This window comes from Georgenia alba, assembly GCF_042665525.1.
Classification (GTDB): Bacteria; Actinomycetota; Actinomycetes; order Actinomycetales; family Actinomycetaceae; genus Allobogoriella; species Allobogoriella alba.
In genome coordinates, this window is sequence record NZ_JBHTCQ010000002.1 from 1 (window position 1) to 56827 (window position 56827).

Annotated in this window: 50 protein-coding genes, 2 tRNA genes and 1 rRNA gene; 29 read left to right on the forward strand and 24 right to left on the reverse strand. The window is 72.4% G+C overall.

What is annotated here, in order from left to right; all coding sequences use genetic code 11:
• The 8 genes from rrf to ACFQQL_RS09950 all read left to right on the forward strand — a co-directional run bounded on the left by rrf (nt 1) and on the right by ACFQQL_RS09950 (nt 8906).
• Nucleotides 1–119: ribosomal RNA gene (rrf, locus tag ACFQQL_RS09915) — 5S ribosomal RNA — on the forward strand.
• 178 nt (nt 120–297) lie between these two features.
• Nucleotides 298–2007 carry a dihydroxy-acid dehydratase gene (gene ilvD, locus ACFQQL_RS09920; protein ID WP_382393848.1) on the forward strand — a complete coding sequence of 570 codons (1710 nt, stop codon included), beginning with the start codon at nt 298–300 and terminating at the stop codon, nt 2005–2007.
• 305 nt (nt 2008–2312) lie between these two features.
• Nucleotides 2313–4163, forward strand: a complete 1851-nt coding sequence (locus ACFQQL_RS09925) for an acetolactate synthase large subunit (RefSeq protein ID WP_382393850.1) — start codon at nt 2313–2315, stop codon at nt 4161–4163.
• 36 nt (nt 4164–4199) lie between these two features.
• Nucleotides 4200–4727: an acetolactate synthase small subunit gene (gene ilvN / locus ACFQQL_RS09930; RefSeq protein WP_382393852.1), complete on the forward strand. Its 528-nt coding sequence runs from the start codon at nt 4200–4202 to the stop codon at nt 4725–4727.
• Between the two features lie 55 nt (nt 4728–4782).
• Nucleotides 4783–5811: a ketol-acid reductoisomerase gene (gene ilvC / locus ACFQQL_RS09935; RefSeq protein WP_465254039.1), complete on the forward strand. Its 1029-nt coding sequence runs from the start codon at nt 4783–4785 to the stop codon at nt 5809–5811.
• A 307-nt stretch (nt 5812–6118) separates the two neighbouring features.
• Complete coding sequence (locus tag ACFQQL_RS09940) at nt 6119–6517, forward strand: VOC family protein (protein WP_382393856.1); 399 nt, start codon at nt 6119–6121, stop codon at nt 6515–6517.
• A gap of 54 nt (nt 6518–6571) precedes the next feature.
• Nucleotides 6572–7615 (forward strand): 3-isopropylmalate dehydrogenase, encoded by a 1044-nt coding sequence (locus tag ACFQQL_RS09945; protein ID WP_382393858.1) that lies wholly within the window; start codon nt 6572–6574, stop codon nt 7613–7615.
• Nucleotides 7616–7751: 136 nt separating this feature from the next.
• On the forward strand, nt 7752–8906 hold the full coding sequence (locus ACFQQL_RS09950; RefSeq protein WP_382393860.1) for a branched-chain amino acid aminotransferase: 1155 nt from the start codon (nt 7752–7754) through the stop codon (nt 8904–8906).
• Between the two features lie 12 nt (nt 8907–8918).
• On the opposite strand, the gene ACFQQL_RS09955 is transcribed toward ACFQQL_RS09950, so the two are convergent.
• The gene (locus ACFQQL_RS09955; RefSeq protein ID WP_382393862.1) at nt 8919–9650 is read right to left on the reverse strand and encodes a class I SAM-dependent DNA methyltransferase; all 732 of its coding nucleotides are present in this window, start codon (nt 9648–9650) and stop codon (nt 8919–8921) included.
• Nucleotides 9651–9979: 329 nt separating this feature from the next.
• Between ACFQQL_RS09955 and cimA the strand changes: the two genes are divergently transcribed.
• Nucleotides 9980–11608 carry a citramalate synthase gene (gene cimA / locus ACFQQL_RS09960; protein WP_382393864.1) on the forward strand — a complete coding sequence of 543 codons (1629 nt, stop codon included), beginning with the start codon at nt 9980–9982 and terminating at the stop codon, nt 11606–11608.
• Between the two features lie 48 nt (nt 11609–11656).
• Complete coding sequence (locus ACFQQL_RS09965) at nt 11657–12703, forward strand: lipoate--protein ligase family protein (RefSeq protein WP_382393866.1); 1047 nt, start codon at nt 11657–11659, stop codon at nt 12701–12703.
• A gap of 48 nt (nt 12704–12751) precedes the next feature.
• Here ACFQQL_RS09965 and ACFQQL_RS09970 read toward each other — a convergent pair whose 3' ends face one another.
• Nucleotides 12752–14338: an outer membrane protein assembly factor BamB family protein gene (locus tag ACFQQL_RS09970; protein ID WP_382393868.1), complete on the reverse strand. Its 1587-nt coding sequence runs from the start codon at nt 14336–14338 to the stop codon at nt 12752–12754.
• A 110-nt stretch (nt 14339–14448) separates the two neighbouring features.
• Here ACFQQL_RS09970 and ACFQQL_RS09975 point away from each other — a divergent pair, with 110 nt between their 5' ends.
• Nucleotides 14449–15216: a class I SAM-dependent methyltransferase gene (locus ACFQQL_RS09975; RefSeq protein WP_382393870.1), complete on the forward strand. Its 768-nt coding sequence runs from the start codon at nt 14449–14451 to the stop codon at nt 15214–15216.
• A gap of 23 nt (nt 15217–15239) precedes the next feature.
• Here the strand turns inward: ACFQQL_RS09975 and ACFQQL_RS09980 are convergent, their stop codons facing one another.
• Both ACFQQL_RS09980 and ACFQQL_RS09985 read right to left on the reverse strand, forming a co-directional pair.
• On the reverse strand, nt 15240–15971 hold the full coding sequence (locus ACFQQL_RS09980) for a YggS family pyridoxal phosphate-dependent enzyme (RefSeq protein ID WP_382393872.1): 732 nt from the start codon (nt 15969–15971) through the stop codon (nt 15240–15242).
• Complete coding sequence (locus ACFQQL_RS09985) at nt 15928–16770, reverse strand: endonuclease/exonuclease/phosphatase family protein (RefSeq protein WP_382393874.1); 843 nt, start codon at nt 16768–16770, stop codon at nt 15928–15930. The genes ACFQQL_RS09980 and ACFQQL_RS09985 overlap by 44 nt, the downstream gene beginning before the upstream one ends.
• 622 nt (nt 16771–17392) lie before the next feature.
• On the opposite strand from ACFQQL_RS09985, the gene ACFQQL_RS09990 reads away from it, so the two are divergent.
• Nucleotides 17393–17974 carry an HhH-GPD-type base excision DNA repair protein gene (locus tag ACFQQL_RS09990; RefSeq protein WP_382395348.1) on the forward strand — a complete coding sequence of 194 codons (582 nt, stop codon included), beginning with the start codon at nt 17393–17395 and terminating at the stop codon, nt 17972–17974.
• Nucleotides 17975–17982: 8 nt separating this feature from the next.
• A complete protein-coding gene (locus ACFQQL_RS09995) occupies nt 17983–18339 on the forward strand; it encodes a DUF190 domain-containing protein (RefSeq protein ID WP_382393876.1) in 357 nt (118 codons plus the stop codon).
• A 12-nt stretch (nt 18340–18351) separates the two neighbouring features.
• Here the strand turns inward: ACFQQL_RS09995 and ACFQQL_RS10000 are convergent, their stop codons facing one another.
• From ACFQQL_RS10000 to ACFQQL_RS10025, 6 genes are all read right to left on the reverse strand, one after another.
• Nucleotides 18352–19026, reverse strand: a complete 675-nt coding sequence (locus ACFQQL_RS10000; RefSeq protein ID WP_382393878.1) for a pentapeptide repeat-containing protein — start codon at nt 19024–19026, stop codon at nt 18352–18354.
• On the reverse strand, nt 19023–19535 hold the full coding sequence (gene ybaK, locus ACFQQL_RS10005) for a Cys-tRNA(Pro) deacylase (protein ID WP_382393880.1): 513 nt from the start codon (nt 19533–19535) through the stop codon (nt 19023–19025). Before ybaK ends, ACFQQL_RS10000 begins: the two co-directional genes overlap by 4 nt.
• Nucleotides 19536–19539: 4 nt before the next feature.
• A complete protein-coding gene (locus tag ACFQQL_RS10010; protein WP_382393882.1) occupies nt 19540–22275 on the reverse strand; it encodes a DEAD/DEAH box helicase in 2736 nt (911 codons plus the stop codon).
• Nucleotides 22276–22304: 29 nt separating this feature from the next.
• Nucleotides 22305–23495: a heparan-alpha-glucosaminide N-acetyltransferase domain-containing protein gene (locus ACFQQL_RS10015; protein WP_382393884.1), complete on the reverse strand. Its 1191-nt coding sequence runs from the start codon at nt 23493–23495 to the stop codon at nt 22305–22307.
• Nucleotides 23496–23588: 93 nt separating this feature from the next.
• On the reverse strand, nt 23589–24134 hold the full coding sequence (locus ACFQQL_RS10020; protein ID WP_382393886.1) for an AMIN-like domain-containing (lipo)protein: 546 nt from the start codon (nt 24132–24134) through the stop codon (nt 23589–23591).
• A 122-nt stretch (nt 24135–24256) separates the two neighbouring features.
• Entirely contained in the window at nt 24257–25177 is a 921-nt protein-coding gene (locus ACFQQL_RS10025; RefSeq protein WP_382393888.1) for a 3-methyladenine DNA glycosylase, read from the reverse strand.
• 88 nt (nt 25178–25265) lie between these two features.
• Between ACFQQL_RS10025 and ACFQQL_RS10030 the strand changes: the two genes are divergently transcribed.
• From ACFQQL_RS10030 to gltX, 3 genes are read left to right on the forward strand one after another with little or no spacing between them, the layout of a single operon-like run.
• Complete coding sequence (locus ACFQQL_RS10030; protein ID WP_382393890.1) at nt 25266–26084, forward strand: methyltransferase domain-containing protein; 819 nt, start codon at nt 25266–25268, stop codon at nt 26082–26084.
• Nucleotides 26085–26137: 53 nt separating this feature from the next.
• Complete coding sequence (locus tag ACFQQL_RS10035; protein ID WP_382393892.1) at nt 26138–26911, forward strand: fumarylacetoacetate hydrolase family protein; 774 nt, start codon at nt 26138–26140, stop codon at nt 26909–26911.
• A gap of 42 nt (nt 26912–26953) precedes the next feature.
• Nucleotides 26954–28480, forward strand: a complete 1527-nt coding sequence (gene gltX, locus ACFQQL_RS10040; RefSeq protein WP_382393894.1) for a glutamate--tRNA ligase — start codon at nt 26954–26956, stop codon at nt 28478–28480.
• A gap of 29 nt (nt 28481–28509) precedes the next feature.
• On the opposite strand, the gene ACFQQL_RS10045 is transcribed toward gltX, so the two are convergent.
• Nucleotides 28510–29583: a sulfite oxidase gene (locus tag ACFQQL_RS10045; protein WP_382393896.1), complete on the reverse strand. Its 1074-nt coding sequence runs from the start codon at nt 29581–29583 to the stop codon at nt 28510–28512.
• Between the two features lie 61 nt (nt 29584–29644).
• Nucleotides 29645–30193, reverse strand: coding sequence for a hypothetical protein (locus tag ACFQQL_RS10050; RefSeq protein ID WP_382393898.1), 549 nt, complete (start codon nt 30191–30193; stop codon nt 29645–29647).
• A 254-nt stretch (nt 30194–30447) separates the two neighbouring features.
• Between ACFQQL_RS10050 and ACFQQL_RS10055 the strand changes: the two genes are divergently transcribed.
• Nucleotides 30448–30519: transfer RNA gene (locus tag ACFQQL_RS10055), tRNA-Gln, on the forward strand.
• Nucleotides 30520–30575: 56 nt separating this feature from the next.
• A tRNA-Glu gene (locus ACFQQL_RS10060) sits at nt 30576–30648 on the forward strand.
• 47 nt (nt 30649–30695) lie between these two features.
• On the opposite strand, the gene ACFQQL_RS10065 is transcribed toward ACFQQL_RS10060, so the two are convergent.
• The 8 genes from ACFQQL_RS10065 to ACFQQL_RS10100 form a co-directional block, all read right to left on the reverse strand.
• Nucleotides 30696–32345 (reverse strand): acyltransferase, encoded by a 1650-nt coding sequence (locus ACFQQL_RS10065; RefSeq protein ID WP_382393900.1) that lies wholly within the window; start codon nt 32343–32345, stop codon nt 30696–30698.
• A complete protein-coding gene (locus tag ACFQQL_RS10070; RefSeq protein WP_382393902.1) occupies nt 32342–34546 on the reverse strand; it encodes an ABC transporter ATP-binding protein in 2205 nt (734 codons plus the stop codon). The genes ACFQQL_RS10065 and ACFQQL_RS10070 overlap by 4 nt, the downstream gene beginning before the upstream one ends.
• 36 nt (nt 34547–34582) lie before the next feature.
• Nucleotides 34583–35737 (reverse strand): ABC transporter permease, encoded by a 1155-nt coding sequence (locus tag ACFQQL_RS10075; protein WP_382393904.1) that lies wholly within the window; start codon nt 35735–35737, stop codon nt 34583–34585.
• A gap of 18 nt (nt 35738–35755) precedes the next feature.
• On the reverse strand, nt 35756–36748 hold the full coding sequence (locus ACFQQL_RS10080) for an ABC transporter permease (protein ID WP_382393906.1): 993 nt from the start codon (nt 36746–36748) through the stop codon (nt 35756–35758).
• 42 nt (nt 36749–36790) lie between these two features.
• A complete protein-coding gene (locus ACFQQL_RS10085; RefSeq protein WP_382393908.1) occupies nt 36791–38803 on the reverse strand; it encodes an ABC transporter substrate-binding protein in 2013 nt (670 codons plus the stop codon).
• 192 nt (nt 38804–38995) lie between these two features.
• Entirely contained in the window at nt 38996–40045 is a 1050-nt protein-coding gene (locus ACFQQL_RS10090; RefSeq protein WP_382393910.1) for a LacI family DNA-binding transcriptional regulator, read from the reverse strand.
• A gap of 145 nt (nt 40046–40190) precedes the next feature.
• Nucleotides 40191–41066, reverse strand: coding sequence for an HAD-IIA family hydrolase (locus tag ACFQQL_RS10095; RefSeq protein ID WP_382393912.1), 876 nt, complete (start codon nt 41064–41066; stop codon nt 40191–40193).
• Between the two features lie 16 nt (nt 41067–41082).
• On the reverse strand, nt 41083–41805 hold the full coding sequence (locus tag ACFQQL_RS10100; RefSeq protein WP_382393914.1) for an IclR family transcriptional regulator: 723 nt from the start codon (nt 41803–41805) through the stop codon (nt 41083–41085).
• Between the two features lie 96 nt (nt 41806–41901).
• On the opposite strand from ACFQQL_RS10100, the gene leuC reads away from it, so the two are divergent.
• The 5 genes from leuC (at nt 41902) to qcrB (ending at nt 47782) form a co-directional block, all read left to right on the forward strand.
• On the forward strand, nt 41902–43341 hold the full coding sequence (gene leuC / locus ACFQQL_RS10105) for a 3-isopropylmalate dehydratase large subunit (protein ID WP_382393916.1): 1440 nt from the start codon (nt 41902–41904) through the stop codon (nt 43339–43341).
• An 11-nt stretch (nt 43342–43352) separates the two neighbouring features.
• A complete protein-coding gene (gene leuD, locus ACFQQL_RS10110; protein ID WP_382393918.1) occupies nt 43353–44036 on the forward strand; it encodes a 3-isopropylmalate dehydratase small subunit in 684 nt (227 codons plus the stop codon).
• A gap of 137 nt (nt 44037–44173) precedes the next feature.
• Complete coding sequence (gene murA, locus ACFQQL_RS10115) at nt 44174–45499, forward strand: UDP-N-acetylglucosamine 1-carboxyvinyltransferase (protein ID WP_382393920.1); 1326 nt, start codon at nt 44174–44176, stop codon at nt 45497–45499.
• A gap of 52 nt (nt 45500–45551) precedes the next feature.
• A complete protein-coding gene (locus ACFQQL_RS10120; protein ID WP_382393921.1) occupies nt 45552–46058 on the forward strand; it encodes a mycothiol transferase in 507 nt (168 codons plus the stop codon).
• A 179-nt stretch (nt 46059–46237) separates the two neighbouring features.
• Nucleotides 46238–47782, forward strand: coding sequence for a cytochrome bc1 complex cytochrome b subunit (qcrB, locus tag ACFQQL_RS10125; protein WP_382393922.1), 1545 nt, complete (start codon nt 46238–46240; stop codon nt 47780–47782).
• Between the two features lie 6 nt (nt 47783–47788).
• On the opposite strand, the gene ACFQQL_RS10130 is transcribed toward qcrB, so the two are convergent.
• From ACFQQL_RS10130 to ACFQQL_RS10140, 3 genes are all read right to left on the reverse strand, one after another.
• Nucleotides 47789–48700 (reverse strand): family 43 glycosylhydrolase, encoded by a 912-nt coding sequence (locus ACFQQL_RS10130; RefSeq protein ID WP_382393924.1) that lies wholly within the window; start codon nt 48698–48700, stop codon nt 47789–47791.
• 67 nt (nt 48701–48767) lie between these two features.
• Nucleotides 48768–50261, reverse strand: coding sequence for a cation:proton antiporter domain-containing protein (locus tag ACFQQL_RS10135; protein ID WP_382393926.1), 1494 nt, complete (start codon nt 50259–50261; stop codon nt 48768–48770).
• Complete coding sequence (locus tag ACFQQL_RS10140; RefSeq protein ID WP_382393928.1) at nt 50251–50478, reverse strand: hypothetical protein; 228 nt, start codon at nt 50476–50478, stop codon at nt 50251–50253. Before ACFQQL_RS10140 ends, ACFQQL_RS10135 begins: the two co-directional genes overlap by 11 nt.
• A gap of 187 nt (nt 50479–50665) precedes the next feature.
• On the opposite strand from ACFQQL_RS10140, the gene ACFQQL_RS10145 reads away from it, so the two are divergent.
• The 6 genes from ACFQQL_RS10145 (at nt 50666) to ACFQQL_RS10170 (ending at nt 55598) form a co-directional block, all read left to right on the forward strand.
• A complete protein-coding gene (locus ACFQQL_RS10145; protein WP_382393930.1) occupies nt 50666–51631 on the forward strand; it encodes an ABC transporter ATP-binding protein in 966 nt (321 codons plus the stop codon).
• 50 nt (nt 51632–51681) lie between these two features.
• On the forward strand, nt 51682–52533 hold the full coding sequence (locus ACFQQL_RS10150; RefSeq protein ID WP_382393932.1) for an ABC transporter permease: 852 nt from the start codon (nt 51682–51684) through the stop codon (nt 52531–52533).
• Between the two features lie 38 nt (nt 52534–52571).
• Nucleotides 52572–53819, forward strand: coding sequence for a sensor histidine kinase (locus ACFQQL_RS10155; RefSeq protein WP_382393934.1), 1248 nt, complete (start codon nt 52572–52574; stop codon nt 53817–53819).
• The gene (locus ACFQQL_RS10160) at nt 53816–54421 is read left to right on the forward strand and encodes a response regulator (RefSeq protein WP_382393936.1); all 606 of its coding nucleotides are present in this window, start codon (nt 53816–53818) and stop codon (nt 54419–54421) included. Before ACFQQL_RS10155 ends, ACFQQL_RS10160 begins: the two co-directional genes overlap by 4 nt.
• Before the next feature lie 25 nt (nt 54422–54446).
• Nucleotides 54447–55271: a lysophospholipid acyltransferase family protein gene (locus tag ACFQQL_RS10165; RefSeq protein WP_382393938.1), complete on the forward strand. Its 825-nt coding sequence runs from the start codon at nt 54447–54449 to the stop codon at nt 55269–55271.
• A gap of 117 nt (nt 55272–55388) precedes the next feature.
• Nucleotides 55389–55598, forward strand: coding sequence for a dodecin (locus ACFQQL_RS10170; RefSeq protein WP_382393940.1), 210 nt, complete (start codon nt 55389–55391; stop codon nt 55596–55598).
• Here the strand turns inward: ACFQQL_RS10170 and ACFQQL_RS10175 are convergent.
• Nucleotides 55595–56779, reverse strand: a complete 1185-nt coding sequence (locus tag ACFQQL_RS10175) for a trans-sulfuration enzyme family protein (protein WP_382393942.1) — start codon at nt 56777–56779, stop codon at nt 55595–55597. The two genes, ACFQQL_RS10170 and ACFQQL_RS10175, sit on opposite strands and share 4 nt — an antisense overlap.
• Nucleotides 56780–56827 lie beyond the last annotated feature (48 nt).

Here is a 56827-nt window from a genome sequence, read left to right on the forward strand (position 1 = left end):
TACGGCGGTCATAGCGAGCGGGGAAACGCCCGGCCTCCATTCCGAACCCGGAAGCTAAGCCCCTCAGCGCCGATGGTACTGCACGCGCGAGCGTGTGGGAGAGCAGGACACCGCCGAACACCCATTCAGAAATGGCCCTTGCCGGACGGCAGGGGCCATTTCTGTTTGTGCTGCCCGGGTGCCGTTTCGAGCTCCTCGGCGAGGCGGGCCGAGCGCGAGGGCGACCTCGGCGGCGGGGGCGTTTCGCAGTGCGATCGCCGGCGATCCCAGGTCGGTCGCGGGCCTATGCTCAGCCGTATGAGCATGGACGCCACGAGCACACCGGACATGAAGCCCCGGAGCCGCACGGTCACCGACGGTCTGGAGGCGACGGCCGCCCGCGGGATGCTGCGCGCGGTCGGGATGGGTGACGAGGACTTCGCGAAGCCGCAGATCGGGATCGCGAGCTCGTGGAACGAGATCACTCCCTGCAACCTCTCGCTGGACCGCCTCGCGCAGGCCGCCAAGGACGGTGTCCACGCCGGTGGGGGCTATCCGCTCCAGTTCGGGACGATCTCGGTCTCGGACGGCATCTCGATGGGGCATGAAGGGATGCACTTCTCGCTGGTGTCCCGCGACATCATCGCGGACTCGGTCGAGACGGTGATGATGGCGGAGCGGCTGGACGGCTCGGTGCTCCTGGCCGGCTGCGACAAGTCGCTGCCGGGCATGCTCATGGCGGCGGCACGGCTCGACCTGGCGAGCGTGTTCGTGTACGCAGGCTCGATCATGCCGGGGTGGGCGAAGCTCTCGGACGGCACCGAGAAGGCCGTGACCATCATCGATGCCTTCGAAGCGGTCGGCGCCTGCAGCCGCGGCCTGATGAGCCGCGAGGACGTCGACGTGATCGAACGAGCGATCTGCCCCGGTGAGGGCGCCTGCGGCGGTTACTACACGGCGAACACCATGGCGACGGTCGCCGAGGCGATCGGTATGTCGATCCCGGGGTCGGCCTCGCCGCCGTCGGCGGACCGTCGGCGGGACGCCGCCGCGCGGCGAGCCGGCGAGGCCGTGGTGGAGATGCTGCGCCAGGGCATCACCTCGCGGGACATCATGACCAAGGAGGCCTTCGAGAACGCCATCGCCGTCGTGCAGGCCTTCGGCGGCTCCACGAACGCGGTGCTGCACCTCCTGGCCATCGCCCACGAGGCCGACGTCGATCTCGGGCTCGAGGACTTCGCCCGGATCGGCGCGCGGGTCCCGCACATCGCCGACCTCAAGCCCTATGGCCGTTACGTCATGACGGACGTGGACCGCGTCGGTGGCATCCAGGTGGTCATGAAGCAGCTGCTCGACGCCGGCATCCTGCACGGTGACTGTCTCACGGTGACGGGCAAGACCGTCGCCGAGAACCTGGAGGCGCTGGCGCCGCACGAACCGGACGGTGAGGTGCTGCGCACCTCGGCCGATCCGGTGGCGCCGACCGGCGGTCTGACGATCCTGCGTGGTTCGCTCGCGCCGGAGGGTGCCGTGGTGAAGTCGGCCGGGTTCGAGAGCCACGTGTTCGAGGGGACCGCGCGCGTGTTCGACCGGGAGCGCGCGGCCCTGGACGCCCTGGAGGACGGGTCGATCACCCACGGAGACGTCGTCGTGATCCGTTACGAAGGTCCCAAGGGTGGGCCGGGCATGCGCGAGATGCTGGCCATCACGGGCGCGATCAAGGGAGCGGGGCTCGGCAAGGATGTCCTCCTCATGACCGACGGTCGCTTCTCCGGGGGGACCACCGGGCTCTGCGTGGGCCACATCGCGCCGGAGGCGGTGGACGGCGGCCCGATCGCGTTCGTGCAGGACGGCGACCGGATCCGCCTGGACGTCTCCTCCGGCACGCTCGACCTCCTCGTCGAGCCGTCCGAGCTCGAACGGCGTCGGCAGGGTTGGGCACCGCTGCCCCCGACCTTCACCCGCGGCGTCCTCGGCAAGTACGCCAAGCTGGTCCAGTCGGCGTCGCGTGGGGCCATCCTCGAGTAGCGCCGTGATGGACGGTCGGCAGGCGATGCTCGGAGTGACCGTCCTGGTACGCCGTCCGACCGTCCGCAGCGCGGATCGAAGAACCACGATGTGAGATGATCCGGGTGAGGGGTGACGCGGTCATGCTCGGGGGTCTAGGGTGAACGGTATGCAGCAGATCACGCTCGTACTTAGCTCGCGCGCAGCCGCTCGCTGAGCATCGCGGCTGCGCGCACCCCTCGAGATCCCGCAGGGCCGGGACGAGGGGTTTTTTCATGCCCGGACGATCACCCGACCGATGAACCCGCCACCACCAGGAGGCACCGATGGCCAAGGCCCCGCACCCGGCCCCGCCACGTCCCGCACCGACAGCGGCCCCTGACCGGGTGGCTCCGTCGGTAGCACCTCGGTCCGCGACGACCATCACCGAGCCGTCGACCGGTGCGCGCAACATCATCCGCGCCCTCGAGGAGCAGGGTGTCGACACGATCTTCGGGATGCCGGGCGGGGCGATCCTGCCGACGTACGACCCGCTGTACGACTCGAGCCGGCTGCGGCACATCCTCGTCCGGCACGAGCAGGGCGCCGGCCACGCCGCCAGCGGGTACGCGTCCGCCACGGGCAGGGTCGGCGTCTGCATGGCGACCTCGGGCCCGGGCGCGACGAACCTCGTCACCCCGCTCGCGGACGCCCACATGGACTCCGTGCCCGTCGTCGCGATCACCGGCCAGGTCGGTGCCGCGGCGATCGGGACCGACGCCTTCCAGGAGGCGGACATCGTCGGCGCGACGATGCCCATCACGAAGCACTCCTTCCTCGTGACCGACGCCGAGGAGATCCCCGCACGCATCGCGGAGGCGTTCCACATCGCCTCGACGGGTCGTCCGGGGCCCGTCCTCGTCGACATCGCCAAGTCCGCCCAGCAGGCGGCCGCGGAGTTCCGCTGGCCGCCGGCGATGGACCTCCCGGGGTATCGGCCCGTGACGAAGCCGCACGCGCGGCAGGTGCGCGAGGCGGCCCGGCTGCTCGCCACCGCCCGGCGGCCCGTCCTGTACATCGGAGGCGGGGCCATCCGTGCCCAGGCGGCGGCGGAGCTGCTCGAGCTGGTCAACGCCTCGGGCGCCGCCGTCGTGACCACACTCATGGCGCGCGGCGTGATCCCCGACTCCCACCCGCAGCACCTCGGCATGCCGGGCATGCACGGCTCGGTGCCCGCGGTGGCGGCGCTGCAGATGGCGGACCTGGTCGTCGCGCTCGGTGCCCGCTTCGACGATCGCGTCACGGGACAGCTGGACAGCTTCGCCCCCAAGGCCACGATCGTCCATGCGGACATCGACCCCGCGGAGATCTCGAAGAACCGTACGGCGGACGTCCCGATCGTCGGTGACCTGCGCGAGGTGGCGATCGACCTCACCGCCGCTCTCCATGCGGCACACGCCCAGCACGGGCGTCCCGACGTCGAGGGCTGGTGGCGTCAGCTGGACGACCTGCGTGCCACCTATCCGCTCGGGTGGACGCCGACCGAGGACGGGCTCATGGCTCCGCAGCACGTCATCTCCCGCGTCGGGGAGATCTCCGGTCCGGAGAGCGTCTACGTCGCCGGGGTCGGTCAGCACCAGATGTGGGCGGCGCAGTTCATCCGGTACGAGCACCCGCGGACGTGGCTCAACTCGGGAGGCCTGGGCACGATGGGCTACGCCGTCCCTGCCGCCATGGGGGCCAAGGTCGGCCGGCCGGACGCCACCGTCTGGGCGATCGACGGCGACGGGTGCTTCCAGATGACCAACCAGGAGCTGGCCACGTGCGCGCTCGAGGGGATCCCGATCAAGGTCGCGCTCATCAACAACTCCTCCCTCGGCATGGTCCGGCAGTGGCAGACCCTCTTCTACGAGGGGCGGTACGCCCACACCGACCTGCACACCGGCCACGAGACCCGGCAGATCCCGGACTTCGTGAAGCTCGCCGAGGCCTACGGGTGCGTCGGGCTGCGGTGCGAGTCGACCGCCGACGTCGATGCCACGATCAAGCGGGCCCTCGAGATCGACGACCAGCCCGTCGTGGTGGACTTCGTCGTCAGCCGGGACGCGATGGTGTGGCCGATGGTCGCCGCCGGGGTCAGCAACGACGACATCCAGTACGCCCGCGGCATCACGCCCGAGTGGGACCGGGACGAGTGAGACTCCCGTGACCGCACCGACCTCCAGGAGTTGCGCATGAGCACCAGGCACACCCTCTCCGTGCTGGTGGAGAACAAGCCGGGCGTGCTCACGCGCGTCTCGGGCCTCTTCGCCCGCCGGGCCTTCAACATCCACTCGCTCGCAGTCGGCCCCACGGAGCACCCCGAGATCTCCCGCATCACCGTGGTCGTCGACGCCGCCGAGCTGCCGCTGGAGCAGGTGACCAAGCAGCTCCACAAGCTGGTCAACGTGCTCAAGATCGTCGAGCTGGAGCCCGAGCAGTCGGTCCAGCGGGAGCTGCTGCTCGTCAAGGTCCGCGCCGACGACGCCTCCCGCACCGCCGTGCTGCAGGTCGTCGAGCTGTTCCGGGCGCACGTCGTCGACGTCGCACCAGACGCCGTGACCATCGAGGCCACCGGCTCGGACGGCAAGATCCGCGCCCTGCTCGCGGCGCTCGAGCCCCACGGCATCCGTGAGATCGTCCAGTCCGGCGTCGTCGCCATCGCCCGCGGCGCGCGCTCCATCACCGACCGGGCGGCCGAACGGGCCGTCCGTCCCGCCTGAGCCCAAACACCCGCCGCGCCCAGCGCGGCACCACCCACACCGAAGGAGAACCACCGTGGCCGAGCTGTTCTACGACGACGACGCCGACCTGTCCCTCATCCAGTCCAAGAAGGTCGCCATCATCGGCTACGGCAGCCAGGGGCACGCCCACGCCCTGAACCTGCGCGACTCGGGTGTGGAGGTCGTCGTCGGACTGCGTGAGGGGTCCGCGTCCTGGTCGAAGGCCGAGGAGCAGGGCCTGGCGGTCGCGACCGTGGGCGACGCGGTCCGCACGGCGGACGTCGTCATGATCCTCGCTCCCGACCAGGTCCAGCGGACCGTGTACGCGGAGCAGATCGAGCCGAACCTCAAGGCCGACGCCGCACTCTTCTTCGCGCACGGCTTCAACATCCGGTACGACTACATCGCGCCGTCGGCCGGCCACGACATCTGCATGGTGGCGCCGAAGGGGCCGGGCCACACCGTCCGCCGCGAGTTCGAGGCCGGACGTGGCGTGCCGGTGATCGTCGCGGTCGAGCAGGACGCCTCGGGGCAGGCGTGGGACCTCGCGCTGTCCTATGCCAAGGCGATCGGCGGGTTGCGGGCGGCCGGCATCAAGACCACGTTCACCGAGGAGACCGAGACCGACCTCTTCGGTGAGCAGACCGTGCTGTGCGGTGGCGTCACCCACCTCATCCAGGCGGGCTTCGAGACGCTCACCGAGGCGGGCTACCAGCCCGAGGTGGCCTACTTCGAGGTGCTGCACGAGATGAAGCTCATCGTCGACCTCATGTGGGAGGGCGGCATCTCCAAGATGCGCTGGTCCATCTCGGACACCGCCGAGTACGGCGACTACGTGTCGGGGCCGCGGGTGATCACGCCCGAGGTGAAGGAGCGCATGCAGGCCGTGCTGGCGGACATCCAGTCCGGCGCGTTCGCCGACCGGTTCATCACCGACCAGGACGCCGGGGGCGTGGAGTTCAAGGAGCTGCGCACGCGCGGTGAGCAGCACCCGATCGAGACGACCGGCCGCGAGCTGCGGAAGCTGTTCGCCTGGACCGAAACCCGCGACGCCGACTACACCGAGGGAAGCGTCGCGCGATGACTGGAGCGAAGTGCGCCGTGCAGGTGGAGGTAGTGCGAGGAACGAGCGCTGCCGGAGCCGGAGCGGCGTGCTTCGCGACTGTCGGCGAGGTAGGGGCGAGGGACGAGCCTCTGCCGGAGTCGGAGCGCGCGCTTCCCGAGACGATGAGCACCGAGGGAAGCGTCGCGCGATGACGGAGGTAGGGATGATGCGAGGTGGAGGTAGGAGCGAGGAACGAGCTCCTGCCGGAACCGGAGCGTCAGCCCTACCGACCATCGACACGGAGGTAGGGGCGAGGGACGAGCCCCTGCCGGAGTGAGGGACGACGATGGCGTTGCGCTGGTACTCGACGGTCGTGGAGTCGACCGACCATCACGCGCTCGCGCGCTGGTGGGCGGCGGCGCTGGAGTGGGACCTGCTCATCGACACCGACCTGGAAGCGATCGTCGTCCCTCCGTGGGCCGCTGAGCTGACGGCCCGACTGGACTTCCACCGGGTCCCGCCCGGGATGGTGTTCGTGCCCGTCGAGCACGAGAAGTCCGGCAAGAACCGGCTGCACTGGGACTTCGCCCCGCACGTCGGCGACGACCGGGAAGCGGAGATCGCCCGGCTGGTCGACCTCGGCGCGACGGTCGTGGACGTGGGCCAGCCCGCGGAGGCCAGCTGGACGGTGCTCGCCGACCCGGAGGGGAACGAGTTCTGTGTGCTCTCGTCCCGCACGGAGTAGCCGTTCAGTGAGACGGCGGTCCCAGATACTGACAATCCTGCCTAGGGTGACTGCATGACGCGGACGATCGACCTGGCCGTGATCCCCGGTGACGGGATCGGCCCCGAGGTGGTGGCCGAGGGCCTCAAGGTGCTGGACACCGTCCTGGCCGGCTCCGGGGTCACCGTGAACCGGACCGAGCTCGACCTCGGGGCGAGTCGCTGGCACGCGACGGGGGAGACGCTGACCGACGCGGACCTGGCGACGATCCGTGAGCACGACGCGATCCTGCTGGGGGCCATCGGTGACCCCGGGGTCCCCTCCGGCGTGCTCGAACGAGGTCTCCTGCTCAAGCTGCGCTTCGAGCTCGACCATTACGTCAACCTGCGCCCCTCGCGCCTCTTCCCCGGTGTCGCGAGCCCGCTCGCCGAACCGGGCGAGGTCGACTTCGTCGTCGTGCGGGAGGGCACCGAGGGGCCGTACGTCGGCAACGGTGGCGCGATCCGCGTCGGCACCCCGCACGAGGTGGCCAACGAGGTGTCCGTGAACACGGCCTACGGCGTCGAGCGCGTCGTCCGGGACGCCTTCGCACGCGCGCAGGCCCGCCCACGCAGGAAGCTGACGCTCGTCCACAAGCACAACGTCCTCGTGCACGCCGGGCACCTCTGGCGCCGCACGGTCGAGGCGGTGGGAGCCGAGTATCCGGAGGTGAGCGTCGACTACACCCACGTCGACGCCGCGACGATCTACCTGGTCACCGATCCCGGACGGTTCGACGTCGTCGTCACGGACAACCTCTTCGGCGACATCATCACCGACCTCGCCGCGGCCGTCACCGGGGGGATCGGCCTGGCCGCGTCCGGGAACGTCAACCCCGACCGGACCGCCCCGTCGATGTTCGAGCCCGTGCACGGCTCCGCGCCGGACATCGCCGGGACCGGGAAGGCGGACCCGACGGCCACCGTGCTGTCCGTGGCGCTGCTGCTGGAGCACCTCGGCCTGGCCGAGGAGGCCGAGCGGGTCTCCTCCGCCGTCGCGGCGGACATCGCGGAGCGGGGTGGTGGCCCCCGCAGCACGACGGAGGTCGGCGACGCCCTCGCCGCGCGAGTATCCGGCTGACGGACGCTCCGCGGCCGTTCGCCAGGCCGCAGCGTCACCGGTGCGGGCATCGACGCCCGCCTGCCGTCGGTGCCCGCACGGTGCCGGACGGCGATACCGTCCCTCCAGGAGAAACCACGTCAGAAGGACGCCGCCCATGAGCACCTCATCGGACCTCGAGCTACTCAGCGGACCGACGGCGAGCGAGCTGCCGCCGGCCGGCGAGCTGCTCGGTCGCTTCCCGCTCACCGCCAACCCCGAACCGGCCGACGACGAGACGTTCCGCCGCTGCATGGACACGCTCGCCTTCGGAACCTCCTTCACCGACCACATGGTCCGCGCGACGTGGACGCCGGCCGAGGGCTGGCACGGACACCGCACCGAGGCCTTCGCGCCGCTCACCCTGTCACCGGCGGCCGCCGTCCTGCACTACGCGCAGGAGGTCTTCGAAGGACTGAAGGCCTACCGGCACGCCGACGGCTCCGTGTGGACCTTCCGCCCCGGGTTCAACGCCGCACGGCTGAACGCCTCCGCCCGCCGCCTCGCGCTGCCCGAGCTGCCGGAGCAGGACTTCGTCGCCTCGCTCGCCGCGCTGCTCGCGGCGGACAGCCGCTGGGTGCCCTCCCGCCCGGGCTCCAGCCTCTACCTGCGGCCCTTCATGATCGCGACCGAGGCGTTCCTCGGCGTCCGGCCGGCACACGAGATCGAGTACCTCGTCATCGCCTCGCCCGTCGGGCCGTACTTCCCGCACGGGTTCGAGCCGGTCTCGATCTGGGTCTCGGAGAGCTTTCACCGGGCGGGGGCCGGCGGCATGGGGGCGGCGAAGACCGGTGGGAACTACGCGGCGTCCCTGCTTCCGCAGCAGGAGGCAGCCGAGAAGGGCTTCGCCCAGGTCTGCTTCCTCGACGCCACGACGAACACGGCGCTCGAGGAGCTGGGCGGCATGAACGTGTTCGTGGTCGACGACGACGGCGGCCTCCGCACGCCGTCGCTGACCGGGACGATCCTCGAAGGGGGCACCCGCGGCGCCATCATCGAGCTCCTCCGGGACGCCGGCCGGGACGTCCGCGAGGAGGTCATCCAGCTCGAGGACCTGCGGGCGCAGATCCGGGCGGGCACGGTCAAGGAGATGTTCGCCTGCGGCACCGCCGCCGTCATCACGCCGATCGGTCGGCTCGCCGGGGCGGACTGGGACGCGATCGTCGACGACGGCACGCCGGGCGAGGTCACGACGTCGCTCTACGGGGAGCTGACGGACATCCAGTACGGCCGGCGGCCCGACCCGCATGATTGGATGTACCGCCTGGCGTGACCGGCGTCAGCCTCAGGCGGGCTTGCGCCAGACGGACACGTGGCTGGTGGACTCCGCGGTGAACTCCGAGCGGTCCCAGTCGGCGTACCGATGCTCCAGCTCCAGGCCGGCGATGCGTGCCATCAGATCGCACTCGGACGGCCACAGGTAACGGTGCTCGGAGGGCCAGTACCGGAACGTCTCCCCGCGCCGGGTGTAGTGGTGCGAGGTGCACCGCTGCGTCACCAGGTCGTAGGTGTCGATGCCGAGGTGCTGGTCGGAGACGTCGAACGGCGCGGCGAGCTGACCGGGTGGCAGCCGGCGCAGCGGCGGTACCCCCAGCTCGATGACGAACCGGCCGCCCGGTGCCAGGTGCCGGGCAGCGTTGCGGAAGCACTCGACCTGCTCGTCCTGGGTGAGCAGGTTGGAGATGGTGTTGAAGACCAGGTAGACGAGGGTGAACTCGCCGGGGACCCGCGTGGTGGCCATGTCGCCGATCGTGACCGGCAGCTCGTCCGCGGTGATCTTCTCCCGGAGCCTGGCGGCCATGGGCTCGGACAGCTCGATGCCGGTGACCGGCACGCCGCGCCGCGCCAGCGGGATGCCCACCCGGCCGGTGCCGACGGCGAACTCGAGAGCCGCGCCGTCGCCGGCGAGGTCGGCGAGGAAGTCCACCGTGGGGCCGAGCACCTCGGGCGCGAACATGGTGGGGTTGTCGTCGTACGTTCGGGCGAGCTCCTCGCCCCACAGCTGGCTGGATGTCACGGCCCGAGCATGGCCGCCGGGGCGCGGAGACGGCAACGGATTTCGGCCCGGTGCCGCCCAGCCGGGTGCATCCCGGAATCTGGGACCCCTTGTTCGGAAGATGGACGCCGTGCCATACTCGCCGACGTGACGCAGTTCCGGCTCATTATCGGATAGCGCATCGGGCACACCCGTCCGATGCGCAGACCTCCCGCACCCCGGGGGGTCTTTTTGTTGCCGGGACCACCCGCACCCGGCGGCTCACCGGCAGGAACGCCCTGCCGGTACCGGTACCGGCCCACCACCGCCGGGCGAGCCGGGCGGCGTCACGAGCTGAACGAGGAGCACCCATGAGCACCACCGAGACCACCGGCGTGGCGCACGCCCCGGGCGCCGAGACGTCCGTCGTCCAGATCTACGACACGACGTTGCGCGACGGCGCGCAGCAGGAGGGCATGAACCTCTCCGTCGCGGACAAGGTGTCGATCGCCGGGCTGCTGGACGAGCTCGGCGTGGACTACATCGAGGGCGGCTGGCCCGGGGCCGTCCCGAAGGACACCGAGTTCTTCGCGCGTGCCGCCAAGGAGCTGGATCTCCGCCACGCCAAGCTGGCGGCCTTCGGCGCAACGTGCAAGCCGGGTACCCAGCCGCACGAGGACCCGCAGGTGCAGGCCCTCGTCGACTCCGAGGCGCCCGTGGTGACCCTCGTGGCGAAGTCCGACATCCGGCACGTCGAGCGGGCGCTGCGGACCGACGGCCAGGAGAACCTCCGGATGATCGCGGCGACCGTCCGGCACCTCGTCGGGCTCGGTCGGGAGGTACTCGTGGACTGCGAGCACTTCTTCGACGGCTACGGCTACGACGCCGCATACGCGGTGGCGTGCGTCGAGGCGGCGTTCGACGCCGGCGCCGCCACCGTGGTCCTGTGCGACACCAACGGCGGCATGCTCCCCGACGTCGTCACCCGGGTGGTCACCGCGGTCCGCGCGCGGACGAGCGGGAGGCTGGGGATGCACGCCCACAACGACTCCGGCTGCGCCGTCGCCAACACCCTTGCGGCGGTGGCCGCCGGCGCCGGCCACGTGCAGGGCTGCGTCAACGGGTACGGCGAGCGGACCGGCAATGCCGACCTCGTCACCTGCGCGGCCAACCTCGAGCTGAAGCTGGAGCGCACCACGCTGCCGGGGCTGGCGGAGGCGAGCCGGATCGCGCACGCGGTCGCCGAGATCACCAACATCCCGCCCCACCCACGCCAGCCGTACGTCGGCGCGTCCGCCTTCGCGCACAAGGCCGGGCTGCACGCCTCCGCCATCCGGGTCGACCCCGACCTCTACCAGCACATCGACCCGGTCACCGTGGGCAACGACATGCGCATGCTCGTCTCGGAGATGGCCGGCCGGGCGTCCATCGAGCTCAAGGGCCGCGAGCTCGGGTTCGACCTGTCCGGACAGTCCGACCTGCTGGGCCGGGTCACCGAACGCGTCAAGGCCGCCGAGGCGGCCGGGTACACGTTCGACGCCGCGGACGCGTCCTTCGAGCTCCTGCTGCGGGCCGAGCTCGACGGCGGTGTCGCGCCGCGCTACTTCGACGTGGAGTCATGGCGGACGTTCGTCGAGCACCGTGCGGACGGGGTCACGATCGACTCCGAGGCCACCGTCAAGCTGCGGACCGGCCAGGGTCGCATGGTCTCCACCGGGGAAGGGAACGGCCCGGTCAACGCCCTCGACCACGCCCTGCGCGGCGCCCTGCTGAGCACCTACCCGGAGATCGAGGCCTTCGAGCTCGTCGACTACAAGGTCCGCATCCTCGACTCCCAGCAGGGCACGGACGCGACGATCCGCGTGCTGATCGCCACCTCCGACGGGGTCGACACGTGGTCGACCGTCGGCATCGGGACCAACATCATCGAGGCCAGCTGGGAGGCGCTCACGGACTCCGTCTCCTGGGGCCTGCTGCACCGCGGCGTCGAGCCCCGCTGACGACAGGCGGCCCACGGGCCGGTCCGGCGCCGTCGTAGGCTGGCCGACGTGCACGGTGAGTACAAGGTCCCGGGCGGCAAGCTCGTCGTCGCGGACGTCGAGGTCGACGGCGGCCGGCTCGCCCGGGTGAGAATCTCGGGCGACTTCTTCCTCGAGCCGGACACCGCGCTGGAGGACATCGACGCCGCGCTCGTCGGCATGCCGGAGTCGGCGTCCGCGGCGCACCTCGCCCAGGCGATCGGCGGCGCGCTCGACGGTGCCACGATGGTCGGCTTCACGCCCGAGGCGGTCGGCATCGCCGTCCGCCGGGCTCTCGGACGGGCCACGAGCTGGGCCGACCACACCTTCGACGTCATCCACGGCGCCCCCGTGCACCCGGCGCTCAACGTGGCGCTGGACCAGGTCATCCCCGAGGAGGTCGCTGCCGGACGGCGCGGCCCGACCATGCGGATCTGGGAGTGGGACGCGCCGCTGGTGGTGATCGGCTCGTTCCAGTCGGTCCGCAACGAGGTGGACCCCGAGGGGCTGGCGCGGCACGGGATGATGGTTGTGCGGCGCCTCTCCGGCGGCGGTGCGATGTTCATGGAACCGGGCAACTGCATCACGTACTCGCTCGTGGTGCCCGCCTCGCTCGTGGAGGGCCTGACCTTCGAGCAGTCCTACGCGTTCCTCGACGACTGGGTGCTGGGTGCCCTGGAGGAGGTCGGTGTGCGGGCGCGGTACGTGCCGCTGAACGACATCGCCTCGGACCAGGGCAAGATCGGCGGTGCCGCGCAGAAGCGCTTCGCCTCGGGCGTGGTGCTGCACCACGTGACGATGGCGTACGACATCGACGCGACCAAGATGCTCGAGGTGCTGCGGACGGGCAAGGAGAAGCTCTCCGACAAGGGCACCACCAGCGCGAACAAGCGCGTGGACCCGATGCGCTCCCAGACCGGCATGGCCCGGGAGGACATCATCACCGCGTTCCTCGACCACTTCCGGCGGCGCTACCGGACCCGCGAGTCGGACTACACCGCGGCCGAGCTGGACCGTGCGCGGGAGCTCATGGAGACCCGGTTCCTCACCGAGGAGTGGACCAACCGCGTGCCGTAGGTCGACGACGTCGGGGTCGCGTGGGCTCGTCGGGAACCGGCCGCCCGGTCACTCGAGCACGGCGAGCTCCACCGGACGGGCGGACTGGTCCTCGCCGTCCGGAACGTGCTCGGTGACGACCACGACCACGCGCCCCGCGAAGGTCCCGCGCACCTCGGCCGCGGAACCGCCCGGCAGGTTGCCGAGATCGACCAGCTCCGGCGTGGAGCCGGCGAGCTGCCCGAGGGTGTCGACGTCGGTGACGTCGAGGGTGGACAGTCCGGTGTACTCGCGGTCGAAGAGTCCGGTGCGTTCTTGCTGCCAGGCCGGCGAGGAGATCCCGCCTGTCCGCACGGTCGCCAGCGGTGAGCCCTGCGGCGAGAACGGCTCCGACATCCGAGCTTCGTCGAGGTCGAGGACGGCCTCGGCGCGCGGGAGACCAGGGTGCTCGACGTCGACGACGGCAGCGCCGTCGTGTGCCCACGGCTGCCGCAGACCGCCGAACAGGGTCGCCGTGGGGGCGGGGAGGAACGTCGCGCCCTGCGGTGGGACCACCCGGCCGGTGCTCCCGTCGCTCACGTCGAGGACGGTCAGGTCGGCGCCGTCTCCCACGGCGAGCAGATGACGCCCGTCGAGCACGGGCATCGGGGTGCCCCGGCCGACCGAGAGATCCCACTCCTGGAATGCGAGGTCGATCGTCGCGTCCCACGCGGGCGTGCCCTCGGGGAGGTCGTAGGCGGCGACCCGGGACCGGACCACGTCGCCCTCGCGGAGGTCGTGCCCGTCGGCCACCAGCGGTTCGTGCGCGAGGAGGCGATCCCCCACCACCTGCGGGACCGACGAGCGCGGCTCCGCGACAGTCGCGACCACCTCGCCGGTCTCGACCGACGTCACCCGGAGCGGAGGCGGCTCGTCGCCGCCCGTGCCGGCCGGAACGCGGTCGACGAGCCACGGGGTGCGCGGCAGGCCGCCATTCGTCCTGGGCGGGACGTTCCGCCACGCCCCCGCGTCGCCGCTGCTGCTCCAGCGCTCGTCACCGGTCGCGAGGTCGATGCCGTGGTAGGCGTCGCCGCCGCCTGCCGCGCGTGCGGTGACAACGAGGGTGTCGCCGTCGTGCGCGATCGGGGTCATCTCCGAGTCGCTGCTGCTCCACAGCTGGTCGCCCGTGGCGATCTCGAGGGCGACCGCCTCGGCGGCAGGGTCGGCAAGCTCGTGCGCGCCGACGATCACGACGTCACCCGCCACGGTCACGGGGACCTCCTCGACGTCGTTCGGGAGCTCGGCGACGTCGTGCTCCCAGGCGACGGTGCCGTTGCCGATGTCCCGCGCGCGCAGGACGCGGTCGGCATCGAGGGTGAGGAGGTGCGTCTCGGTTGCCGCGAGCGGCTCCTCGGTGCCCCGGGCAGACCACGCCACGGCGGCCCTTGGGCGCAGCAGCGGCTCGACGAGCGGAACGGCCGCGACCGCGACGCCGGCCGCCACAGCGATGGCCGTCCACCGGCCACGGCGCTCCGTGCCGGAGCGTGCCACCGCCAGCATCAGCGTCAGCAGGATCACGGCGGAACCGATCCACCAGATGACCGGCGGCCACCCGCGCCACAAGGCCAGCGCGCAGATCAGTGCACCGACGACGGCACCTGTGATCGGTCCGGCCACGGTCCTTCCCCCCAGAGCTCCGACGTCAGGCGTCTCGGGCAGGGTATCGGCCGCTCCCGCTCGGTCGGCCGGACCCGGACCCTGGCGATGGCGTGCGCGAGGATGGGCTCGTGCGAGCGTTCGAGGACCTGGTGGCGGAGGCCGCCGACGCCGACGTCGCCGGGTGGGGCTTCGCCTGGCTCGACGGGCGCGCGACCGAGGAGCGTCCTCCGTGGGGCTATGCGCGGCTGCTCGCGACCCGCCTCGCGGGGGTCCGCTCAGCGCTCGACGTCGACACCGGCGGCGGCGAGGTGCTCGACGAGGCGCCGGTGCTTCCTCGCCGGATGGTCGCCACGGAGAGCTGGCCACCGAACGCGGCGAGGGCCCGCGCGCGACTCGAACCGCGTGGCGTCGAGGTGGTCGAGACCGCCGACGGCGCAGCCTTCCCGTTCCCCGACGGCATATTCGAGCTGGTCACGAGCCGCCATCCCGTACGCCCCTGCTGGCCCGAGATCGCGCGGGTCCTCGCGCCGGGCGGGACCTACCTCGCCCAGCACGTCGGGCCCGGGTCGGCGTTCGAGCTCATCGAGCTCTTCCTCGGGCCGCTGCCGGACCGCTCGGGACGTGACCCGGACCGGGAGGCCACCCAGGCCGCGGCCGCCGGGCTCCAGGTGGTGGACCTGCGCACGGCGCGGCTGCGCATGGAGATCCGCGACGTCGGGGCCGCCGTGTGGCTCCTGCGGAAGTGCGTCTGGTGGGTGCCGGACTTCTCGGTCGGGCGCTATCGGGACAGGCTCCGTGAGCTGGACGCCCGCATCCGGGCGGAGGGGCCGTTCGTCGCGCACTCGACCCGGCATCTCATCGAGGCGCACAAGATTGACGAGTCGGTACAGAAGTGACGACTCGCGCCCTGGGCGAGTGGTCAGGGCGCGGGACGAGGACCGAAGACGGCCGTGCCGAGACGCACCATGGTCGCGCCGGCGGCGACGGCGATCTCCAGGTCCGCGCTCATCCCCATGCTGAGCTCGCGCGCGTCCGCCGTACCCGGGGCGCCCGAGCCCACGACCCGGTCACGCAGGTCGGCGAGCGCGTCGTAAGACGCCCGGACCACGGAGGGGTCGGTGCTGTTCGCCCCGATCGTCATCAGCCCACGCAGTCGCAGACGGGGCAGCGCCCCGACGGCGCCGGCCAGCTCGACCGCGTCGGACGGACCGACGCCCGACTTGGTGTGCTCGCCCGAGGTGTTCACCTGCATCATGACGTCGAGGCTCGCAGGGCCGCCGTCGTCGGCGCGGCGTGCCACCGCCGCGTCCAGCCGCTCGGCGAGGCGCACCGAGTCCACGGTCTGCACGCACGTCGCCCACCGCAACACCTGGTTGACCTTGTTGGACTGCAGGTGCCCGATGAAGTGCATCTCGTGCGCCGGGACCCCCGGCTCGGCGAGCCTGGGGCCGGTCACGGCGAGCTCCTGCGCCCGGTTGTGACCCAACAGGTCGGCACCCGCCTCGAGGACCGCGCGAACAACCTCGGGCGGCTGGGTCTTCACCGCCAGCAGGAGGCGCACGTCGGCGGGCTCGCGGCCGGCCTCGCGCGCCGCCGCGGCCACCCGTTCACGCGCCGCCGCGTACCGCTGGGCGAGGCGCTCGACGTCCACGGGCACCGACCCTACCGGCGTCGGCCGGCCCGACCCGGCCGAGCGAGACACCCACGGTCAGCGCGCGGTGGTCCGACATGTCGAGGTGGAGCGAGCGTCCCGGCTCGGTGATGCGGACCTCGCCCTCCACCAGGATGTGGTCGAGCTGTTCGGTGGGGTCGTCCGTCGGGAAGGTCGTGGCCGTGACGAGCGGCCGCAGGCCGCTGTGCCGGGACGGCTCGCCGCCGGCCAGGTTGAGGTCGCCCAGCAGCACGAACGGCCGGGGCATGTCCCGGGTCGAGCGCACGATGTGACGGAGCTGGGCCACGTTCCAGTCAGGGACGAACGTCAGGTGCGTTGCGGCCACGCTCACCGGCCCCTCGGGGGAGTCCACGCACGCGGCCAGCGCGGTGCGGGCCTCGTCCTGGACGAGCACCGGCCGCAGGCGGTCCGGGAAGGTCACCGGCACGCGGCGGCGTGGGCTGGGCAGGGACAGCACCTTCCAGGACGAGACCGGGAACCGGCTGAGCAGCGCGATGCCGTAGGCGGCCTGCTCCGGCTGCTCCTCGCCGGTCGCGGCCGTCCACACCTCCGGCAACCCGCTCATGGTCGCGACGAACCGGTGCTCGACGGCGCCCATCGCCTCGGCGGCCACCGCGGTGAGGTCGGCGCCGTGGGAGCGCGGTTGGTCCCGGTCAACCTCCTGCAGGGCCAGGACGTCGGCGTCGAGCCGCCGGACGGCGTCCGCGAACCGCTCGAGGTCCACACGGTCGTCGTCCAGCGACCGGCCGTGCAGGATGTTGAACGTCGCGAGGCGCATCCCGGCCGATTCTGCCCTTCGTGGTGCGGCTCCGCGCGTCGTCGTGCACGCTGCGGGGATGGACGACTCGGACCGGGCCGCCCTGCACGAGGCGATGCGGGTCGTCGGGGCGGCGTTGGGAGACGCCGGGATCCCGTTCGCGCTCGCCGGCGGGTTCGCGGCCTGGGTGCACGGCGCCCCGCAGTCCGACCACGACGCCGACTTCGTGGTGCGCGAGCAGGACGCGGAGACGGCCCGGCAGGTGCTGTCCGAGACCGCGCTGCGCGTGGAGGACCCGGTCGAGAACTGGCTGTTCAAGGCGTGGAACGGGACCGCACTGGTCGACATCATCTTCCGGCTCGGCGACCACCCGGTGAGCGAGGAGCTGCTGGAGCGGACGGACTCCTTCGACGTCTTCGGCGTCCCGATGCCGGTGCTGCGAGCCACGGACGTGCTCACCGAGAAGCTGCGGGTGCTGACCGAGCAGCGCTGCAACTTCGCCGACCTGCTGCCGGTGGCACGGGCGCTGCGCGAGCAGGTGGATTGGGGCGTGGTGCACGGCCACGTCCGGGACAACCCGTACGCCGTCGCCTTCCTGTTCCTGCTCGACCGCCTGGAGGTGATCGAGTGGCAGACTCGGGGCATGACCGAGGACCTGCACATCACGGGCGACGACGACGCCGACGCGCTGCTGACCCACGACCCGCTCGCCCTGCTCATCGGCATGCTGCTCGACCAGCAGGTGGCCATGGAGACGGCATTCTCCGGGCCGAGGAAGCTCGCCGACCGGCTCGGTGGGCTCGACGTGCACCGCCTGGCCACCATGGACCCGGACGAGCTGACCGAGGTGTGCCGCACACCGCCCGCCGTCCACCGCTATCCGGGGTCGATGGCCGGACGGATCCAGTCGCTGTGCGCCGCGATCGTCGCCGACTACGACGGGGACGCCGCTGCGATCTGGACCCGGGGGGAGCCGGACGGACCGGAGGTGCTGCGCCGGCTCAAGGCGCTGCCGGGCTTCGGCGCCCAGAAGGCACAGATCTTCCTCGCCCTGCTCGGCAAGCAGCGCGGGCTGGCGGCGCCGGGGTGGCGCGAGGCGGCCGGGGCCTACGGCGAGGAGGGCGCCTACCGGTCGGTCGCGGACATCGTCGACGCCGGGTCGCTCACCAAGGTCCGGGAGACCAAGCGGGCCGCCAAGGCTGCGGCGAAGGCCGCCAAGGGCTGAGCAGCGGCGTGACCGAGCCGGCGCAGGCGCTGCGGCTGACCGTGCTGGTGGGGGAGTCCGACCAGTGGAAGCACCGGCCGGTCTACGCCGAGATCGTCCGGCGCGCGCAGGAGGCGGGGCTGGTGGGCGCCGCCGTGTTCCGGGGCGTCGACGGGTACGGCGCGCTCGACCGCGTCCACCCGTCGCCGGTCCTCGGACTGGACGAGGACCGGCCGGTCAGCGTCGTCATCGTCGACACCCCGGCCGCCGTCCGGGCGTTCCTGCCACGGCTCGACGGGCTCGTCACCGTCGGTGAGGCGGTCCTCGAGGAGGTCGAGGTGATCCGCACGTTCGGCAAGCGGCACCGTGGCGGTGCCGCCTCGTAGCCGGACGTTCGGCTACGAGGCATGCCGCGAGGACTCGACCCGGATGCCGAGCGCCCGGGCCATGGCGGGCAGCGCCTCGAACGCGTCCGCCTCGGCGAGGCTGGCGCCGCGCAGCGACTCCACGCCGCCGATGCCGCCGAGCCGGCACCCGGCCAGCCGGACCCGCTCGCATCGCAGCCCGGAGAGCTGAGCCCCGGTCAGGTCGCACTCCTCGAGCAGCACGTCCTGCCAGGCGGCCCGCGTGAGGTCGGCCTCGCGCAGGTCGCACCCGCGCAGCACGACGTGCTGCCAGGTCGCCTCCTGCCAGCTGCTCAGCCGTGCCGCGGCGCCCTCGAGCAGCACGGCCCGCAGGCGGGCCCGCGGCAGCTGGCCACCGGTGAGCCGGACCTCCCGCAGCGAGCAGCGGACCACCGAGAGCCCCGGTGCCCGCAGGTTCGCCAGGTCGGCGCCGGTCAACCGGCAGTCCACGAGGGCGGTGTGCTCCCAGCTGCCGCCCGACGCGCGGACCCGGTCCAGCGCCGAGGACTCGATCTGGACCTCGTCGAGCACGGCGTCGGTGAGATCCGCCCCGGTGAGGTCGGCGCCCGGGAAGGTGCCGCCGTCGGTGAGATCGGCGGGGGAGAAGGGCGTGAGGTGCGTCGCGACGTCGGGCTCGGGAACCCGGGGCGGCACGCTCGCGTGGCTCACGGCCGGCCCACCGCGGCCACGGTCGCCTCGGTCAGCGACACCAGGTCGGCGGGGCGCAGCTCGACGTCCAGGCCGCGGCGCCCGCCGCTGACCAGCACGGTCGGATGGTCCAGCGCCGAGGCGTCGACCACGGTGGCCAGGCGGGTGCGCTGGCCGAGGGGGGAGATGCCGCCGACCACGTAGCCGGTCGCGCGCTCCGCCGTGCGCGGGTCGGCCATCTCGGCCTTCTTCCCGCCGACGGCGGCGGCGAGCGCCTTGAGGTCGAGCGTCCCGGTGACGGGCACGACGGCGACCGTCAGTCCCGTGCGACCCGCGGGCTCGACCACGGCGACGAGGGTCTTCAGCACCCGCGCCGGGTCGACGCCGAGCGCCTCCGCGGCCTCCATCCCGTACTCCTGGGCGCGCGGGTCGTGCTCGTACGCCCGGACCTCGTGCTCGACGCCCGCCCGGCTGAGCTCCAGGAGCGCCGGGGTGCCGCGGGTGCGTCGGTCGGCCGTTCGTCTCGCCATGTCCCTAGCGTGGCCCCAGCGCGACCGTGCGGACCACCGGTTTGCCCGCCTCGTCGGAGGCGTCGAGGTCGACGACGGCGCTCAGGCCCCAGTCGTGGTCGCCCTCGGGATCGTCGAACGTCTGGCGTACCAGCCAGCTGCGTGGTGCCAGCACCTCTGGGCCGACGTGCGCCGGCAGGTCGGCGTCGGTGGGCGACTCGACGACCTCGACGAGCGTCGCGGCCCGGGCCTCCGGCCCGATCCCGACCCACTCGTACTCGTCCCAGAACGGCGTGATGCGCGCCTCCCACGTCGCCGCGTCCCAGCCGTCCTCCAGCGCCGCGAGCTCCGCGTACGCCTCGCGGGCCAGCAGCTCGACGCGGTGGAAGAGCGCGTTCCGGACCGCGACGCGGAAGGCGTGCCGGTTCCGGGTCAGGGGGAGCTCGCCGTCGGCGCCCTCGCCGAAGCGTCGTTCGCTCGCGCCGTCGGCCCGTTCCGCCGTCGCGCGGGCCTCGGCGGCGTCGGTGGCGTCACCGCCCGCGGCCAGGGCCTCCCACTCGTCCAGCAGCGAGGAGTCGACCGAGCGGACCAGCTCACCCAGCCAGGTGACGATCGCCGCGACCTCCTCGGTGCGCGCGGCGGCCGGGACGAGCTGCCGCAGGGCCCGGTAGGTGTCGGTGAGGTAGCGCAGCAGCACGCCCTCGGAGCGGGCCAGCTGGTAGCGCGAGACGAGCTCGGAGAACGTCATGGCCTGCTCGACCATCTCCCGCACCACGGACTTCGGCCGTAGCTCGTAGTCCGCGACCCACGGGTTGGTCTGCCGGTAGGTCGCCAGCGCCGCCTCGAGGAGCTCGGCGAGCGGCCGGGGCCAGGTGACCTCCTCCAGCAGAGCCATCCGCTCCTCGTACTCGATGCCCTCGGCCTTCATGGCGCCGATCGCCTCACCGCGTGCCGCCCGCTCCTGGGCGAACAGCACCGGCCGGGGGTCCTCCTGGACCGCCTCGACGACCGAGACCACGTCGAGGGCGAAGTCGGGCGAGTCCGGGTCGAGCAGGTCGATCGCGGCCAGCGCGAACGGCGAGAGCGGCGCGTTGAGGGCGAAGTCCCGCGGCAGGTCGACCGTGAGGTGCACGGACGGCTCGCCGGGGTGGGTGCGGCGCCAGGCGCCGTCGTGGTGCTCCACGACGCCGGCGGCCCGCAGCGACCGGTAGATCTCGATGGCACGCCGCAGGTGCGGGTTGCGGTCGCGCCGCGAGGCCGAGGCTCGCGAGGCGGCAGGCGGGTCCGAGGATCGTGGACCGTCGGCACCGGGTGCGTCCGGAGGCCGGAAGTAGGCCGGCGGCTCGTGGTTGTCCGTGACCAGCCGGTACATCGCCGCCACCGGGTCGCCCGGGCGGGCGAGCACGGACAGCACCATGGTGTGGGTGACCCGGAACTGGCTCGTCAGCGGTTCCGGGGTCGCCTCGCGGAGCCGCTCGAAGGTCTTCTCGGTCCAGCTGACCGAGCCCGCGGGCGGCTTCTTGCGGACCACCTTGCGGCGCTTCTTCTCGTCGTCCCCGGCCTTGGCGAGGGCCTTGGCGTTCTCGATCTCGTGCTCGGGCGCCTGGACCACCACCTCACCCGTGGTGTCGAAGCCCGCTCGGCCCGCGCGCCCGGCGATCTGGTGGAACTCGCGGGCGGTGAGGTGCCGGACGCGCTCGCCGTCGAACTTGGCCAGAGCGGTGAGCACCACGGTCCGGATCGGGACGTTGATCCCGACGCCGAGCGTGTCCGTCCCGCAGATCACCCCGAGCAGGCCCGCCTGGGTGAGGCGCTCGACCAGGCGCCGGTAGCGCGGCAGCATGCCGGCGTGGTGGACGCCGATGCCGTGCCGCAGCAGGCGGGACAGCGTCTGGCCGAACCCCGGCCCGAACCGGAAGTCGCCGATGGCGGCGGCGATCCGGTCCCGGCGCTCGCGGCTCGCCACGGGTACCGACGTCAGCGACTGGGCGCGCTCGACGGCGTCCTTCTGCGAGAAGTGGACGACGTAGACCGGGGAGCGGTGGGTCTCCACCAGCTCCAGGAGCACGTCCTGCAGGGGTTCCAACGACCAGGCGAACGTCAGAGGGACAGGCCGTTCTGCGTCGTCGACGACCGCGACCTCCCTCCCGGTCCGGCGGTGCAGGTCCTCGCGGAAGAAGGTGACGTCCCCGAGCGTGGCGGACATGAGCAGGAACTGGGTGCGGGGCAGCTCGAGGAGCGGGACCTGCCAGGCCCAGCCGCGCTGCGGGTCGGCGTAGAAGTGGAACTCGTCCATGACCACCACGTCGAAGCCTGGGTCGTCGTCGCTGCCGCCGCCGTCGCGGAGGGCCTGGTTGGCGAGGATCTCCGCCGTGCAGCAGATGATCGGGGCGCCCGGGTTGATGGCGGTGTCGCCGGTGACCATGCCGACGTTGGCCGAGCCGAACAGGTCGACCAGCTCGAAGAACTTCTCCGACACCAGCGCCTTCAGCGGCGCGGTGTAGCAGCCGGTGCGGCCCGCGGCCAGCGCCGCGAACAGCGCCCCGACGGCGACCAGCGACTTCCCCGAGCCGGTGGGGGTGGAGAGGATGACGTGCGAGCCGGTCACCAGCTCCAGGAGCGCCTCCTCCTGGTGCGGGTAGAGCGTCAGCCCCCGGCCGGTCGCCCAGGCCTCGTACGCCGCGTGCACGGCGTCGGGGTCACGGCCGGATCCGGCGTCCTCGAGGTCGTCCAGGGCGAGGTTGAGGGTCTCGTCCGGCATCCCTCGATCCTCTCACCCCCGGCGCGGCCTCAGCGCCGCTCGCCCACCGCCGCGGAGACGACCACCTTGAGCAGCTGCTCCAGCGGCCCGGTGCCGATCCATCGGCGCCACGCCCAGGAGGCCGCGAGCGAGACGACGACGAACCCGATCAGCACCGCGTTCGACTCGGGGTACCAGACGACGTCGTCGCCGAGCAGCGCGATGACGACTATGTGCAGGGAGTAGACGGTCAGGCTCATCGCGCCGGCGGCCCCGAGGGGGGAGAGCACGGCGGCGACCACCCTGCCCACGGCGCCCGGCCGGGTGATCAGCAGGAGGAGGCCGGTGACCGCGAGGGAGGTGCCACAGCTGCCGACGATCTCGACCGGGCTGTACTCGTGCGGACCACCGCGGATCAGGCGGTCGACCAGCGGCGAAGCCTGTCCGACGTCGTACTCCAGGAGCAGACGAGAGCTGCCCCAGGCGAGCGCGGCCAGGGCGCTCCCGACGGCGACCATGCAGGCCTGGAAGGAGGTGGAGGTCAGCGTGGATCGTCCGACGGCGAGGCCCACCAGGATGTACGCGCAGAAGATCAGGGCGGGGTAGTAGCCGGTGGCGGCGATCTCGTACGTCCAGTGCACCGGGTCCTCGACGTCGAGCCACGCCCCGACGATGCTGCGCTCGCCGTGGTCGAGCGGTGTGGTGAGGGCGAAGATGACGATCGGCGAGATGATCGCGGTGATGCCCGCGCCGAGGAGGACCGTGACCCGGTCGCCGCCGAGGAACGGCAGCGTGAGGACGAACATCAGCCCATAGGCCGGGAGGATCACCACGACGGGTGTCCCCATGGCGATGAGGACCACGCCGAGCAGGACGAGCAGGAGCGCTCGGTAGAAGATCTTCAGGCGCGCGCGGACCAGCGCGGCGCCCGTCGGGGGGTGCTGCCGGCCGGTCGAGAGGGCCAGCGAGACGCCCGCCAGGAACGCGAACAGGGCGGCGGACCGACCGTCGAAGATCATCAGCCAGGCCGGGTCGTCCGCACCGGACTCGGTGTCGTCGCCGAGGTGGGCGGCGAACATGCCGATGATCGCCAGGCCGCGCGCGATGTCGATCCCGGCGAGCCGTGGTCTCTTCGGCGCGGGCACGTCGACGGGGGTGGGTGACGGCCGCGCCGGTTGCGGCGGGGCCGCCGTCGAGGCCCACGGGTTGGGCGGCTGCTGGCCCGGTGGTGAGGAGCTCACAGGCTGGAGCCTACTTCCGGCCCGCGGCGGGGCGCCGTGCGACCACCCGGTGGGTACCGGGTGGCCGCACGCTCGCCGGGTGGTGCCCTCCGATCACCACCGGTGAGCGACGTCGACCACCAACCGTGATCCGGTGCCGGGTCCGTCGAGGATGAGGACCCGGAACGGCAGCCGGGCGCGCACACCCAGCCCGATCGTCGTCTGCCCCTCGAAGGAGCCCGCCCACGCGATCTGCCGGAACGTGCGGTAACCCGCGACGTTCGTCAGCTCGCGCGGATCGGCAGGCTGGTAGGTCGGGTCGCCGGACTGGTCGTAGGCCGGGGCTCGGACGACCACGGCCAGCCGCGCGCCCCCGCGCAGCGGCACCGCCGCGCCGGAGCCGTCCGCCCGGACCACCGAGACGTACCGTACGTCGTAGCCGCGCACGTCGCCGCGGAGGTCCACGACCATCCTGTCGAAGCAGTCGTGCCGTCCGCTGCGCACGTCCTGCACGGTCGCCTCGGAGTACCTGGGCACGTTCTCGCGCAATGACCCCCAGGTCAGTCCGCAGTACGGCGCCGCCGGCGCCGCCGTGGCCGTCGGGCTCACCAGCGTGAGGCCGAGCAGGAGCATGACCACCACACCCAAGAGACGCTTCATTGCACTCTCTTCTCTGGCAAGGGGATCCCTGCAGGTGCTGATGACGGTACGCCTCGGTGGTGGCGGCGGCTGGGCGAAGCAGGCCGCGAAAGCGTAACGATCGGTGCGGCGTCCCGGCGCTCTCAGGAGCCGGCCGACCCGCCGAGCAGCGCACCCGTCACGCCCGCGAGCCGCGCTCGCAGCGGGGCTGCGCGCTCGGCGAAGGCGCGCTGCGCCGCGACGTACTCGGCGCGGCCCTCGGCAGTCTCGATCGTCACCGGCTCGTGCCCCAGGGCGCGCAGGTCGTACGGAGAGGCCCGCATGTCGAGCACCCGGATGTCGCGGGCCAGCTCGAAGCAGTCGAGCAGCAGCTCTCCCGGGCAGGCGGGCCCGAGGATGTTGGCGGCCTTGAGGAGGTCCATGTTCGCGTGCAGACAGCCGGGTTGTTCGAGGTCCGGCTGCGTGGCACGTTCCGGCTGGTGCCGGTTGAGCGGACGCGCCTCGGGGGTGAAGAACCGGAACGCGTCGAAGTGGGAGCAGCGCACCGGGTGAGACTCGACGACCGTGTCCGTGCCCGCCTGGCCGAGGCGCAGCGGCAGCGCGTGCCGATGCTCGCGCTGCCGGTAGACCATCGCCCACTCGTGCAGGCCGAGGCAGCCGAGGTGCGCGGGCCGGTCCGCGGTGCGACGCAGGAGCTCGTCCAGCCAGCGCACCCCGGCCTCCCGGTCGGCGAGGTAGGCCCGGCTGTCCAGCGTGACGGCACCCGACTCCGTCCTCGAGTGCCACCGCCAGCCGGCCCGCTCGGTGAGCACGTCCGCGGCCGCGTCATCGCCCTCGCTCGGTCCTAGTGCGGCGCCGAATCCCGGGTGCCAGCGTCGCAGGCGCCCCGGCCGGACCGGGTAGTACTCGAAGAGGAAATCCTCCACCGGGTCGGACTCCCGGCGCTCGCGGCGGGCGCGGCGGGCGGCGGTGAGCCCGTCAGCACGTGCCGCGTGCCGGTCCGCGCGCGCCAGCCAGTCCGCGGGCGCCAGGGCCGGCAGGGAGGCGGTGGTGGGGACGGGCACCCCTCCAGGGTAGAGAGGCCGTGCTGCGGTCCGGGCCACGCGCGGACAGCACCGTCCTGAGACGGGTGCCCACGCTACGTTGCGAGGCGTGAGCACCGAACGGTCCGGCGACGTGTACACGCACGGCCACCACCCGAGCGTGCTGGCGTCGCACACCTGGCGCACGGCCGAGAACTCCGCCGCGTACCTCCTCGACCGACTGCGGCCCGGCCAGGACCTGCTCGACGTCGGCTGCGGCCCCGGCACCATCACGGCCGGGCTGGCCGCGCGCCTCGCGCCGGGGCGCGTGGTCGGGCTGGACCGGGACGCCGGGGTGCTCGAGAAGGCGCGTGGTGCCGTCGAGCGCGATGGCCTCGGCAGGCACGTCGAGCTCGTCACGGGCGACGTCTACGACCTGCCGTTCCGCGATGCGAGGTTCGACGTCGTCCACGCGCACCAGGTGCTCCAGCACCTCACCGATCCCGTCGCCGCGCTGGGCGAGATGCGCCGCGTGCTGAGACCCGGCGGGCTGCTGGCGGTGCGCGACTCCGACTACGCGGCCATGACCTGGTACCCGGACATACCCGGCCTGGGGGAGTGGAACGAGCTGTACCACCGCCTCACCCGGGCGAACGGCGCCGAGGCAGATGCCGGCCGCCGCCTGCACGTGTGGGTCCGGCAGGCCGGCTTCACCGAGCTCGAGGTCTCCGCCGGGACCTGGTGCTTCCAGACCACGGAGGAGCGGACCTGGTGGTCGAGCCTGTGGGCGGACCGGGTCACCGCGTCCGCCTTCGCCCGCCAGGCGCTGGAGGCGGGTTTCGCCACCGAGGAGGACCTGGCACGGCTCGCCGCCGCGTGGCGTGCCTGGGGCGAGGACCCGGAGGGCTGGTTCACGGTGCTGCACGGCCAGGTGCTCGCCCGGCGCTGACGACCTCGCCGCGGTCGCACGGCGCGTGACTGCCGGCGCCGTAGGGTTGCGGCATGCGCATCGCTCGCTTCATCACCGGTGAGAACCCCCAGTACGGCGTCCTGGACGAGGAGGCCGACGAGCTCGTGGCGCTCAAGGGCGACCCGATCTACGGCGGGCTGGACACCACCGGCCAGCGCTTCCCCGTCGCGGACGTGCGCCTCCTGTCACCCGTCATCCCGCGGTCGAAGGTGATCGGCATCGGCCGCAACTACGCCGAGCACGCCGCCGAGCTCGGCAACGAGGTGCCGGAGGAGCCGCTGACCTTCCTCAAGCCGAACACCTCCGTGATCGGCCCGGACGACCCGATCGTCCTGCCCCGGTGGACCCGGAGCGTCCACCACGAGGCCGAGCTCGCCGTCGTCATCTCCCGGCTGTGCAAGGACGTGCCGGAGGAGAAGGTGGACCAGGTGATCTTCGGGTACACCGCCGCGAACGACGTCACGGCGCGCGACGTGCAGTCCACGGACGGGCAGTGGACCCGCGCCAAGGGCTTCGACACCTCCTGCCCGATCGGCCCCTACCTCACGCTCGACCTCGACCCGTCCGACCTCGCGGTGCGCTGCCGGGTCGACGGCGAGCTGCGGCAGGACGGCCGCACCTCGCAGATGGTCCGCGACGTCCCGAGCCTGGTGGCCTACGTCTCCTCGATGTTCACGCTGCTCCCGGGCGACCTCATCCTGACCGGCACCCCGGCCGGCGTCGGGCCGATCGACGTCGGTCAGCGGGTCGAGGTCGAGGTCGAGGGCATCGGCGCCTTCTCCAACCCCGTCCTGCGCCGCGACTGACCGCCCGGACGGGCGGGATCGGACCGTAGACTTGCCGCGATCATGAGCGAGAACCCCACACCGAGCCATCCGGGTGCCGTGCGCGTCCGGTTCTGCCCGTCACCCACCGGCGCCCCGCACGTCGGCCTGATCCGCACGGCCCTGTACAACTGGGCGCACGCCCGCCACGCCGGCGGGACATTCGTGTTCCGGATCGAGGACACCGACCCGGCACGAGACTCCCAGGAGAGCTACCTGCAGCTGCTGGACGCCCTGCGGTGGCTGGGCCTCGACTGGGACGAGGGCGTCGAGGTCGGCGGGCCGCACGGGCCCTACCGGCAGTCCGAGCGGCTGGACCTCTACCGCGACGTCGCGGCGCGGCTCCTCGAGGCCGGCTACGCGTACGAGTCGTTCTCGACGGCGGAGGAGATCGAGGCACGGCACCGGGCCGCCGGCCGGGACCCGAAGCTGGGGTACGACGGCTACGACCGCGAACTCACCGACGAGCAGCGGGCCGCCTACCGCGCCGAGGGACGCGAGCCCGTCCTGCGGGTGCGGATGCCGGACGAGGACATCACGTTCACGGACCTGGTCCGCGGCGAGGTGACGTTCCAGGCCGGCTCGGTGCCCGACTTCGTCATCGTGCGGGCCAACGGCTTCCCGCTCTACACGCTGACCAACCCGGTCGACGACGCCACCATGCGGATCACCCACGTGCTGCGCGGGGAGGACCTGCTGTCCTCGACCCCGCGTCAGGTGGTCCTGCACCGGGCACTGGTCCAGCTCGGCATCGCCGAGGCGGTCCCCGAGTTCGGGCACCTCCCGACGGTCCTGGGCGAGGGCAACAAGAAGCTCTCCAAGCGGGCCCCGGAGTCGAACCTCTTCCTGCACCGCGAGCGCGGCTTCCTGCCCGAGGGGCTGCTGAACTACCTCGCCCTGCTCGGCTGGGGCATCTCACCGGACAACGACATCTTCGGTCGCGAGGAGATGGTCGCGGCGTTCGACGTGGCGGACGTGAACCCCAACCCGGCACGCTTCGACGTCAAGAAGGCCGAGGCCATCAACGCGGCGCACGTCCGGCTCCTGGCCCCGGAGGACTTCCGCGCCCGGCTCGTGCCCTACCTGCACGCCGCCGACCTCCTCCCGGTCGCCGCCTGGGAGGACCTGGGCCGGCCGGAGCAGGAGATCCTCACCCGTGCCGCGCCGCTCGTGCAGGAGCGGATGACGCTCCTCGGGGAGGCTCCGGGCATGCTCGGGTTCCTGTTCACCGCGGACGAGGACCTCCGCATCGAGGAGGACGCGCTCGCCGCCCTGCGGCCCGAGGCGCCCGACGTCCTGGACGCCGCGCTCGCCGTCCTCGAGCCGATGACCGAGCTGCGCACCGACACCGTCGAGGAGGGGCTGCGAGCCGCCCTGGTGGACGGCATGGGCATCAAGCCCCGCTTCGCGTTCACCCCGCTGCGCGTCGCCGTCACCGGCCGGCGGGTCTCGCCCCCGCTGTTCGAGTCGATGGAGATCCTCGGTGCCGAGCGGACCATCGCACGCCTGCGCGCGCTTCGGGCCCGCCTCGGCGAGCCGGCCGCGACCTGAGCCCGCTGCGGCTCGGGCCGTTCAGTCGATCACACGACCTGGACCGGGTGGCGCACGACGGCGCCGAAGAGGTAGCCACGTGGGTTGCTGGGGGCGCGGGACGGCTGGATGTTCCCGGTCGCGTCGGTCGCCCGCGTCAGCACCGTGTACCGGCCCGGTTCCTGCGGTCGCCAGTCGTAGCTCCACCGAGACCACGGTCCGTCCTCGACCTTGTCCGCCGGGCTCCAGCTCCGGCCGTCATCCGTGCTCACCTCGACCGAGGTGACCGGGGCCGAGCCCGACCAGGCGCGAACGGTGAGCCGGTGCTGCTGCCCGGCCGCCAGCTCGGCGTCCGGTGCGAGCTCGAGCACCGACTTCGGTACCAGCTCGGTGAGTGCCTCGTCGTCGACGTTGTAGTAGGTCGTCGACCACGGTGAGCTGAGCTCGTGGTCGGCGACCTCGATCTCACCGAGCCACTTGATCGAGGCGACCCCGACCCAGCCCGGCACCACCAGACGCGCGGGGAAACCATGGTCAGGAGGCAGCGGCTCACCGTTCATGTCCAGCGCGACCAGAACGTCGTCGAGCGCCTTCGCGACCGGCAGCGGCCGCCGGACGCGGCCGTGGTTGACCCCGTCGTCGACGTACTCCGGATCGAGACCGACGGCGAGGACGGACCTGGCGGACGAGGTCAGCCCGGCCCGCTCGAGCACGGCGCCGAGGGGGACGCCGGTCCACGTCGCGACGCCGACCGCGCCCAGGCCCCACGGCGTCCCCGGCGTGGTCTCGCCCTGCTGGGTCGCGAACAGCCGACGACCGTTGCCGGTGCACTCCAGGAGCAGGCGGTGGGTCACCTGGGGCATGCTCCGCAGCTCGTCGTAGCCGAAGCGCACCGCGTCACGCCTCCCGGGCCGGTCCCGGAGGCCGGACCCGAACACGTCCAGGGTCCAGGTCGCGGCGTCGATCAGCGGGGTCGAGGTGTGGTTGCGGACGAAGAACCGGTCGGCCGGGGTGTCGCCCTGGGCCGGCATCGAGTCCCAACGGGTCTCTGCGGCGCCGTCGTGACGCACCATGAGGTGCTCGGGCAGCGGCTTGACGATCTTGGCGGCGGGGTCCGTGGTCACGTGGCGAGTGTAACGAGCCGCCCCGGCGTGGTGAGACGTCTGACCACCGGCCGTGACCGGGTCAGAACGTCGTCGCCCGCGCGCCGTGCAGCGTGGTCTGCGCGACGAAGGTGGACCACACGTCCTCGTCGATGCTGCCGGTCGGGCAGATGTGCACGATCCCCACCAGGACGCCGTCCGCGGTGACGGCGCGCAGCATCATCCGCACGTCGAGCTCCTGCGCGCCGGAGACGGCCGTGAAGGAGACCTCGGTGGCCGGCAGCGGGCCGTCGTCCGTGGTGATGTCGCTCTGCCGGCGGTCGACCTCGGAGGTCTCGCCCAACGAGCCCATGGCGTTCTCGATGGCGTCCCGGGTCGCCCGGGTGTCGTCGTCCGCGGAGCCGGGGAGCCGTTCGTCGGTGAGCTGGAGCACGCAGCCGGCGTCGGCGTTCTCCAGCTCGATGACGCCCGGGGCCGGGGGATCTTCCGACAGCGCGTACCCCTCGACGTCGGGGTAGTCCCACCTGATCGTCGCGGCGGTCGGCGTCGGGCTGGGGCTCGGGGTCCCGGGTTCCTGCGGGACGCTGCTGGTGCACGCCGTCAGGAGCGTCACCGCGGCCAGGAGTGTCACGACGCCTCCGCGACGACGGCGGCGCGCAGGGGGCGTCATCGGTGGTCTGGCTCCGATCTGGGTGGACACGATGCGTGCGTGACCCTACCGGCTGGCCCGGCCTCCGGTCGCCCGGCTCACCGCGTCCGTGACACGCCCGTGAGAACGGTCACGACCGGCCCGGACGACTTGGTCGACGCCACCCGCTCCGGTAGTCTTCTTCGTCGGTACGACCCCCGGCGGCACCTGCAGGAACGCGGGCGGTTATACCCCCATGGGGTATGGTGTAATTGGCAGCACGACTGATTCTGGTTCAGTTAGTCTAGGTTCGAGTCCTGGTACCCCAGCGGTTTGAGCCCACCTGTCTCGTCGGGTAGGCTCGGCCAGGCGAAAATCGCCATGAGGCCCCGTCGTCTAGCGGCCTAGGACACCGCCCTCTCAAGGCGGCGGCGCCGGTTCGAATCCGGTCGGGGCTACGAGCAGCGCCCCTCACCCGTGCGAGTCACCGGTGAGGGGCGCTTCGTCATGCCGCGCTCCCGGGTGGTGCCGGCTCGGGCCGGTGGACGCCGCGCGGCCGGTAGCCGAGCGCGTCGGAGACGTCGGCGAGGTCGGCCAGGTACCAGATCAGGGCGAGCCACATCTCGGTGCCCTGTAGGCCCGGGACGGCATCCGGGCCGCCGGAGCCGGGAGCCCGGAAGCCGAATCCGTCCCGGCGCCAGTGGCCGAGCGCCTCCCGCAGCAGCCGCCGGGCCAAGGCGGCGATCTCCTCGCCGCGGTGCCCCGTGGATCGGGTGAGCCACAGCGGGTGCGCGATGTCGAGGACGTTGCAGGCGTTCTGCCGACCCTGCCCCGTCACGCGCGGGTCCCGGGCGTGCCCCAGGACGGTGTCGACCACCCGCTCCGGGTACGGCACGGGCACGCCGAGCTGCGCGAATGTGCCGCGCGTGGCGCGGTAGTAGCCGTTGACCAGCTGCAGCAACCCGCCGTCCGCGGTCGGCACGCCCCACATCCCGGTGCGGGGGTCGGCGCGGGCGAGCAGCCAGCCCAGCAGCGCCTCGCGCACCCGACCGGGATCACCTGCCCCGAGCCGGGCGTTGTGGTGCAGTGCGGTGCCGAGGACATCGACCCAGTGCCCGGCGTGCCACGCCCGGGTCTGCCAGGGCTGTGCCTCCGCGGCCGCCAGCACCTCGGCCGCGTCGGCGTCGCCCACCACGCGCACGGGGTGGGGCGGTTCGCTGCCCAGCAGCTCCAGGGCGTAGCCGACGCACAGCACGTGGTAGCCGGCGTCGTCGTCGAAGAGGCCCGGGGCGGGTGGGCGCTGCGTCCCGTCGGGCCGCAGTGGCCCGACCATGCCCGTCGCGGGGTCCTGCCACCCCCGCAGCCGCTCCACCTGTTCCTCGCGGGGAAGCTGGTCCGGGGGCCTGCCGAGCAGCAGGTCGGCGATCTCGACGGCGTCGCACTGGGCACGGACCGTGGGTGCCTCCCCCGGCCGGTCCACGAAGAGGGTGCCGTCGAAGCACCGGTCGAGGATCGCGCCGGCGCGCTCGCGCGCCCGGTCGGCGAACGCGGTCACTGCCGCCGCGAGGTCCTCCTCGTCGTCGTTGCCGGCGCCGGCCGGCGCGACCCGCCACTTCAGCACCCGAGCCGGATTGCCGCCCACGACCGCGCCCGCGGGAACGTCCCGGGTGACGACGGCGCCTGCGGCGACCACCGACCGCGCGCCCACGCTGACACCGTCGAGCACGACGGCGTGCGAGCCGATCCACACGTCGTCACCCACCCGGATGCCCCGCGCCGTCAGCGGCTGCCGGTGCACCTCGGTCTCCGGGTCGGCGAAGGTGTGGTTGAAGCCCAGCAGCGAGGAGTGCGCGCCGATGCGGACCGCGTCCCCGAGCCGGACGGCGCCGCGCACCACCGTGTAGGCGTTGATCGAGCAGTCCCGGCCGGCGTGCAGCTGCCCCGTCAGGTAGGCGCCGGCGGCCACGTAGGACCGGGGGCCCAGGCGCAACGCGTCGTTCTGCACCTCGGCGAGCGCGGAGACGAAGCAGCTCTCGGCGATCTCGTACCCGACGTCCGTCAGCTCGTGCTGCCGGGCCGCCTGGTCCCGGCGCTGCTGCTCGTCCGCCTCGGCCCAGAAGGACCACGGGGAGAAGTCGAACCGGCGGTCGCTCATCGCTCGTCGGCCGGCCGGGTCGTGGCGATGCCCGGCAGGACCAGGTCCTCGGTGTAGTGGCACGCCGCGCGACGGTCCTCACCGGTGGGCCGCAGGGCGGGCACCTCGGTCGGGCACCGCTCGGTGGAGGCGTGCGGGCAGCGGGTGTGGAACAGGCAGCCGGACGGCGGGTCGGCCGGGTCGGGCAGGTCGTCAGTGGTGGCTCGCTCGCCGCGGTCGCGGCGCACGGTCGGGTCCGGGACCGGCACGGCGTTGAGCAGGGTCTCCGTGTAGGGATGGTGCGGCCGACGGTACAGCTGCGCCGTCTCAGCCTCCTCGGCGACCCGACCCAGGTACATCACGGTCACCCGGTCGCTGACGTGCTCGACGACCGACAGGTCGTGCGAGACGAACAGGTAGGTCAGCCCGAGCTCCTCCTGCAGGTCGGTCAGCAGGTTGAGGATCTGTGCACGGACCGAGACGTCCAGGGCGGAGACCGGCTCGTCCGCGACCACCAGGCGCGGCTCGGTGATCAGCGCCCGGGCGATGTTCAGGCGCTGGCGCTGACCGCCGGAGAACGCGTGCGGGTAGCGCGGCATGTACTCCGGCCGGATCCCCACGCGGCGGAGCATCTGGGCGACCCGGTCGTGCAGGGTGCTGCCCCTGGCCAGCCCGTTGACCAGCAGGGGCTCGCCCACGATCTGCTCGACCGTCATCCGAGGGTTCAGCGAGGAGAACGGGTCCTGGAAGATCATCCGGATCTGGGAGCGGTACCGCTTCAGCGCGCGGCCCTGCAGCCGGGCCAGGTCCACCTGGGTGCCGTCCTGCTCCCGGTAGAGGATCTCCCCGGACGTGGCGTCCAGCAGCCGCGCCACGCACCGGCCGAGCGTCGTCTTGCCGCATCCGGACTCCCCGACGAGCCCCATCGTCTCGCCCGGGCGGATGACCATGTCGACCCCGCCGACGGCGCGCACCGTCCCCTTGCGACGGCGGAACATGCCGCCGCCCAGCGGGTAGTGCTTCACGAGGTCCCTCACCTCGAGCAGGGGCGCGGCGTCGTGGGGCGAGGGCTCGACCGCCGGCCGGGTGAGTGTCACCTCCGCGGTCGGTGCGGGCCCGGCGTCGTCCGGCCGTGCGGTCACCGCGTCGTCCGACGGTGCCGCCCCGGCCTCGTCGTGGCTGTACAGGTGGCAGAAGGCCACGTGCCCGGACTCGAGACGCGACTCCGGCGGCGGGTCGACGTCGCAGATGCCGGGCATCGCGTGGTCGCACCGGGTCCGGAAGGGACAGCCGGTCGGGCGGTTCTGGGGGTGCGGGACCATCCCGCGGATCGCGGCGAGCGGCTCGCGTGCCGCTCCCTCACGCATGGTCGGGATCGAGCGGAGCAGGGCCCGCGTGTAGGGGTGCTTCGGCTCGGTGAAGATCTGCTCGACCGTGCCGTGCTCGACGACCTTGCCGAGGTACATCACGGTGACCTCGTCGGCCATCTCGGCCACCACACCCAGGTCGTGCGTGATGAACAGGATCGCCATCCCGTTCTCCCGCTGCAGGTCCTTGAGCAGGTCGAGGATCCGGGCCTGGGTGGTCACGTCGAGCGCCGTGGTGGGCTCGTCGGCGATGAGCAGCGCAGGGTCGCACGCCAGGGCGATGGCGATCATCACCCGCTGGGCCATCCCGCCGGAGAGCTGGAACGGGTAGACGTCGAAACGGTCCTCCGGGCGGGGGATGCCGACCCGGCGCAGCAGGCCCAGGCCGATCTCGCGAGCCACCTCCCTGGTGACGTCGCGGTGCAGGCGGATCGCCTCGGTCAGCTGGGCCCCGACCGTGTACATGGGCGACAGGGACGCCATAGGCTCCTGGAACACCATGCCGATCTCGCCGCCGCGGACCTGCCGGATCTCCTCGCCGTCCGTCTCGAGTGCGGCGAGGTCGACGGTGCTGCCGTCCGCGCGCGACCACCACGCCGAGCCGTCGACGATGCGCCCGGGCGGGTCGACGAGCTGGAGGACGGAGCGTGCGGTGATCGACTTCCCGCAGCCGGACTCGCCCACGACGCACAGCGTCCTGCCCGCCGGCACCGTGAGATCCACGCCGTCGACCGCCTTCACCTCGCCGTCGGGGGTGTCGAAGTACGTCCTCAGGCCCTCGACCTGGAGCAGCGGTCGGTCCTCGTCGGTCCTCGTGCCTGACCTCTGGGTAGCGGTCGCGCCCTGGTGAGCCATGTCGTCTCTTTCGTCGCGTCGGGTGGTTCGCGCCGGTCAGTTCTTGTAGGGGTCGGCGGCGTCGCGCAGGCCGTCGCCGAAGAAGTTCATCGCCAGCACGGTGATGACCACCGGCACGCCGGGCAGCAGGATCCAGGGCGCGGTGGAGACCGCGCGGATGTTCTGCGCCTCCTGGAGCAGCACGCCCCAGCTCACGGTGGGGGACTGCAGGCCGAGCCCGATGAACGACAGCGCGGTCTCGGCGAGGATGATCGTCGGGATCGACAGCGACAGGTTGGCGATGATGTGGCTGGTGAACGACGGGAGCATGTGCCGGAACATCACCCTCGCCTGGCTCGCGCCGTCGGCGATCGCGGCCGTGACGTAGTCGTCGCCGCGGACCGCGAAGAACTTGCCGCGCACCTCCCGTGCCATCCCGACCCAGCCGACGAGCGAGATCACCACCGTGAGGGCGAAGTAGCGCTGGATCGGGCTCCAGCTCGCGGGCACCGCGGCGAACAGCGCCATCCACAGCGGGATCGTCGGGATCGAGATGACGAACTCGATCAGCCGTTGGATGGCCGAGTCGATCTTGCCGCCGAAGTAGCCCGAGATGCCGCCGATGACCACGCCGAGACCGAGGGAGAGCAGCACGCCGACCAAACCGATCGACATCGAGATCGTGGTCCCGTGGATGATCCGTGAGAGCAGGTCGCGGCCGCTGGCGTCCGCCCCCAGCAGGTACATCGGCGGGCCGTCGTGGTTCACCGGCCCGATGAGGTGACGGTCCCACGTGACCAGCCCGAGGATCTCGTACTCCTCGCCCCGGACGAAGAGGCCCACGGGGACCTCGGTCTCCTCGTCGAGGGTGAACGTCAGCGCGAGGGTCTCCGGGTCCTGCTCGAAGGTGTAGCCGTGGACGTGCGGGTTCCAGCCGCTCTCGTCGACGAGCTCGAGCCGTTGCGGCGGCGCGTAGGGGTACTCGGAGTCGTGGTAGGAGCGCGAGTACGGGGCCAGGAACGGCGCGAGCAGGGCCACGAGGTAGATCAGCAACGTCAGGAACCCGCAGACGAGCGCGAGCCGGTGCCGCTTGAAGCCCCACCAGACGAGCTTCCACTGCGAGGCGAGCGCGACCTCGGTCTCGTCGGAGAGCTCGACGTCGGGTGGGTCGGCGAGCCGTGCGGCGCCGCCGGGTGCGAAGGGTTGCGTCATGGGTGCGTCCCGAGAGGGTCAGTACCGGAGCCGGACGCGCGGATCGAGCCACGCGAGCGCCAGGTCGGAGATGAGCGTGCCGATGACCACCAGCACGGCGCTGATGAGCAGGACCGAGCCGGCCAGGTACATGTCCTGTGCCAGGAGCGCACGCAGCAGCAGCGGCCCGGTCGTGTCGAGGTTGAGCACGGAGGAGGTGATGGCGTCCGCGGCGATGAGTCCGGGCAGGATCCAGCCGATGGTGGAGAAGAACGGGTTCATCGCGACCCGCACGGGGTACTTGATCGTCATGATCCGCCGCTTCATCCCGCGTGCTCGAGCAGCGACCACGTACGGCTTGCGGAGCTCGTCGAGAAGGTTGGCACGCAGCACGCGGATGTTCGCCGCGGTCCCGGCGGTGCCCCAGATCACGACGGGGATCCACAGGTGCGCCAGCATGTCCCCGAGCTTGGCGAGCGACCACGGCGCGTCGCGGTACTCCGGCGAGAAGAGCCCGCCGACGCTCATGCCGAAGTACTGCAGGCTGATCCACATGAGCACCAGCGCGATGAGGAAGTTCGGGATCGCCAGGCCCAGGTAGCCGAGGAAGGTGAACGTGTAGTCGCCGGCCGAGTACTGCCGTGTCGCCGAGTAGACGCCGATCGGGAACGACACGGCCCAGATGAACAGCAGGGTGAGCACGGAGAGCAGGATCGTCAGCGGGAGCCGCTCGGCGAGGAGCTCGCCGACGGGCCGGCCGAAGTCGAACGAGTCGCCGAAGTCTCCGCGGAAGAGGATGTTGCTGATCCACATCCAGTACTGCTCGTACCAGGGGCGGTCGAGGCCGTACCGCTCCGTGAGCCGCGCAAGCTCCTGCGCACCCAGGCTCCCGTCTCCCTGCGCCTGGCGCTGCGCGACGAGCGTGGTCAGGTAGTCGCCCGGTGGCAGCTGGATCACCACGAAGGTGACGACGGAGATCGCCCAGATCGTCGGGACGAGGATCAGCAGTCGGCGTCCGATGTAGCGGAGCATGTCAGGTCCTCCCGCGAGCGTGCGGGGTCGACGGAGACGGCATCAGTCGCTGAAGAACCAGGTCGGGATGTTGACCGGTCCGGGTGTCAGGTGCAGCCAGGAGTCGGGGTAGCTCTCGACGACGTTGTGCAGGTTGTTCTTCTTGATCGCGTAGCCGTCCGTGGGCAGTGCGACGCCGATCGCGTAGAACTGCTCCTTGGCGATCTGCAGGATCTGGCGGAACAGCTCCTTCTGCGCCTCCGGGTCCGGCTCGAGGGGGATCTGCCGGTAGAGCTCCATCTGCCGTCGTGTCTCGGGCGGCGGCTCCAGCGCCGACTCACCCGTTCCACGCGACGCGTACCACTCGGCCCACTGGACGCCGAAGTTCGACTCGTTCCCGTTCGGGAAGTACCAGCGCGGCTCCAGCATCTCGATCTTCAGTCCGCCGTCGCCCGCCCACACGCTGGCGTCGAAGGCGTTCGCGTCGGGCAGCTTGCGGTCGTAGAAGAGCGTGCGCTCGATCGGGTTGACCTGTGCGTCGACCCCGACCTCCGCCCAGTACTGGGTGATCATGTCGGCGGCCGGCGCCCACTCGGGGAACAGGTCGGTGATGTCGATCTGGAACTGTAGGCGCTCGCCGTTCGGGCGGAGCCGGAACCCCTCGCCGTCCTTCTCGGTCAGCCCGGCGGCGTCGAGGTGCTGGTTGGCGAGGTCGACGTCGAACTGCGTGTACTGCTTGGCGAACTCCTCGTCGTAGAACTCGGAGTCGGCGTGCGGGGCGGCCTGCCAGGGCTCGCCCTGGCGCTGGTAGACGGTGTCGATGATGTCCTGGCGGTCGATCGCGTGGGACAGACCGATCCGGAAGTCCTTGTTCTGGAAGATCTCCCGCAGCTCCTCGTCCTGGTGGTTGAGGTTGAGCGCGACGATCAGCCGGTTCATCGACGTCGTCTCCACGGTGACGAAGTCGTAGCCGCCGTCCTGGCGGCCCTCGGCCAGCACGGGCTTGTTCTGGTCGTAGTTGAAGTGACGGGCGTGGAAGTCGAGCTCACCGTTGACGCCCTTGAGGAGCATGACCTCCTCCTCCTGGACCACCTCGAACTCGAGCCGGTCGATGAAGGGAAGCTGGGCGCCCTCCGGGTCGACCTTCCAGTAGTACGGGTTGCGCTCCAGCACGGTGACGGTGCCCTGGTTGAGCGGGTTCGTGACGATCCATGCGTACAGGACAGGCCGCTCGGGGTTGTTCCACCACTGGATGCGGTCCTCCCAGTAGGAGGTCCAGTCTCCGAAGCCCGCCTCCTGGGCCAGCGTCTGCGCACGGTCGTTGAGGTGGGGGAGGAAGTCCTGGAGGTAGTGCTTGGGGAAGAAGAGCAGGTTGGTCTGGTCCCAGTTGGCGTTCCGGGACGCCTCGTCGATGAAGTCACCCTTCGACCGCGGGAACCTCAGCACGACGGTGTGGTCGTCGACGCGCTCCGCCTGGCAGGGCTCGTCGTTCACGGCCAGCAGCGTGGGCGGGACGGGGTAGAGGTCCGTGTTGAAGTAGACGTCCTCGATCGCGAACATCACGTCGTCCGCCGTCACCGGCTCGCCGTCGGACCAGCGCAGCCCCTCGCGCATCCGGATGGTGAACCGGGTGGCGTCGTCGTTGACCTCGATGGCCTTGAAGGTGCCGGGCAGCCCGACCTCCTCGATGGCCGGGTCGACCCGCAGCATCGGCTCGTAGGCGATCATCCGGGACAGCCAGGGGTCGTCACCCTGGCCGAGGACGGCACCGTGGTAGGTGCCGCCGTACTCCCCGAACTCCGGCGTCTCGACGATCAGCCGGTCGGACTCGACAGGCAGGCGCTCCTCGAGCGGCGGGAGGTCGCCGGCCTCGACGCGGTCGGTCAGGCCCGGCGCCTCGTTCGGCCGGTTCGGGTCCGGCGTCGTGTTGCCGCTGCCCTCGCGGGTGCCGCCCCCGTCGGGGCTGCAGCCGGCCATCGTGAGCGTCACGAGGGCGGCCGCGCCGCCGCCGACGCGGAGCATGTCCCGTCTGGTCCAGAGTCTGGCGCCCGTCCTGGTCGTGAGCTTGGGGTTCATCGTGGCTCCTCCTCGACTCCGCGTGAACACTCCGGCCGCCTCGCGTCGTCGCGGCGTGGTACCGGTTCCCGGGACGTGGTGAAGGACCTCTGCGTCCCGCGTCGGCGCCATGATTTGCCAGCGGGCGGCATCAACCGGACGAAGAGGACAAAAACGTTCAACTCTGGGCGTCACGGTGCGCCCGGGGCGTCGTCAGGCGGCCGAGCCGCACGAGCCGCGCACGGTGAGCCGTGGCAGCAGCTGGACGTGGCGCGGAGCCTCCTGGCCGGAGGCGGTCGCCCGCGTCACCATGAGGCGCAGCGCCTCCTGCCCGAGCTCGCGCCGCGGCGGCGTGACGGCCGTCAGGGGGACCGAGGCGTGCTCGGCGATCACGTCGTCGTAGGCGATGACCGCGAGGTCCTCCGGGACCCGCAGCCCGCGAAGCTGGGCGAGCTCGACGATCTGGCTGGCGTGGTAGTCCGAGTGCGCCAGCACGGCGCCGATCCGGCGTTCGCGGTACATCTCCAGCAGTGACTCGATGGCCGGCGTCAGGTCCGGGTCCTCGTCTCCCGGAAGGTCCGTGACGGGCACCTCCTCGAGCCCGAGGCCCACGACGGCGTCGCGGTAGCCCTCCCGGATCGCCCGGGCGGTGGGCGTCCGGTACAGGGCCAGCCCCACCCGGCGGTGACCGAGGCGGGCGAGGTGGTCGACCGCGAGCAGGGCTCCGTACGGGTGGTCGGTTCGGACGCTGTCCAGCTCACGCACCATGCGGGTGTGGTCGACGTGCCGCTCCATGAGGACCACCGGGACCGGGATGGACTCGAGCCAGGCCGCGAGGTCGTCCGGCTGCTCCCGGTTCGTCGTCGGCGTCAGGACGATGCCCTGGGCGCCGAGGTCGAGCAACCGCTGCACGCGTTCCCGCTCCACCTCGGGCCGATAGTTGGAGAACCCCAGGACCAGGCGGGCACGGTGCCGGTGCGCCGTGGCCTCCATCCCGGCGACGACGTCCGGGTAGTAGAAGGTCGACGACGGCACGAGGACGCCGATGAGGCTCTCTGCGGCGCGGGGCTTGGTGCTCCTGCTCACGGCGGGAAGCGCGCCGCCGTGGACCTGGGCGAGCAGCCCGGCCGCGTCCAGCTCGGCGATGTCCCGCCGTACCGTCACCTGAGAGACCCCGAGCTCCCTGGCGACGTCACTGGCGCGCACGCTTCCGCGCAGCTCGAGCTGCCGCAGCAGGAACTCGCGGCGGGCGCGGGGGAGCACGCGGCCTCCTGGGGCCATGGTGGGGATCTGGCGAGACGGAGCCTATCCGAACCTGACCGAAGAAGTCCGTTTGCTGTTCGTTTGTCCGGCCCGGTGGGTGTGGTGGGTCGAACGGCGCGGCGCAGCGTGCGCCGGACCGGTCGGGTCAGGTGGTCTCGAGAGCCGCGGCCAGGGCGTCGATGCGGTCGAGGAGGTACGTCGGGCGCGACGACGGTGGCGCCGCCTGGACGTCGGCGAGGGTCGAGTCGCCGGTGAGCACGAGCGCGGTGGCCGTGCCGGCCGCGACCCCCATCGCGATGTCGGTGCCGAGCCGGTCGCCGACCATGATCGCGTCCGTCACGTCGACGCCGACCAGGCTCAGCGCCGTGCGGAGCGCGGTCGGTTCCGGCTTGCCCACCACGTGCTCGACGCGCCGGCCCGTGCATGCCTCGACGGCGGCGGTGACGGCGGCGGCATCCGGCTCGCCGCGGCCTCCGGGCAGCGGGCAGTACGCGTCGGGATGAGTCGCGACGAAGCGGGTCTGGGGCCGGCGCCAAAGCGCGTCGAACGCCGCGCGCAGACGTGCGTAGTCGAAGGTGCGGTCGAAGCTGGTCACGACCAGCGTGACCTCGGCAGGGTCCTCCGAGACGCGCAGCCCCGCCGCCGTCAGGGCCTCGACGAGCGGAGGCTCGCCGAGCACCAGGCACACCGCGTCGGCCTGGTGCTCGCGCAGCCACGCGGCGGTGAGCGTGGCGCTGGTGACGATCTCCTCCGGCGCGGCCCGGACCCCCAGGGCCTGCAGCTTCTGGGCGTAGTGCTCGCGGGAGCGGGTCGGGTTGTTGGTCACGAACACCCGGCGACGCCCGGCCGCGGCCAGTGCCGCCATGAGGGCCTCCACGCCCGGGAGGAGCTCGTCGCCGAGATAGAGCGTGCCGTCGAGGTCGAAGACGTACGCGCCGTACGCGACCGGGACGGCGGAGACCGGCGCGAGCCCGGACGGGTCGTCGGGTGCGGCCGGGCGGTCCGGCGAGGCCTGCTGCATGGCCGCGGGCCCCGCGTCAGCCCTCGTCGGTGCGCTGGAGGAACTCCGTGAGCCGGTTCGCCGCGGCGACGACGGCGGCGCCGTGCAGCCGGCCCGGCTGGCGGCCCATCCGCTCGATCGGGCCGGAGACGGACACGGCCGCGAGCACGCGGCCGGACGGGCCGCGGACCGGGGCGGAGATGGAGGCGACGCCGGCCTCGCGCTCGCCGACCGACTGCGCCCAGCCGCGCCGTCGGGCGGCGGAGAGCATCGTGGCGGTGAAGCTCGCGCCGTGCAGCCCGCGGTGCAGCCGGTCGGGCTCCTCCCATGCGAGGAGGATCTGGGCGGCGGACCCGGCGAGCATGGACAACGTGGCCCCGACCGGGATGGAGTCGCGCAGGCCCATCTGGCGCTCGGCGGCGGCGACGCAGATGCGCTGGTCGCCCTGCCGGCGGTAGAGCTGCGCGCTCTCGTTGGTGTGATCGCGCAGCGCGGTCAAGACCGGTCCGGCGGCGCTGAGCAGCCGGTCCTCCCCTGCGGCCGAGGCGAGCTCGGCAAGGCGTGGTCCCAGGATGAACCGGCCCTGCATGTCCCGCGCGACGAGGCGATGGTGCTCGAGCGCGACGGCCAGGCGATGCGCCGTGGGTCGTGCGAGGTGGGTCGCCGCCACCAGCTGTGCGAGCGTGGCAGGTCCTGCCTCCAGGGCCCCCAGCACCGTCGCGGCCTTGTCAAGAACGCCGACTCCGCTAGAGTTGTCCATGGGCCGATACTGGCATCTCAGCCACTGAGATTGCAAATCAGGTGAGAAGCGGGGCGACCGGCCCGCGCGGACGTCAGAAAGTGAGTGACCGCGACGATGAGCGGAACGCTGGCCGAGAAGGTCTGGGACGCGCACGTGGTGCGCAAGGGTAGCGGTGGCGCTCCGGACCTGCTGTACATCGACCTGCACCTGGTCCACGAGGTGACCAGCCCGCAGGCGTTCGAGGGGCTGCGGCTGGCAGGGCGACCGGTCCGCCGGCCGGACCTCACGATCGCCACCGAGGACCACAACACCCCCACGCTGGACATCGACCGCCCGATCGCCGACCCGACGAGCCGGACCCAGATCCAGACCCTGCGGAAGAACGCGGAGGACTTCGGCATCCGGTTGCACTCCCTGGGCGACGCCGACCAGGGCATCGTCCATGTCGTCGGCCCGCAGCTCGGCCTGACCATGCCCGGCCTGACCGTGGTGTGCGGCGACTCCCACACCTCGACCCACGGCGCCTTCGGTGCCCTCGCGTTCGGTATCGGCACCTCCGAGGTCGAGCACGTGCTCGCCACCCAGACGCTGCCGCTCGCCCCGTTCAAGACGATGGCGATCAACGTCGAGGGCACCCTCAAGGAGGGCACCACCGCGAAGGACATCATCCTGGCCGTCATCGCCAAGATCGGCACCGGCGGCGGGCAGGGCTACGTGCTGGAGTACCGCGGCGAGGCCATCCGTCAGCTCTCGATGGAGGCGCGGATGACCATCTGCAACATGTCCATCGAGGCCGGTGCCCGCGCCGGCATGATCGCGCCGGACGAGACCACGTTCGCGTACCTCGAGGGCCGGCCGCACGCCCCGCAGGGCGCCGACTGGGACGCGGCGGTGGAGTACTGGCGCTCGCTGCGCAGCGACGACGACGCCGTCTTCGACGCCGAGGTCACCCTCGACGCGAACGACCTCGAGCCGTTCGTCACGTGGGGCACCAACCCCGGGCAGGGCCTGCCCCTGTCCGCGAGCGTGCCCGACCCCGTCGACATCGCCGACGAGTCCGCCCGCCGCGCCGCCGAGCGGGCCCTGGAGTACATGGCCCTCACGCCGGGGACACCGCTGCGCGAGATCGCCGTCGACACCGTCTTCATCGGTTCCTGCACCAACGGCCGGATCGAGGACCTGCGCGCCGTCGCGGAGATCGTCAAGGGCCGCCGGAAGGCCGACGACGTCACCGTGCTCGTGGTACCCGGCTCGGCGCGCGTCCGGCTCCAGGCGGAGGCCGAGGGTCTGGACAAGATCTTCCTCGACTTCGGTGCGGAGTGGCGCAACGCCGGCTGCTCGATGTGCCTGGGCATGAACCCGGACCAGCTCCGCCCGGGCGAGCGCGCCGCCTCGACCTCCAACCGCAACTTCGAGGGGCGGCAGGGCAAGGGAGGACGCACCCACCTGGTCTCGCCGCTCGTGGCGGCCGCGACGGCGGTCCGCGGCACCCTGTCCGCCCCCTCCGACCTCGAGCCGGCCAGGGATTCGGGACCTGTGCCGGCGCTCGTCTAGAGGAGCCATCCGTGGAGAAGATCACCCAGCACACCGGCGTCGGCGTCCCGCTGCGCCGCAGCAACGTCGACACCGACCAGATCATCCCCGCCGTCTACCTCAAGCGGGTGACCCGCACCGGGTTCGAGGACGCGCTCTTCGCAGCCTGGCGCGGCGACGAGAGCTTCGTGCTCAACCAGCCCGCGTACCGCGCCGGCTCTGTCCTCGTCGCAGGACCCGACTTCGGCACCGGCTCCTCCCGCGAGCACGCGGTCTGGGCGCTGAAGGACTACGGCTTCCGCGCCGTGCTCTCGCCCAAGTTCGCCGACATCTTCCGCGGCAACGCCGGCAAGCAGGGACTCGTGGCCGGCGTGGTGAGCCAGGAGGACGCCGAGATGCTCTGGAAGATCCTCGAGGCGGAGCCCGGCACCGAGGTGACCGTGGACCTCGAGGCGAAGTCCGTCGTCGCCGGGGAGTTCACCTGCACCTTCGAGATCGACGACTACACCCGTTGGCGGCTGCTCGAGGGCCTGGACGACATCGGGCTGACCCTGCAGCGCGAGGACGAGATCGCGGCCTTCGAGTCCTCCCGGGCCGCGTGGCGACCCGCCACACTTCCCGCCAAGCACCTGCCGCCGGTGCACGTCATGGCCGCACGGCCGGTCGGCGGGGACGGCGAAGGTCTGCCCGCGCACCAGGACGCGCCGCTCGGCTGACGGCGCACGACACGGCCGCGCACCCGGTGTGCGCCTGAGGTGCGCCGGTCGGCACGGGCCGTATCCTGAGCCGACAGATCGAGCGGGCCGGGCAGGTCCGCGTCCCGGACGCCCCGGTGCGGGCGGATGAGGTGGGTATGGACGGGCTGCTGACGGTCGAGGGCGGTACGCCGCTCACGGGCGAGATCGTCGTCCGGGGGGCCAAGAACTTCGTCTCCAAGGCGATGGTGGCCGCCCTGCTGGGGGAGACGCCGTCGCACCTGTCGAACGTCCCCGTCATCCGGGACGTCGACGTCGTCGCCGACCTGCTGCGCCTGCACGGCGTCACCGTCGACCACGACCGTGACGACGGCGTGCTGCACCTCGACCCGAGCGACGTCGAGTCGGCGCACGTGGCCGACATCGACGCCTACGCGGGCTCCTCCCGCATCCCGATCCTCTTCTGCGGGCCGCTCCTGCACCGGCTGGGGGAGGCGTTCATCCCGGACCTCGGTGGCTGCCGGATCGGCGACCGGCCGATCAACTACCACCTCGACATCCTGCGGAACTTCGGGGCCGTCGTGGACAAGGGCAGCCAGGGCATCCAGCTGTCCGCCCCGCGCGGCCTGGTCGGCACCCGGATCGAGCTGCCCTACCCGTCCGTCGGGGCCACCGAGCAGACGCTCCTGACCGCCGTGCGCGCGACCGGCCTCACGGAGCTGGTGGGCGCCGCGATCGAGCCGGAGATCACCGACCTCATCGCGGTGCTGCAGAAGATGGGCGCGATCATCTCCGTGGACACCGACCGCACCATCCGCATCGAGGGCGTCGACCGGCTCGTCGGCTACCGGCACACCTCGCTCGCGGACCGGATCGAGGCGGGGTCCTGGGCGTCGGCCGCGTTGGCCACGCGGGGCGACGTCGTCGTCCGCGGCGCCAGCCAGCCGGAGATGATGACGTTCCTCAACACCTTCCGGAAGGTCGGGGGCGAGTTCGACGTCCGCGACGACGGCATCCGGTTCTGGCACCGCGGCGGCGAGCTGCGCCCCATCGTGCTGGAGACCGACGTCCACCCGGGCTTCATGACCGACTGGCAGCAGCCGCTCGTCGTGGCGCTCACCCAGGCCACCGGGTTGTCGATCGTCCACGAGACCGTGTACGAGAACCGATTCGGGTTCACCGACGCGCTACGTGGCATGGGCGCGAAGATCCAGATCTACCGTGAGTGCCTGGGCGGCCTGTCCTGCCGGTTCGGCCGACGCAACTTCTTCCACTCCGCCGTGGTCTCCGGGCCGACGCCGCTGCACGCGGCCGACATCGAGGTCCCGGACCTGCGCGGCGGCTTCTCCCACCTCATCGCCGCGCTCGCGGCGGAGGGCACCTCGCGGGTCCGGGGGATCAGCATCATCAACCGCGGCTACGAGAACTTCCTCGGAAAGCTCGAGGCGCTCAGTGCCAAGGCCTCCATGGGTGCGCTCGTCTGAGACGGCGACAGAGCCTCGTGCGCGTCCACGCGAGGCGGAGCAGACTGGGGACATGAACGTCGCCGACCTGCTCATCGAGTCCTACTCCCGCGTCCCGGAGACCGCGGCCCGGGTCGTGGCAGGCCTCGACGAGGCCGCCCTGACCTACCGGCCTGACCCGCAGGCCAACTCCATCTCCTGGCTCGTCTGGCACCTGGCGCGCGGCCAGGACGCCCAGGTGGCCGACGTCGCGGGCACCGAGCAGTCCTGGACGATCGACGGCTGGGCCGAGCGGGCCGGGCTTCCGTTCGGGCCGTCCGACACCGGTTACGGCCACACCAGCGAGCAGGTCGGCCAGGTCCGGCTCGACGCGGACCTCCTCCTCGGCTACCTCGACGACGTGCACCGCCGCACCGTCGAGTACCTCGCCACCCTCGGTCCGGAGGACCTCGACCGGGTCGTGGACACCTCGTGGGACCCGCCCGTCACGCTCGGCGTCCGGTTGGTCAGCATCGTCGACGACGACGTCGCGCATCTCGGCCAGGCGGCCTACCTCCGGGGGTTGATCGAGCGCAGATGAGGTGTGCCGGCCCGGCCAGGAGCTCGTCCGCACCGGCCTGACCGTGGTCGGTGGACCCCATGGCGGGGCCCGGGCCGTTCACGACGGCGCGCCCGCCGCCGCGGCGTCGCCAGCCCGCCGTCACATCCCGTGCCGCCGGTTCGTCACATGGACGACGGCGGACATGGTGGAGGTGGCGGATGAGACGGGAATCTGGCCCGGGTCCCGCGCCGGGCACGGACCTGCTGGACCGGCTGTCCCACGCGTTCCTGACCCGGACGGCACCCGGCCAGGCCCTGGCGGGCCTGGTGGATCAGATGCGCCGGCGGCGCGTGCCGCGCGGCTGGACGGGCCTGCTCGGGGCCGCCGCGGTGGCCTGCGTCGTCGTCCTCGTCGTGACCGGGGTGGCCCTGACGTTCTTCTACACGCCCTCGCGCGAGCTGGTGACCTACGACGGTGCTCACGGGCCCCTGCGCGGTGCCGAGGTCTCGCTCGCGTTCGACTCCACGATGGCGATCTCCACCCAGGTCCGCGGCGGACTGCTGCTGCGCCAGGCGCACCACTGGGCAGCGCTGCTGCTGCCCGCGATCCTGCTCCTGCAGCTGCTGGTCATGTTCTTCACCGGCGGGTTCCGCCGCCCACGTCAGGGCAGCTGGGTGCTGCTGTTCCTGCTGCTCGTCGTGGTGCTGCTCGGCGGCTGGACCGGCTACGCCCTCCCCGACGACCTGCTGTCCGGCACCGGGTTGCGCGTGGTGCACGGGATCCTGCTCGGCATCCCCGTGGTGGGGAGCTGGCTGTCGATGGTCGTGTTCGGCGGGGAGTTCCCCGGGACCGTCATCGAGCACTTCTACCCCGTGCACGTGCTCGTGGTGCCCGTACTCGTGGCGCTCCTGATGGTGGCGCGGCTCCGCTCGTCGTGGGTGCACGGTCCGCCGCAGCCCGCCCGTCCCGGAGCCGACGAGCGTCATGTCGTCGGCATGCCGATGATCCCGGAGGCCGCCGGGCGGGCCACCGGGATGTTCGCCGTCGTCACGGGCATGCTCCTGCTCTTCGGATCCTCGGTGACGATCAGTCCGGTGTGGGCCTACGGTCCGTCCTCGCCCGGGGAGGTCTCGGCCGGCAGCCAGCCGGACTGGTACACGGGCTTCCTGGACGGCGCGCTGCGGCTCGTGCCGCGTGGCTGGGAGGTGGAGTGGCTCGACCGGACCTGGACCCTCGCCGTCGTCGTGCCTCTGGCCGCCGTCGGCCTGTTCCTGGGTCTGGTCATGCTCTACCCGTACCTGGAGGCGGCGCTCACCGGGGATCGGCGTGAGCACCACGTGCTCGAGCGGCCCCGTCATGCGCCGGTCCGGACCGGGCTCGGCGTCGCCGGCATGACGTTCTACGGGGTGCTGTGGGCCGCGGCGAGCTCCGACATCCTCGCCACGCACTTCCACCTCGGCGTGGAGGGTGTCGTCACCACGCTCCAGATCGCCCTGGTCCTGGGGCCGGTGACGGCGTTCGCCCTCACCCGGCTCATCTGTCACGGGCTCCAGCGCCGGGACCGTGAGGTCGCGCGGCACGGCCACGAGACCGGCCGGATCGTCCAGCTTCCGGAGGGGCGGTTCGTCGAGGTCCGCACGCCCGTCGCCGCGGGGGAGAGGTGGCGGCTCCTCCCGCCCGGGCGAGCGGAGCCGGACGGACCGCCCGAGGACGAGGACCCGCGTGGCGAGGACAGCAGGAGCGTGGCGACGCTCGCCCGCTGAGCGGCGTCATCGTGCCGTGACGCCTTCGGAGGTCATGACGACACGACGCATGGTGCCGTCCGGGTCGTAGTCGAGCCGGTCGAGGCACACCGAGCGGTGGTGCGAGTCGCCGCCCGGCAGTACGCCGTTGTGGTACAGGAAGTACCAGTCCCCCTCGAGCTGGAGGATGCAGGGCCGGTTCGTCGCGCAGTTCCCCGGTACCTCGTTGAGCAGGCCGGCGAACGTCCACGGCCCCGCCGGGCTCCGGCTCGTCGCGTACGCCACCCGCTCGGGCATCCCGTACCCGTAGGAGAGGTAGTACCAGCCGTCCCGGTGGTGCAGGTGCGCCCCCTCCTCGAACTCGGGGAGGTCGATCGTGGTGATCGGCCCGGCAAGGCCACGAAGGTCGGGGGTGAGCGTGGTGGCGTAGCAGGTCCGGTTGCCCCACACCAGGTGCGGCACGTCGTCGACGACGATGACGCTGGGGTCGAGGTTTGCTCTCGGGTTGTCCGTCGGCGGCAGGTCGGCCTTCCGGACCAGCGGCCGTCCCAGGTGGTCCTCGAACGGGCCCGACGGCGAGGAGGAGACCGCGACGCCGATCGCCGAGTCACCGTTCTCGTCGGCCACGGACACGAACCAGTAGAAGGCGCCGCGGTGCGGGAGCATCCACGAGGCGTAGGCCCGCCCGCTCGACCACGCGAAGTCCGCCGCGCGCAGCGGGACGGGCTGCTCCGTCCAGGTCGCCAGGTCGCGGCTGGAGAAGCACAGCCACTCGTTCATCACGTAGTCGTGCCCGCCTGCGGGCGCCTCGTCATGCCCGGTGTACAGGTACACGACCCCGTCGTGGACGATCGCCGTGGGGTCCGAGGTGTACTTGTGCGTGATGATCGGGTTGCCGTTCGGCAGCTGGACCTGGTCGTCTCTCGGCGACGTACCCATCTCGCCATGCTCCACCCCGCGGTCGGGTCGGGACAACCGTGACGCCCGAACGGCTCCTCGTGCGGGCTCAGCGGCTCGGCTGCTCGTCGCTCCGGCGCTGCAGCAACACCTCGTCGAGATAGCAGTACCACCAGTCCTCGGTGGGCTCGATGGTGCGCAGCATCGGGTGCCCGGTCTCCTCGAAGTGGGCCGTCCCGTGCTTGTTCTTCGAGTCGTTGCAGCACCCCACCTGGCCGCACACGAGGCAGCTGCGCAGGTGCACCCAGGTGTCGCCCACGGCCAGGCACTCCGGGCACCCGTCCTCGTACCGGCCGGCCGGCTCGACCTGCGCGACCTCGCCCAGGTGGGGGCACCCGCTGGACATCGTCTCGTGCTGGACGTACGCCCAGCTGCCGGACATGACCCGGTCCGGGATGAACCGGGCCAGCCGTCGTGAGGCGGAGGCGAGCAACGGGCTCAGGACCGCCAGGACCAGCACGTACAGCGCCGTGAAGGATCCGATGCGCTCGTCCAGGCCGGCCGTGGCGGCCATGGTCGCCAGGATGAGCGCGAACTCGCCGCGACCGAGCAGCGTCAGGCCGAGGTTGGCCGCCGCGCGCTGGTTCAGCCGGTACATGCGCGCCACGAGGAGACCGGCGAGCAGGTTGAGCGCCACGGTGAGCAGGACGGCCCCGAGCACCGGCAGCGCGACGGTGCCCAGCCCGCCGAGCTGGACCGAGGCGCCGAAGACGAGGAAGAACAGCGCGGCGAACAGGTCCCGCAGCGGCAGCGCCTGCTGCTCGACCCGCTCGCGCACCACGGTCTGGGAGACGACGAGGCCGATCATGAGCGCACCGATGGCGTCGGAGACGCCGACCATCTCCGAGGCTCCTGCGACGAGCACGGCGAGCCCGAAGAACGCCACCGTCAGCAGCTCGTCGTCCTCCGTGTTCAGCAGCGCGCCGACGAGGCGGGCGCCGAACCGGGCCAGCACCAGCAGCACCAGCAGGAAGCCGAAGCTGGTGGCGATCTGCACGAAGATCTCCAGCGGCCCGCCCGCGCCGCCGACGACCGGCTGCAGCACCGCGAGGTACACGGCGAGGAAGATGTCCTCGACGACGATGACGCCCAGCAGCACGGGCGTCTCGGCGTTCGCCAGCCGCCGCAGCTCGACGAGGAGCTTGGTGACGATCGCCGAGGAGGAGATCCCCATGATGCCGGCGACGACCATCGCCTCCGCCGCGCCCCAGCCGAGCAGGAAGCCGTAGAGCAGTCCTCCGGATACGTTCGCGGCGATGTAGGTGGCCCCGGCGAGCAGCAGGCGGCGCCCGGAGGAGAGGACCTGCTGGAGGGGGAACTCCACCCCGAGGTGGAACAGCAGCAGGACGATGCCGACGGCGGAGAGCAGCTGCCACGTCTCGGTCTCGTGGACGACCGGCGGCCACGGCATGTGCGGGCCGAGCAGGATCCCGGTACCCATGAAGAACGGCACGGTCGGCAGACCGATGCGCCGGCCGAGCCGGGCCAGCAGGCCCGCGGCGAGTGCCGCGACGCCGAGCGTCAGGAGCGTCTCAGCGTGCATGGAAGTAGGTACCGGTGAGCACGGCCGCGAGCAGCTTCGCCTCCTCCTCGTCGAGCGCCACGACCGCGAGCGGTTCCTCGTTGCCCTTGTCGAAGACGTACAGCTCGTGCTTGCCGTCGCGACGCGCGACGACGGAGACCCGGTGACCGCCCGTGACCCCGATGTCGTACCGCTTCCCGACCCCGTAGAGCTCGACGACGTTCACGCCCTTGCCCATGGTCGACACCCTCTCGTACGCCGGATGGTGCGACCGAACCTACTCCGGGGGCGGCGCCCGTGGTGGACGGACGGCACGTGCGGTGGCCGGGGCCATGACATCCGTCATGGGTCGACGGTGCGGCGTGCACCGCGACCGGTGACGGCCCGCACTGCCGGGAGCCGTCCCGCGGCGGGAGGCTCGAGCCATGAGCACGCAGACCGCCACCCCCGTCATCTCCGTCCACGGCGCCCGCCGGACCTACGGCACGGGCGCGACCGCGTTCGAGGCCGTCCGCGGGATCGACCTCGAGGTCCGGCCCGGGGAGCTCTTCGCGCTCCTGGGCACCAACGGGGCCGGGAAGACCTCTCTCCTGGAGGTCATCGAGGGCCTCGCCCCCACCAGCGCCGGGACGGTGAAGGTCCTCGGCCACGACCCGTACCGGGAGCGCCACCGGGTGCGCCCGCGCACCGGGATCATGCTGCAGGAGGCGGGCTTCCCGGCCGACCTCACCGCCGCGGAGACGGCCCGCATGTGGCACGGCACCCTGGGCAACCCCCGTCCCGTGGAGCAGTGCCTCGCCATGGTCTCGCTCAGCCACCGCGCCAAGGTCCGCGTCTCCTCCCTCTCCGGGGGAGAGCGGCGCCGGCTCGACCTCGCGCTGGCCATCATGGGCCGGCCGGAGATCCTCTTCCTCGACGAGCCGACGACCGGTCTGGACCCGCAATCCCGTCGCAGCGCCTGGGACCTGGTCCGGCACCTGCTGGGTGAGGGGACGACGGTGGTGCTGACCACCCACTACCTGCAGGAGGCGGAGGAGCTCGCGGACCGGCTCGCGATCATGCACGCCGGGCAGGTAGTCCGCGAGGGGTCGATCGCCGACGTGGTCGCCGCCGAGCCCGCCCGGATCCGCTACCAGACGGCCGACGCGGCGCTGCGCGACCCCGTCGCGCTCTCGGCGTTGCCCGCCCTGGCCGGGCGGCCCCGCTCGGACGCGACCGGCGTGGAGATCGAGACCACCGACCTGCAGGCCACGCTCACCGCCCTGCTGGTGCGCGCCCAGGAGGCCGGCGCCGCTCTGGAGCACCTCGATGCCAGCCCGGCCTCCCTGGAACGTGCCTTCCTCGCCGTCGCCGAGGCCGGCACGAGCACACCCGTGCCGGCCGCGGCGTGAGCGACGTGCACAGCAATGACGAGTCACGAGGACCTGAGCAGAGGAGAGACATGACCACGACCACCGCACCTGATCCCGCCGCTTCCGCCCCCGACCGTGCCGCTGGCGAGCCCGTCCGGGCGCGGCGCAGCGAGCGTCTGCTCGCCCTCGCGCGGGCGGAGCTGATCCTGCTGCTCCGTAACAAGACCGCGCTCTTCAACGCCGTCTTCCTCGGACCGCTCCTCGTCGGCTTCCTGGCGGCCGTCGGCGGGGACTTCCTGGGCTCCGACCCCGCGGCCATGGCTGCCTCGACCCTGACGATGCTGCTCGCGATGGCCCTGCTCATGGTCGTCTACTACAACCTGACCACGAGCATGGTCGCCCGGCGTGAGGAGCTCGTCCTCAAGCGGCTGCTGACCGGCGACGTCACGCGCACCGAGGTCGTCGTCGCGTACGCCCTCCCAGGGGTCGTGATCACCCTCGCGCAGGTGGCGCTGGGGTGGGTGGCTGCCGCGGTGCTCGCCGAGCCACCGCCGGTGCAGAACGCCCTCTGGCTGGCCCTCGCCGCTGCGGGTGGCGCGGTCGTCTTCGTGCTGCTAGCCGTCGCCAGCTCGGGTCTGACGCGCACGGTGGAGACCGCGCAGCTGACCACCATGCCGCTGCTGTTCGGGGCGATGCTGCTCTCCGGCTTCACCCTGCCCCTGCACCTCATGCCCGACGTGGTCGAGCAGGTCGCGTCCTGGACGCCGCTGTACCCGGTGGTCACCCTGGCGCAGCACGGCTTCGGCACGCACCTGCCGGACGGCACCCCCGCCGCCGGGACCCTCGCCGAGGTGGCGCAGCCGTTGGCCTGTCTGGCGCTCTGGACGGTGCTCGGTGCGGCGACCAGCCGCCGCTGGATGCGGTGGGAGCCGCGCCGCTGAGCGGTCCGCCGGTCCGCGCGACCTGGGAGAGTGAGTACGTGAGCGCACCACCCGCCCGGCGGACGGACCCGCAACGATTCGACAGCTACACGCGCTGGTCCGTCTACACCGTCTACGTCCTCGCGCCGCTCCTCGCGATCATGGTCCTGACGCCGGTGCGCGCCTCGCCGTGGGCCCCCGTGTACGGGTTCGCCAGCCTCGTCGAGGTGGCGCTCGCCCTCGTGGTGACCGCCAAGGGCTTCACCGCCTCCCTCGAGGGACGGCCGGTGCCGCGCGGCTGGTCCGCGGCCCTCCTCCTCGCCGCGGCCGGACTCGTGGTCCTCGCGCTGCAGCTGCCGACCACGGCCGGGCCGGCCGGGCGGGTCGGCGCCGTCGCCCTCGCCGGCGGGATCGCGGTCGTCGCGCTGGCCACGGCCCTGCCGATCCGCACGATCGTGCTCGGCGTGCTGTTCGTCGGCCTGGTGGCCGCCGTGGTCGCCGCCGGTGCAGTGCCCGAGGTGCGGGAACCCGGCGAGCCGTACTTTCACCCGGTCGCGGCGTTCGTCACCATCAGCGCGATGGTCGGTGGCCTCGCGGCCAGCGTGCGCGTCTCCGCGTGGATGCTCCGGGTGGTGTGGGAGCAGGAGCGCACCCGGGCCGTGCACGCCCGGCTCGCGGTCGCCGAGGAGCGGTTGCGGTTCTCCCGCGACCTGCACGACGTCGTGGGCCGGGCGCTCTCCGCGATCGCGGTCAAGAGCGAGCTCGCCGCCGAGCTCGCTCGCCGCGGCCAGGACCGCGCCACCGAGGAGATGTCCGAGGTGCGGGCCCTCGCGCAGGACACCCTCCGGGAGGTGCGCGGCGTCGTCGCGGGCTACCGGGCCGCGGACCTGACCGCCGAGCTCGACGGCGCGCGCTCCGTGCTGCGCTCGGCGGGGGTGGAGACGCACGTCTCGGGTGACCGCCGGGAAGGCCTGCCGCAGCCGGTCCAGGAGGCCCTCGGCTGGGTGGTTCGCGAGGCGGTCACCAACGTGCTGAGGCACGCGACCGCCAGGACCTGCACCATCGTCCTGGAGACCGACGGTCCGGCGGTCCTGACGGTCACCAACGACGGCGTCGCCGCGGGGCCGCGTGGACGTGGCGGCTCCGGGCTGGCCGGGCTGCGGGAACGGCTCGCACCACTCGGCGGTGACCTCACCACCCGCGTCGAGCAGGACACGTTCGTCCTCAGCGCCGTCGTCCCGCTCGACCGGCCGGGCCGGGACCGCACCGCACAGGGGCGGGGAGCTGGGACCATGGACCCGACATGATCCGCATCCTCCTGGCCGACGACGAGACGCTCATCCGTGACGCGCTCGCGGGTCTGCTGGCGCTCGAGGAGGACCTCACCGTCGTCACGACGGCGGCCTCCGGCGCCGAGGCGGTCGCGGCGGCACGCAAGCACGCGCCGGACGTCGCCGTCCTCGACCTGCAGATGCCCGACGGCGACGGCATCGACGCGGCCGCGCAGATCGCCGCCGTCCTGCCCGGCTGCCGCACGGTCATCGTGACCAGTCACGGCCGGCCCGGCTACCTCAAGAAGGCGCTCGCGGCCGGCGTCGCAGGGTTCCTGCCCAAGACCGTCTCGGCGCGTGTGCTCGCCGAGGCCGTCCGCCAGGTCCACGCCGGCGGCCGGTACGTGGACCCGGAGCTCGCCGCCGAGGCGATCAGCGCGGGAGAGTCGCCGCTGACCCCGCGGGAGGCGGACGTCCTGGAGCTGGCGGCGGGCGGCGCCCCCGCGGAGGAGATCGCGCAGCGCGCCCACCTCAGCCCGGGCACCGTGCGGAACTACCTCTCGTCGGCCGCGGCGAAGCTCGGCGCGTCGAACCGCCACGAGGCGGCCCAGGTGGCGCGCCGTCACGGCTGGATCTGAGCCGCCGCGGGCTAGCATCACGGACGTGGCTGAACGCGGCGTCTCCCGCCTGTACCGGGTCGTCGCGCTCGTGCTGCGGTCCGCCGTCGCGGTGATGACGAGGCGGACGTGGCGCGGTGCGGAGAACCTGCCGCGCGCCGGCGGCTTCGTCGCCGTGGCCAACCACGTCACCGACTTCGACCCCCTGACGTTCGGGCACTTCCTGCTGGACAACGGCGCGCCCCCGCACTTCATGGCCAAGGCCTCGCTCTTCGAGGCGCCGGTGGTCGGGGCCGTGCTGCGCGGCGCCCGGCAGATCCCGGTGCACCGGGGCACCAGCCGGGCAGGCGACGCGCTGGTGGCCGCCGAGGAGGCACTGTCCCGCGGCCGCTGCGTGGCGATCTTCCCGGAGGGGACGTTGACGCGCGATCCGGCGCTGTGGCCGATGACCGGCCGCACCGGGGCCGCGCGGCTCGCGCTGCGGACGAAGGTCCCGGTGGTCCCCGTGGCCCAGTGGGGAGCCCATCGTGTCCTGCCCCGCTACTCGGTGGTGCCGCGCCCGTTCCCGCCCAAGCCGGTGACCGTCGTCGCCGGTCCGCCGGTGGACCTGGACGACCTGTACGACCGGCCGCTGCATCCCGAGGTGCTGCGGGAGGCGACGGCCCGGATCATGGCGGCGATCACCCGTCAGCTCGCCGAGATCCGCGCGGAGTCCCCGCCGTCCCGGCCCTACGACCTGCGCCGGGACGGTGATCCCGTGGTCGGGCAGGACTCCTGGGCCGGGCGGCGGGCGGCGGCCCGTGAGGGTCGGATCGTCCCGCGCCGCCCCGGGGTGCGCGCCAGGCTTGGGGCGCTGCTGCGGCGCCGCTGAACGGGAGGCTGCCGCGCCGTCGCGATCTCGGAACCGCGTGCTCCGGTTGTGGCGCCCCGACAGCGGGACGAGACTGGCCGCGACGCACCGGAGAGGCACCGGACAAGGAGGTCAGGCATGAGCGAGGAGAGCACGTACAAGGTCACCGAGATCGTCGGCACCTCGCCCGACGGTGTCGACCAGGCCATCCGCAGCGGCATCGAGCGCGCGGGGGCCACGCTGCGGAACCTCGACTGGTTCGAGGTGGTCTCCGTGCGCGGTCACCTCGAGGAGGGCCGGATCGCGCACTACCAGGTGTCGATGAAGGTCGGCTTCCGGCTCGACTAACGGCTGACGGCCTGCAGGCTCCGGGCCGCGGTCTCCAGCGCGCCGTCCAGGTCCGCCCACAGGTCCTCGACGTCCTCGATCCCGACGCTCAGCCGCAGCAGGTCCTCCGGGACGGTCGGCACCTCGGCCGCGAGGCGACGGCGTCGCTCGAGGCTCGACTCCACCCCGCCGAGGCTGGTGGCCGGGAGCCACACGTCGACGTTGCGCGTGACGGCGTCGGCGGCCGCCGCGCCACCCGCCGGGCGGAGCGTGAGGATGGAGCCGAACCCGTCCATCAGCGCGGCGGCGCGCTCGTGCTGGGGGTGTGTCGGCAGGCCCGGGTGACCGACGTGCGCGACCGCCGGGTGCTCGGCCAGGCGCCGGGCCAGCTCCAGGGCGTTGGCCTGCGCCCGCTCCACCCGCAGCGCGAGCGTCCGCAGGCCGCGGAGCGCGAGCCACGTCTCGAACGGCCCCGGGATCGCGCCGCCCGTGGTGCGGCGGGCGTGCAGCCGCCGCCTCAGCTCCGGGTCCGAGGTCAGCGCCGCACCCAGCACCACGTCGGAGTGCCCGGCGAGGTGCTTGGTCACCGAGTGCACGACGACGTCCGCGCCCTGGGTGAGCGGGCGTTGCACCAGGGGCGTGGCGAAGGTGTTGTCGACGACGCACAGCGCCCCGGCCTCCCGGGCGGCTGCCGCGAGCGCCGGCACGTCGGCGACCTCGAGCATGGGGTTAGTCGGGGACTCCACCCACAGCAGCGACGCCGCAGGCTCGCCCGCCGGACGCAGCGCGGCGACCACCTGCTCGGTGTCGGCGATGTCCACCTCACGGACCACGGTGCCCTCGCGGTCCGCCTGCTCGCGCACCGCGGTGAGGGTGGCGAGGTAGGCGTGCCGCGGCACCACGATCGCCGACCTCGGCTCGGCCAGCCGCAGCAGGGCGTCGATCGCGCCCATGCCGGAGGAGAAGACCAGGCCGGGCAGCTCGGCCTGCTCCAGGGTGGCGAGGGTCTGCTCGAGCGGCCACCAGGTCTCGGTGTCGTAGCGGGCGTAGAGGAGGTCCTCGCCCGGCTCGCCGGTGGAGGTGTACGTGCTGGACAGGACCACCGGCGGGTTCACCGGTGCTCCCTGGTCGCGGGGCGGGCGGCCGCCGGCGACGGCGACGGTCGCGGGGGCGAGACGTCGGGAACGCGGGGGAGTGCTCACCCCGCCAGGCTATGCCCCGCGCCGACCCCGCCGGTTCCCCGCCCGGCG

Bases quoted from the DNA above. Each gene is read 5' to 3' on its own strand.
- ilvD (WP_382393848.1), top strand. From the start codon at position 298: ATGAGCATGGACGCCACGAGCACACCGGACATGAAGCCCCGGAGCCGC.
- ACFQQL_RS09925 (WP_382393850.1), top strand. From the start codon at position 2,313: ATGGCCAAGGCCCCGCACCCGGCCCCGCCACGTCCCGCACCGACAGCG.
- ilvN (WP_382393852.1), top strand. From the start codon at position 4,200: ATGAGCACCAGGCACACCCTCTCCGTGCTGGTGGAGAACAAGCCGGGC.
- ACFQQL_RS09940 (WP_382393856.1), top strand. From the start codon at position 6,119: ATGGCGTTGCGCTGGTACTCGACGGTCGTGGAGTCGACCGACCATCAC.
- ACFQQL_RS09945 (WP_382393858.1), top strand. From the start codon at position 6,572: ATGACGCGGACGATCGACCTGGCCGTGATCCCCGGTGACGGGATCGGC.
- ACFQQL_RS09950 (WP_382393860.1), top strand. From the start codon at position 7,752: ATGAGCACCTCATCGGACCTCGAGCTACTCAGCGGACCGACGGCGAGC.
- cimA (WP_382393864.1), top strand. From the start codon at position 9,980: ATGAGCACCACCGAGACCACCGGCGTGGCGCACGCCCCGGGCGCCGAG.
- ACFQQL_RS09985 (WP_382393874.1), bottom strand. From the start codon at position 16,770: ATGCGCCTCGCGACGTTCAACATCCTGCACGGCCGGTCGCTGGACGAC.
- ACFQQL_RS09990 (WP_382395348.1), top strand. From the start codon at position 17,393: ATGACCGAGGACCTGCACATCACGGGCGACGACGACGCCGACGCGCTG.
- ybaK (WP_382393880.1), bottom strand. From the start codon at position 19,535: ATGGCGAGACGAACGGCCGACCGACGCACCCGCGGCACCCCGGCGCTC.
- ACFQQL_RS10010 (WP_382393882.1), bottom strand. From the start codon at position 22,275: ATGCCGGACGAGACCCTCAACCTCGCCCTGGACGACCTCGAGGACGCC.
- ACFQQL_RS10020 (WP_382393886.1), bottom strand. From the start codon at position 24,134: ATGAAGCGTCTCTTGGGTGTGGTGGTCATGCTCCTGCTCGGCCTCACG.
- ACFQQL_RS10035 (WP_382393892.1), top strand. From the start codon at position 26,138: ATGCGCATCGCTCGCTTCATCACCGGTGAGAACCCCCAGTACGGCGTC.
- gltX (WP_382393894.1), top strand. From the start codon at position 26,954: ATGAGCGAGAACCCCACACCGAGCCATCCGGGTGCCGTGCGCGTCCGG.
- ACFQQL_RS10065 (WP_382393900.1), bottom strand. From the start codon at position 32,345: ATGAGCGACCGCCGGTTCGACTTCTCCCCGTGGTCCTTCTGGGCCGAG.
- ACFQQL_RS10070 (WP_382393902.1), bottom strand. From the start codon at position 34,546: ATGGCTCACCAGGGCGCGACCGCTACCCAGAGGTCAGGCACGAGGACC.
- ACFQQL_RS10075 (WP_382393904.1), bottom strand. From the start codon at position 35,737: ATGACGCAACCCTTCGCACCCGGCGGCGCCGCACGGCTCGCCGACCCA.
- ACFQQL_RS10080 (WP_382393906.1), bottom strand. From the start codon at position 36,748: ATGCTCCGCTACATCGGACGCCGACTGCTGATCCTCGTCCCGACGATC.
- ACFQQL_RS10085 (WP_382393908.1), bottom strand. From the start codon at position 38,803: ATGAACCCCAAGCTCACGACCAGGACGGGCGCCAGACTCTGGACCAGA.
- ACFQQL_RS10095 (WP_382393912.1), bottom strand. From the start codon at position 41,066: ATGCAGCAGGCCTCGCCGGACCGCCCGGCCGCACCCGACGACCCGTCC.
- ACFQQL_RS10100 (WP_382393914.1), bottom strand. From the start codon at position 41,805: ATGGACAACTCTAGCGGAGTCGGCGTTCTTGACAAGGCCGCGACGGTG.
- leuC (WP_382393916.1), top strand. From the start codon at position 41,902: ATGAGCGGAACGCTGGCCGAGAAGGTCTGGGACGCGCACGTGGTGCGC.
- murA (WP_382393920.1), top strand. From the start codon at position 44,174: ATGGACGGGCTGCTGACGGTCGAGGGCGGTACGCCGCTCACGGGCGAG.
- ACFQQL_RS10120 (WP_382393921.1), top strand. From the start codon at position 45,552: ATGAACGTCGCCGACCTGCTCATCGAGTCCTACTCCCGCGTCCCGGAG.
- qcrB (WP_382393922.1), top strand. From the start codon at position 46,238: ATGAGACGGGAATCTGGCCCGGGTCCCGCGCCGGGCACGGACCTGCTG.
- ACFQQL_RS10130 (WP_382393924.1), bottom strand. From the start codon at position 48,700: ATGGGTACGTCGCCGAGAGACGACCAGGTCCAGCTGCCGAACGGCAAC.
- ACFQQL_RS10135 (WP_382393926.1), bottom strand. From the start codon at position 50,261: ATGCACGCTGAGACGCTCCTGACGCTCGGCGTCGCGGCACTCGCCGCG.
- ACFQQL_RS10140 (WP_382393928.1), bottom strand. From the start codon at position 50,478: ATGGGCAAGGGCGTGAACGTCGTCGAGCTCTACGGGGTCGGGAAGCGG.
- ACFQQL_RS10145 (WP_382393930.1), top strand. From the start codon at position 50,666: ATGAGCACGCAGACCGCCACCCCCGTCATCTCCGTCCACGGCGCCCGC.
- ACFQQL_RS10150 (WP_382393932.1), top strand. From the start codon at position 51,682: ATGACCACGACCACCGCACCTGATCCCGCCGCTTCCGCCCCCGACCGT.
- ACFQQL_RS10160 (WP_382393936.1), top strand. From the start codon at position 53,816: ATGATCCGCATCCTCCTGGCCGACGACGAGACGCTCATCCGTGACGCG.
- ACFQQL_RS10170 (WP_382393940.1), top strand. From the start codon at position 55,389: ATGAGCGAGGAGAGCACGTACAAGGTCACCGAGATCGTCGGCACCTCG.